The sequence below is a fragment of the Flavobacterium rivuli WB 3.3-2 = DSM 21788 genome, assembly GCF_000378485.1.
Classification (GTDB): domain Bacteria; phylum Bacteroidota; class Bacteroidia; order Flavobacteriales; family Flavobacteriaceae; genus Flavobacterium; species Flavobacterium rivuli.
Genome location: NZ_KB899975.1, coordinates 54,636 through 112,306 on the forward strand (window position 1 = coordinate 54,636; position 57,671 = coordinate 112,306).

The 57,671-nt window shown below is 40.0% G+C and carries 50 protein-coding genes and 1 tRNA gene; 10 read left to right on the plus strand and 41 right to left on the minus strand.

Going from position 1 to position 57,671, the window contains the following annotated elements:
- A partial coding sequence (locus tag F565_RS23065) for a T9SS type A sorting domain-containing protein (protein WP_040474127.1) occupies positions 1 to 864 on the plus strand: 864 nt, incomplete at its 5' end.
- 719 nt (positions 865 to 1,583) lie between these two features.
- A complete protein-coding gene (locus tag F565_RS0117860) occupies positions 1,584 to 2,723 on the plus strand; it encodes a cysteine desulfurase family protein (RefSeq protein ID WP_020214611.1) in 1,140 nt (379 codons plus the stop codon).
- A 46-nt stretch (positions 2,724 to 2,769) separates the two neighbouring features.
- Here F565_RS0117860 and F565_RS0117865 read toward each other — a convergent pair whose 3' ends face one another.
- The 18 genes from F565_RS0117865 to F565_RS0117955 form a co-directional block, all read right to left on the minus strand.
- Positions 2,770 to 5,007, minus strand: a complete 2,238-nt coding sequence (locus F565_RS0117865; protein WP_020214612.1) for a xanthine dehydrogenase family protein molybdopterin-binding subunit — start codon at positions 5,005 to 5,007, stop codon at positions 2,770 to 2,772.
- A gap of 22 nt (positions 5,008 to 5,029) precedes the next feature.
- Positions 5,030 to 6,049: an FAD binding domain-containing protein gene (locus F565_RS0117870; protein ID WP_020214613.1), complete on the minus strand. Its 1,020-nt coding sequence runs from the start codon at positions 6,047 to 6,049 to the stop codon at positions 5,030 to 5,032.
- A complete protein-coding gene (locus tag F565_RS0117875) occupies positions 6,042 to 6,527 on the minus strand; it encodes a (2Fe-2S)-binding protein (RefSeq protein WP_020214614.1) in 486 nt (161 codons plus the stop codon). The genes F565_RS0117870 and F565_RS0117875 overlap by 8 nt, the downstream gene beginning before the upstream one ends.
- Before the next feature lie 148 nt (positions 6,528 to 6,675).
- On the minus strand, positions 6,676 to 7,584 hold the full coding sequence (gene moaCB, locus F565_RS0117880; RefSeq protein ID WP_020214615.1) for a bifunctional molybdenum cofactor biosynthesis protein MoaC/MoaB: 909 nt from the start codon (positions 7,582 to 7,584) through the stop codon (positions 6,676 to 6,678).
- Position 7,585: 1 nt separating this feature from the next.
- Positions 7,586 to 8,026 carry a molybdenum cofactor biosynthesis protein MoaE gene (locus F565_RS0117885; protein ID WP_020214616.1) on the minus strand — a complete coding sequence of 147 codons (441 nt, stop codon included), beginning with the start codon at positions 8,024 to 8,026 and terminating at the stop codon, positions 7,586 to 7,588.
- A complete protein-coding gene (gene moeB, locus F565_RS0117890; RefSeq protein WP_020214617.1) occupies positions 8,010 to 9,131 on the minus strand; it encodes a HesA/MoeB/ThiF family protein in 1,122 nt (373 codons plus the stop codon). Before moeB ends, F565_RS0117885 begins: the two co-directional genes overlap by 17 nt.
- A gap of 1 nt (position 9,132) precedes the next feature.
- On the minus strand, positions 9,133 to 9,360 hold the full coding sequence (locus F565_RS0117895) for a MoaD/ThiS family protein (RefSeq protein ID WP_020214618.1): 228 nt from the start codon (positions 9,358 to 9,360) through the stop codon (positions 9,133 to 9,135).
- Between the two features lies 1 nt (position 9,361).
- A complete protein-coding gene (locus tag F565_RS0117900) occupies positions 9,362 to 9,859 on the minus strand; it encodes a molybdopterin-binding protein (RefSeq protein ID WP_020214619.1) in 498 nt (165 codons plus the stop codon).
- A gap of 2 nt (positions 9,860 to 9,861) precedes the next feature.
- Entirely contained in the window at positions 9,862 to 10,596 is a 735-nt protein-coding gene (locus tag F565_RS0117905; RefSeq protein WP_020214620.1) for a sulfite exporter TauE/SafE family protein, read from the minus strand.
- A gap of 3 nt (positions 10,597 to 10,599) precedes the next feature.
- The gene (locus F565_RS0117910; protein ID WP_020214621.1) at positions 10,600 to 11,778 is read right to left on the minus strand and encodes a molybdopterin molybdotransferase MoeA; all 1,179 of its coding nucleotides are present in this window, start codon (positions 11,776 to 11,778) and stop codon (positions 10,600 to 10,602) included.
- Positions 11,778 to 12,368 (minus strand): nucleotidyltransferase family protein, encoded by a 591-nt coding sequence (locus F565_RS0117915; protein ID WP_020214622.1) that lies wholly within the window; start codon positions 12,366 to 12,368, stop codon positions 11,778 to 11,780. Before F565_RS0117915 ends, F565_RS0117910 begins: the two co-directional genes overlap by 1 nt.
- Position 12,369: 1 nt before the next feature.
- Complete coding sequence (gene moaA / locus F565_RS0117920) at positions 12,370 to 13,350, minus strand: GTP 3',8-cyclase MoaA (RefSeq protein WP_020214623.1); 981 nt, start codon at positions 13,348 to 13,350, stop codon at positions 12,370 to 12,372.
- 11 nt (positions 13,351 to 13,361) lie between these two features.
- The gene (locus tag F565_RS0117925) at positions 13,362 to 14,483 is read right to left on the minus strand and encodes an XdhC family protein (protein ID WP_020214624.1); all 1,122 of its coding nucleotides are present in this window, start codon (positions 14,481 to 14,483) and stop codon (positions 13,362 to 13,364) included.
- A gap of 55 nt (positions 14,484 to 14,538) precedes the next feature.
- Positions 14,539 to 16,704 (minus strand): molybdopterin cofactor-binding domain-containing protein, encoded by a 2,166-nt coding sequence (locus tag F565_RS0117930; RefSeq protein WP_026300154.1) that lies wholly within the window; start codon positions 16,702 to 16,704, stop codon positions 14,539 to 14,541.
- 31 nt (positions 16,705 to 16,735) lie between these two features.
- Positions 16,736 to 17,386 carry a hypothetical protein gene (locus tag F565_RS0117935; RefSeq protein WP_020214626.1) on the minus strand — a complete coding sequence of 217 codons (651 nt, stop codon included), beginning with the start codon at positions 17,384 to 17,386 and terminating at the stop codon, positions 16,736 to 16,738.
- Between the two features lie 46 nt (positions 17,387 to 17,432).
- Complete coding sequence (locus tag F565_RS0117940; protein WP_035642786.1) at positions 17,433 to 17,903, minus strand: (2Fe-2S)-binding protein; 471 nt, start codon at positions 17,901 to 17,903, stop codon at positions 17,433 to 17,435.
- A gap of 141 nt (positions 17,904 to 18,044) precedes the next feature.
- Entirely contained in the window at positions 18,045 to 20,636 is a 2,592-nt protein-coding gene (locus F565_RS0117945; RefSeq protein WP_197062249.1) for a TonB-dependent receptor, read from the minus strand.
- Between the two features lie 666 nt (positions 20,637 to 21,302).
- Positions 21,303 to 21,376 (minus strand) — tRNA-Met (locus F565_RS0117955).
- A gap of 148 nt (positions 21,377 to 21,524) precedes the next feature.
- Between F565_RS0117955 and F565_RS0117960 the strand changes: the two genes are divergently transcribed.
- Together F565_RS0117960 and F565_RS0117965 are read left to right on the plus strand one after the other, a co-directional pair.
- A complete protein-coding gene (locus F565_RS0117960; protein ID WP_020214630.1) occupies positions 21,525 to 21,917 on the plus strand; it encodes an START-like domain-containing protein in 393 nt (130 codons plus the stop codon).
- A 52-nt stretch (positions 21,918 to 21,969) separates the two neighbouring features.
- Positions 21,970 to 22,809: an aminotransferase class IV gene (locus F565_RS0117965; protein WP_020214631.1), complete on the plus strand. Its 840-nt coding sequence runs from the start codon at positions 21,970 to 21,972 to the stop codon at positions 22,807 to 22,809.
- Here the strand turns inward: F565_RS0117965 and F565_RS0117970 are convergent.
- The 5 genes from F565_RS0117970 to F565_RS0117990 all read right to left on the minus strand — a co-directional run bounded on the left by F565_RS0117970 (position 22,806) and on the right by F565_RS0117990 (position 27,343).
- On the minus strand, positions 22,806 to 23,366 hold the full coding sequence (locus F565_RS0117970; protein ID WP_020214632.1) for a YqgE/AlgH family protein: 561 nt from the start codon (positions 23,364 to 23,366) through the stop codon (positions 22,806 to 22,808). The genes F565_RS0117965 and F565_RS0117970 overlap by 4 nt on opposite strands.
- A gap of 122 nt (positions 23,367 to 23,488) precedes the next feature.
- Positions 23,489 to 23,767: an HU family DNA-binding protein gene (locus F565_RS0117975; protein WP_020214633.1), complete on the minus strand. Its 279-nt coding sequence runs from the start codon at positions 23,765 to 23,767 to the stop codon at positions 23,489 to 23,491.
- A 189-nt stretch (positions 23,768 to 23,956) separates the two neighbouring features.
- Positions 23,957 to 24,904 (minus strand): methionyl-tRNA formyltransferase, encoded by a 948-nt coding sequence (gene fmt / locus F565_RS0117980; protein WP_026300156.1) that lies wholly within the window; start codon positions 24,902 to 24,904, stop codon positions 23,957 to 23,959.
- A gap of 1 nt (position 24,905) precedes the next feature.
- Positions 24,906 to 26,801: a RecQ family ATP-dependent DNA helicase gene (locus F565_RS0117985; protein ID WP_020214635.1), complete on the minus strand. Its 1,896-nt coding sequence runs from the start codon at positions 26,799 to 26,801 to the stop codon at positions 24,906 to 24,908.
- Between the two features lie 5 nt (positions 26,802 to 26,806).
- The gene (locus F565_RS0117990) at positions 26,807 to 27,343 is read right to left on the minus strand and encodes an AAA family ATPase (protein ID WP_026300157.1); all 537 of its coding nucleotides are present in this window, start codon (positions 27,341 to 27,343) and stop codon (positions 26,807 to 26,809) included.
- A gap of 332 nt (positions 27,344 to 27,675) precedes the next feature.
- Here F565_RS0117990 and F565_RS22970 point away from each other — a divergent pair, with 332 nt between their 5' ends.
- On the plus strand, positions 27,676 to 27,849 hold the full coding sequence (locus F565_RS22970) for a hypothetical protein (protein WP_154652663.1): 174 nt from the start codon (positions 27,676 to 27,678) through the stop codon (positions 27,847 to 27,849).
- A 100-nt stretch (positions 27,850 to 27,949) separates the two neighbouring features.
- Here F565_RS22970 and F565_RS0118000 read toward each other — a convergent pair whose 3' ends face one another.
- A complete protein-coding gene (locus tag F565_RS0118000) occupies positions 27,950 to 28,180 on the minus strand; it encodes a DUF2188 domain-containing protein (protein WP_020214637.1) in 231 nt (76 codons plus the stop codon).
- Between the two features lie 123 nt (positions 28,181 to 28,303).
- Positions 28,304 to 28,717, minus strand: a complete 414-nt coding sequence (locus tag F565_RS0118005; RefSeq protein ID WP_020214638.1) for a hypothetical protein — start codon at positions 28,715 to 28,717, stop codon at positions 28,304 to 28,306.
- 262 nt (positions 28,718 to 28,979) lie between these two features.
- Between F565_RS0118005 and F565_RS0118010 the strand changes: the two genes are divergently transcribed.
- Positions 28,980 to 29,168, plus strand: coding sequence for a hypothetical protein (locus F565_RS0118010; protein ID WP_020214639.1), 189 nt, complete (start codon positions 28,980 to 28,982; stop codon positions 29,166 to 29,168).
- Between the two features lie 59 nt (positions 29,169 to 29,227).
- Here F565_RS0118010 and F565_RS0118015 read toward each other — a convergent pair whose 3' ends face one another.
- The 3 genes from F565_RS0118015 to F565_RS0118025 are packed head-to-tail and all read right to left on the minus strand — an operon-like array spanning position 29,228 to position 30,986.
- On the minus strand, positions 29,228 to 29,440 hold the full coding sequence (locus tag F565_RS0118015) for a hypothetical protein (protein WP_020214640.1): 213 nt from the start codon (positions 29,438 to 29,440) through the stop codon (positions 29,228 to 29,230).
- Between the two features lie 12 nt (positions 29,441 to 29,452).
- Positions 29,453 to 30,169, minus strand: coding sequence for a hypothetical protein (locus F565_RS0118020; RefSeq protein WP_020214641.1), 717 nt, complete (start codon positions 30,167 to 30,169; stop codon positions 29,453 to 29,455).
- Between the two features lie 7 nt (positions 30,170 to 30,176).
- Entirely contained in the window at positions 30,177 to 30,986 is an 810-nt protein-coding gene (locus tag F565_RS0118025) for a hypothetical protein (protein ID WP_154652664.1), read from the minus strand.
- A gap of 238 nt (positions 30,987 to 31,224) precedes the next feature.
- On the opposite strand from F565_RS0118025, the gene rocD reads away from it, so the two are divergent.
- From rocD to F565_RS0118040, 3 genes are all read left to right on the plus strand, one after another.
- A complete protein-coding gene (gene rocD, locus F565_RS0118030; protein ID WP_020214643.1) occupies positions 31,225 to 32,469 on the plus strand; it encodes an ornithine--oxo-acid transaminase in 1,245 nt (414 codons plus the stop codon).
- Between the two features lie 98 nt (positions 32,470 to 32,567).
- Positions 32,568 to 32,753 (plus strand): hypothetical protein, encoded by a 186-nt coding sequence (locus F565_RS0118035; protein ID WP_020214644.1) that lies wholly within the window; start codon positions 32,568 to 32,570, stop codon positions 32,751 to 32,753.
- Entirely contained in the window at positions 32,722 to 33,300 is a 579-nt protein-coding gene (locus F565_RS0118040) for a Smr/MutS family protein (protein ID WP_394363239.1), read from the plus strand. The genes F565_RS0118035 and F565_RS0118040 overlap by 32 nt, the downstream gene beginning before the upstream one ends.
- A gap of 79 nt (positions 33,301 to 33,379) precedes the next feature.
- Here the strand turns inward: F565_RS0118040 and F565_RS22505 are convergent, their stop codons facing one another.
- The 3 genes from F565_RS22505 to F565_RS0118055 form a co-directional block, all read right to left on the minus strand.
- Positions 33,380 to 36,268 (minus strand): YfbK domain-containing protein, encoded by a 2,889-nt coding sequence (locus tag F565_RS22505; protein ID WP_020214646.1) that lies wholly within the window; start codon positions 36,266 to 36,268, stop codon positions 33,380 to 33,382.
- Complete coding sequence (locus tag F565_RS0118050; RefSeq protein ID WP_020214647.1) at positions 36,258 to 36,770, minus strand: RNA polymerase sigma factor; 513 nt, start codon at positions 36,768 to 36,770, stop codon at positions 36,258 to 36,260. The genes F565_RS22505 and F565_RS0118050 overlap by 11 nt, the downstream gene beginning before the upstream one ends.
- 255 nt (positions 36,771 to 37,025) lie before the next feature.
- Positions 37,026 to 37,871: a DUF6929 family protein gene (locus F565_RS0118055; RefSeq protein ID WP_020214648.1), complete on the minus strand. Its 846-nt coding sequence runs from the start codon at positions 37,869 to 37,871 to the stop codon at positions 37,026 to 37,028.
- Positions 37,872 to 37,943: 72 nt separating this feature from the next.
- Here F565_RS0118055 and F565_RS0118060 point away from each other — a divergent pair, with 72 nt between their 5' ends.
- Entirely contained in the window at positions 37,944 to 38,822 is an 879-nt protein-coding gene (locus F565_RS0118060) for a PPK2 family polyphosphate kinase (RefSeq protein WP_020214649.1), read from the plus strand.
- A 51-nt stretch (positions 38,823 to 38,873) separates the two neighbouring features.
- Here the strand turns inward: F565_RS0118060 and F565_RS21950 are convergent, their stop codons facing one another.
- From F565_RS21950 to F565_RS0118110, 10 genes are all read right to left on the minus strand, one after another.
- Positions 38,874 to 39,779: a leucine-rich repeat domain-containing protein gene (locus tag F565_RS21950; protein ID WP_020214650.1), complete on the minus strand. Its 906-nt coding sequence runs from the start codon at positions 39,777 to 39,779 to the stop codon at positions 38,874 to 38,876.
- Between the two features lie 10 nt (positions 39,780 to 39,789).
- Positions 39,790 to 40,005, minus strand: a complete 216-nt coding sequence (locus F565_RS0118070) for a hypothetical protein (protein WP_020214651.1) — start codon at positions 40,003 to 40,005, stop codon at positions 39,790 to 39,792.
- Positions 40,006 to 40,151: 146 nt separating this feature from the next.
- Entirely contained in the window at positions 40,152 to 48,278 is an 8,127-nt protein-coding gene (locus F565_RS21955; protein ID WP_020214652.1) for a LamG-like jellyroll fold domain-containing protein, read from the minus strand.
- A gap of 419 nt (positions 48,279 to 48,697) precedes the next feature.
- On the minus strand, positions 48,698 to 50,662 hold the full coding sequence (locus F565_RS0118080) for a cytochrome-c peroxidase (protein ID WP_020214653.1): 1,965 nt from the start codon (positions 50,660 to 50,662) through the stop codon (positions 48,698 to 48,700).
- Positions 50,662 to 52,485: a cytochrome-c peroxidase gene (locus F565_RS0118085; RefSeq protein ID WP_169336039.1), complete on the minus strand. Its 1,824-nt coding sequence runs from the start codon at positions 52,483 to 52,485 to the stop codon at positions 50,662 to 50,664. The genes F565_RS0118080 and F565_RS0118085 overlap by 1 nt, the downstream gene beginning before the upstream one ends.
- Positions 52,486 to 52,610: 125 nt before the next feature.
- Positions 52,611 to 53,663 (minus strand): tyrosine-protein phosphatase, encoded by a 1,053-nt coding sequence (locus F565_RS21960; RefSeq protein ID WP_020214655.1) that lies wholly within the window; start codon positions 53,661 to 53,663, stop codon positions 52,611 to 52,613.
- A gap of 59 nt (positions 53,664 to 53,722) precedes the next feature.
- On the minus strand, positions 53,723 to 54,202 hold the full coding sequence (locus tag F565_RS0118095) for an NUDIX hydrolase (RefSeq protein WP_035642781.1): 480 nt from the start codon (positions 54,200 to 54,202) through the stop codon (positions 53,723 to 53,725).
- A gap of 1 nt (position 54,203) precedes the next feature.
- Positions 54,204 to 54,455, minus strand: coding sequence for a hypothetical protein (locus F565_RS0118100; protein ID WP_020214657.1), 252 nt, complete (start codon positions 54,453 to 54,455; stop codon positions 54,204 to 54,206).
- A gap of 76 nt (positions 54,456 to 54,531) precedes the next feature.
- Positions 54,532 to 56,826, minus strand: coding sequence for a GH92 family glycosyl hydrolase (locus F565_RS0118105; RefSeq protein ID WP_020214658.1), 2,295 nt, complete (start codon positions 56,824 to 56,826; stop codon positions 54,532 to 54,534).
- A gap of 140 nt (positions 56,827 to 56,966) precedes the next feature.
- Positions 56,967 to 57,506, minus strand: a complete 540-nt coding sequence (locus F565_RS0118110; RefSeq protein ID WP_020214659.1) for a YceI family protein — start codon at positions 57,504 to 57,506, stop codon at positions 56,967 to 56,969.
- Between the last annotated feature and the right edge of the window lie 165 nt (positions 57,507 to 57,671).

Genomic DNA, 57,671 nt, shown 5'->3' on the forward strand with positions numbered 1-57,671 from the left:
CAGGCAGGCACTGTAGCTGACTTAACTGCTACAGGCGAAAACCTTAAATGGTATGCTGCTGCAACAGGTGGCGATGTTCTTGCATCTACCACTGCACTTACAGCAGGTAACTATTTTGTATCTCAAACTTTAAATAACTGTGAGAGTGCCCGTACAGAAGTTGCTGTTACCATAAACACGACCACTGCTCCTACTGCTGCACCTATTGCTATTTGCCAGGCAGGTACTGTAGCTGACTTAACTGCTACAGGCGAAAACCTTAAATGGTATGCTGCTGCAACAGGTGGCGATGTTCTTGCTTCTACTATTGAGCTTACAGCAGGTAACTATTACGTATCTCAAACTTTAAATAACTGTGAGAGTGCCCGTACAGAAGTTACTGTTACAATTGCTACACCTCAGGCTCCGGATGCTGCCGCAATGCAAGATTTTACAGTTGGCCAAACACTTGCAGATCTTGATCCATTTGGCGATAATATAAGATGGTATGCTGAAGAAGGCTTAACCACAGAATTAACACTTACTACAGTATTAGCTGACGGAACAATTTATTATGCAGTACAGTTTACAGGCAACTGCGAAAGTGATGCCCTACCTGTAACAGCAAACGAAGTTTTACGTAACCAGGCTTTCAATATCAAAGGATTAAAACTTTACCCTAATCCTGTAAAAGATGTACTAAATATATCTTACACAGACAATATAACATTCGTAACATTATATAACTCATTGGGGCAAAAAGTTACTTCTAAAAATGTAAATGCCATAACAACACAGTTAGACATGTCATTATTACCTACAGGTATGTATACAGTAATTGTGACTTCGGATAATAAATCTGCTTCTATAAAAATTATAAGGTAGAAACCCCCGTAGGTACTTTAAACCAAGAGGCTGTCTAAAAAACATTTTTTAGACAGCCTTTTTATTTGAAATAATATAAGCATATAATTCACATTATTATTTGATAGCCTTAAACCTTGACGACAGGTAATTTTAGACTGTTTTGAAAAAATTACAATTGAGTTACAGCGTGGAGTAGACAAACACAGCAAAAAACTTATTGCCAGTAATATAGAATTATTACTCAATTACTGTGACCGTTTTTATGACCGTAAGTTTATAACAAGGGAAAATGCCAACCAGGAAATTATGGAGCGATTTGAAAGCCTGCTTGCCGGGTTTTTCCAAAATAATAATGCTCAGCACCTGGGGTTACTAACAGTTTCATACTGTGCGGACCAACTACACTTATCATCTAATTATTTTGGATATCTAATAAAAAAGAAACCGGGCGTACCGCACAGGACTGCATCCTGTCTAAAATAATTGCTGTTGCTAAAGAACGTATTTATGACCTTACTAAATCAGTAAGTGAGATAGCTTATGAGCTTGGCTTTAAATACCCGTAACATTTCAACAGGCTATTTAAACAAAAGGTAGGATGTACACCTTTGGAATATAGAAAAATAGCTAATCTGATAAATGTACCTGATAATTAGCTGATGGCAGGCGTAAGTAGCCGAATTATTTGGAATAATAGGTTATTTTATGTAAATTGAAAACTTGAAATACCCGGATCAATGTTGCAGAAACCCAAAATAATTTATTTAGACAATAATGCTACAACTCGTGTAGATAACAGCGTGTTACAAGCCATGCTGCCTTTTTTTACAGAGGATTATGCTAATGCAAGCAGCAGCCATTTATTTGGGTTAACTGTAAATGAGGCCGTTGAAGTTGCCCACGAACAGGTTGCCGATCTAATTGGCGGCAGCCCTAAAGAAATTACATTTACGTCAGGAGCTACAGAAGCTATTAATCTTGCCATTAAGGGGTTGGTAAATCATCCTAAAAAACATATTGTTACCGTTGCTACAGAACATAAGGCAGTGCTTGATACCTGTGAATGGATGGAAAAGCAGGGATTTATAATAACCCATTTACCTGTGCAAAGTGATGGGATTATAGACCTTGACGTTTTAGAGACTGCAGTTACAGAGGATACACTCTTGGTATGTGTTATGTATGCAAATAACGAAACCGGAGTATTACAACCTATTAAACAAATCAGTGAAATTAGCCATGCTAAAGGCGCATTATATATGACAGACGCTACACAGGCAGTAGGCAAGTTGCCAATTGATGTTTCAGAATTAGGTATTGATTTGATGCCACTGTCTGCACATAAATTTTATGGGCCAAAAGGTATTGGGGCATTGTATATATCGGCAACAGCCAAAATAAAGTTGGACTTACAAATGCACGGTGGTGGCCACGAGCGTAAAATGCGCAGCGGCACACTTAACGTGCCGGGAATTGTGGGGTTAGGAAAAGCCTGCGAAATAGCTTCTTCAGAAATGCAGGCTGATAGTGAAAGTATCGCTACTTTAAGAAACCATCTTGAAAGCGGACTTTTAAAAATTGAAGGTGCTTTTGTAAATGGAAATGCAACCCACCGCCTTTATAACACCACTAATATTTGTTTCCCGGGAGCAAATTCGGAGAAATTAATTTTAGCGCTCGGTAACATTGCTGTTTCCAGCGGATCGGCATGCTCGGCTGTAACGACAGAACCTTCCTATGTTTTAAAGGCATTAGGCTTATCTGATGCTGATGCGTTAAGTTCAATACGTTTTAGCCTGGGCAGGTTTACTACCTATGAAGAAATAAGTTGTGCCATTGACAGAGTTACAGAACTTGTGGCTCAACTAAGGAAGTAAAAAATCCTGCTTTTTACAGCAGGATTAGATATTTAGGACCACACAATTACAGCAACTTATCAAAATGTATGGGGAAATCATTAATGCGTTTCCCGGTAGCATGATAAATGGCATTAGCAATTGCAGGGGGCATGCCTACAAGACCGATCTCGCCCACACCTTTTATGCCAAGGTCGTTGACCACAGTATCTTTTTCATCTACAAAGATCACGTCAAAATCGTGTATATCAGCATGCACCGGGATATGGTATTCTCCCAGGTTAGCGTTCATATATTTACCGAAACGTGCATCGCTGATGGTTTCTTCGTGAAGCGCTTTGCTAAGGCTCCATACCATACCACCCAGTATTTGGCTTGTAGCGGTTTTAGGATTAATTATTCTGCCTGCCGCTACAGCTGTAATAGCACGGGTTACCTCAATTACACCAAGTTCTTCATCTACTTCAACCTCTACAAATACTGCACTGTGTGCCGCACGCGAATGCCCTTTTAGTTTCAATGGGTTAGGCATTGCACTATTTGTCGATTTAATGCTTTTGCCTTTATTTGTTGCCATAATATCTTTGATGGCAACACCCGTCAGCATGTTTTCTTTAAGCACTATAGAACCATTTTTAAACAGCACATCTTTTATATCGGCACCTGCTAAAATAGAGTTATTCATTTTTTTAGCAAGCTTCAGCAACTTTTTACCAATTGCCTGGCAGGCTGCCTCTACTGCAGGGCCCACTGTAGCAACAGTAAATGAGCCTCCCTGTATAGGGGCAAATGGCATTTTACTGTCACCATATAAAAAGGTAACATCATTAATAGCGAGACCTAAAGTGTCAGCAGCGATTTGTGTCATCACGGTAAGGGTCCCCGTACCAATATCAGTAACCGCATTACTTACCTGCAGCTTACCGTCGGGCGTCATAATAGCCTGTGCACGTGCAAAAAGCCTGTTGGCTTCCCATATGCCTGTAGCCATACCATAGCCCACAAGCTTATTACCTTTTTTCATGCTGCGCGGTTCGGGGTTTCGTTTGCTCCAGCCAAATTTTTCGGCGCCCTGCATATAACACTCTTTAAGTTCTTTGCTTGAATAAGGCCTGCCCACGCTTACATCTTTATCGGCATAATTAAGTAACCTTAAATCCAGCGGATCCATGTGTAGCTTATAAGCCAGTTCATCCATAGTGCTTTCTATCGCATGGCTGCCGGTACTGCCACCGGGGGCACGCATATCCAGCGGGCTGTAAACATCGAGCGGGACCAGTTCATATTCAAATAAGGTATTATCAGCCGGATATAACATATTGCTCCAATTTACCACTACCTCGCTATAATCTTCAAACTGCGATGTTTCGGCAACAGCCTTGTGATATAAGGCATTAACACGGCCATTTTCTTCAGCGCCAAATTTTGTATACTGAATGGTGGGAGGGCGGTGGCCAAAGGTAAACATCTGCTGCCTGTCGAGCGTTACGCGCACATTGCGCTTTAACTCAAGTGCCGCCATTACCGACATGAACAACTGGTATTGTGGCCTTAAACCCGACCCAAAGCCTCCGCCTACGTAGGTAGAGATAACCTGTACATCTTTAAAATGCAGGCCAAATACGTTAGCAACGAACAACTGTGAATTGATTGTACCCTGCGTTTTATCATATATTTTTAGCTTGCCCTTGCCCTCATATATCGTTGTTGTAGTATAGAGTTCTAACGGGTTGTGGTGCTCTGTACCATGATGAAACTCACCTTCGGCCTGCACATACGAGTTGTTGTAGGCTCCTTCAAAATCGCCCCTTGGCTTGGGCGGCGGCGGTTTAAGCATTGTGGCCAGGCCTAATTTTGGAGGACGGGCATTATCAAGGTTAGTATTTATATCGGTGTCAAAGGCCTCTTCATCATATTCAAATGTTATAAGCGTAGCAGCATACCGCGCCAGCTCAAAGGTTTCGGCCACGAGCAGGGCTATGGGTTGCCCATTGTATTTAATTTCACTATCATAAAGCGGCCTGAAAACCATGCCGGGAGGGGCATCCATATCAGTATACTGCAGATCAAAATGTGCCAGCGCCGGACGGTTTTCATGGCTGAATATTTCTATAACACCGGGCAACGCCTCAGCGGCAGCGGTATTAATGCTACGTATTTTACCTTTTGTAATGGTGCTGTTTATAACATAGCCATACAAAAGATCAGGCACATTATATTCGCCGGCATATTTTGCAGAACCCGTAACTTTTTCTCGGCCTTCCAAACGGCTAACCGGTTGGCCTATAGATGGTAATTTTGTCATGCTAATGGTGTAAGGTTAGGTTTTATTTAGATGGCTGTGCACCGGGGCGCTGTGTTTCAGGATTCAGTGCCATCATGCAATTACGCACAATTGCTTTTTTAGCAAGCGGTATTTTAAAGTCGTTATACGCATAACCCTGTGCGCCCTGCAATATTATGTCTGCGGCGGCGGCGAAATTCTCACGTTTGGCTTCTTTGCCTTTAAGAAAATCTTCAGCCGCTGTAACACGCCATGGCTTGTGGGCAACACCACCAAGCGCAATACAGGCCTCTTTAATGATGTTTCCATCTAAACTCAGCCCGGTAGCCACAGACACCAGTGCAAATGAATAGGAAGCCCTGTCACGCAGTTTTAAGTAGGAATAATTTTTCTTAAAGCCTGTTGCAGGAAGGTCAATACCCGTAATGATCTCGCCATGTTGCAGGTTGTTATCAATATGGGGTGTATCGCCCGGCAGGCGGTGGTAGTCAGCGAAAGCCAAAACCCTGTAGCCACCAGGCCCTGTAATGTTTACAGTAGCCCCAAGCGCTGCCAGTGCCACACACATATCTGACGGAAAAACAGCGATGCAGTTCTCACTCTGCCCTAATATGGCATGGATGCGGGTGTAACCACCGATGGCCGAACATCCCGACCCCGGTTCGCGCTTGTTGCATGGTGTATTGATATCATAAAAATAGTAGCAGCGGGTGCGCTGGTTTAGGTTGCCGCCATTGGTAGCCATATTGCGAATTTGTGCAGAAGCACCTGCAAGTATTGCCCTGGACAGCAAGGGATAGCGTGATTCTATAAGTGGATGATAAGCAGTATCGGCATTGGTAACAAGCGCACCTAACCTAACACCGCCATTTTCTAATTCGGTAATAGCGTGATTATCAGTAAATGGGTTGATGTCTACCAGTTTGTCTGCCGTGGTAATAAAGTATTTCAGCAGGTCATTAATATTCGTTCCGCCAGCAACAATTTTATTTTGGGTGCTGCCGTTAAGCTGATCTATAGCCTGGGTAGCATCAGTGGTTTTAGCATAGGTAAAATTATTCATAATTGCCTCCTTCCTTAACCTCCATAAGCGCATCAATGATACCTTTATGGGCTCCACAACGGCACAGGTTGCCGCTCATAAGCTCTTTGACTTCTTCGCGGGTATGGGCTTTACCTTCTTTAAGCATACCGATGCCGCTGCAAATTTGCCCGGGCGTGCAGTACCCGCACTGAAAAGCATCGTGTTCTATGAATGCTTTTTGCAACGGGTGCAATGCTTCGTTTTTTGCTATCCCCTCGATAGTAGTTATTTCGCTGCCATCTTTCATTACGGCAAGCGTAAGGCAACTCAGTACACGTTTGCCGTCTACCAGTACGGTGCACGCGCCACACTGGCCGTGGTCGCAGCCTTTTTTAGTTCCGGTAAGGTCAAGGTTTTCGCGCAGGGCATCAAGTAACGATACCCAGGGAAGAATATTTAATTGATAATCATTCCCATTTACACGCAATGACGTTGTATGTGTATTGTTCGTTTCCATAGGCAATACATATTGTTTTTGTATTACCTCAATTTCCGAATTTTATAACTGCGCGTATTATAATAGAATGTTAAGTTTATAAAAGAGAAAACATAAAGTATTTTTGAGTTGGAAACACAACACAAGGCAATCCTTGTTAATCAAATAATTAATGTGGCTTATTTGCCTTTACCTCAAACACATGTAATACCTGCGGGAAAAGTGCTTCCATAGTTTCTTCGGCACCCTTTTTAGATCCCGGTAATGTTAACACCAGCGTATCTCCTGCAAAGCCTGCTACGCCTCGCGACAGCATTGCGGTTTTAACACGTTGCTGCCCGTAATTGCGGGCAGTTTCCATAATGCCGGGAATATGTTTATCAATAAGTGGTTCAACAGCATCGGGTGTTACATCGCGGGCAGAAAGGCCGGTACCTCCCGTAAATATCACCATGTCTTTTTCCTGGCTAATATAGTTTTTAAGTGTAGTTTGTATAGTGTTAAAATCATCTGGGATAATGGTATACTCTACATCGTTTAGACCGTGTTTTTCAAGGATTGCCACTATTGCCTTACCCGATGTATCTTGTTTTTCGCTGCGGTATGCAGTGTCAGAACATACCACCACGGCACATTGCAACCCTTTCTCCGAATATTTTTTTGGATCCGATTTACCACCGTGTTTTTCCTGCAGGCGAATGTTTTGTATTTCCACATTTTTGTCGATAGGCTTCAGCATATCATACATAACGAGTGCCGCAACTGATGCGCCATGCATGGCCTCAACCTCTACCCCTGTTTTATAAATAGTATGCACTTCCACCGAAATAACTACTGTTAAGTCTTCAATTTTATAGGTAATAGATGCATATTCAACGGGCAGCGGATGGCAATCAGGTATTACATCGCTGGTTTTTTTTATGGCAAAAAGTGCTGCCGCACGGCTAAACTCAAAGATGTCGCCCTTGGGCACTTTGCGTTGTTCTATGGCATAAATAGTTTGCTGTGATGATGTTTGTACCGTAGCGGTAGCAATGGACTTGCGTAATGTGAACGATTTGTGTGTAATATTTACCATGCTACTTATTTATTTTCCATTGATGCGATTCGTCTTCAAAAATTTCTTTGCCCCAAACAGGCAGGTCGGCCTTAATGCGCTCTACAACTTCCTCGCAGGCATTTATTGCTGTTTTGCGATGCTTAGATGATGTAAACACAAACAAGCAAATTTCGCCCGTTTTTACCTCACCCAAACTATGATGTACATGCATACACGTAAGTTCGTATTTGGCAAATATCTCTTCACGAAGCTCATGCATTTTTTGTAAAGCAAGGTCATCATACGTTGTATATTCAATTGCAGATACCGTTTTATCCTCAATAATGTCGGCTCGTACCTGACCAAGAAAAATACTGTGCGCACCAATGTCTTTTTTAGAGGAATGCTTCGCAATGCTCTCTGCAATAAATGCCGGGCTTATAGCACCCTCAGTAAAAATATTTTTAACGGGTTTGCTCATTTATAGTTTCGTGTAAGGCAATGATACCACCTTTAAGGTGGCTTATGTTTTTTGTTTGCCCAAATTTTTCGAGCAACAATTGTCCTGCTTTAAGGCTGCGTTTACCGCTTTGGCAAAACAAAATTATATTATTTGCCTCAATTTCGGGTATATTTTCGCTAAGCGCTGATAATGGTATGTTAAGATTCTGAAAATTTGCTTTAGGAAGTTCGCCTGTTTCACGAACATCAATAACTATTGTATCCGGAAGGTTTATTTTTTCTAAAAACGCATTTGGTTTTAAATCTTGGATGTTTCTCGATGACATTCCGCAAAGCCAGTTATAATCGGTTGCTTTAAATTCGGTTTCATTTTTCGGAATAGTACTGTTAGCCGACTCATCAGCAGTAATATCTATTACAAAGCTACTGTAATCCAAAATACTAAACGTCAACAATTTATTTATTAGCGTTTCGCCAATACCTGTAAGTAACTTTATAGCTTCTGTAGCCTGCATGATACCTATAATTCCCGGTAAAACACCCAGCACTCCTGCCTCGTTACAATCGGCTACTTCAAGAGGATCTGGCGGTGTGGCAAACAAATTACGATAGTTAGTTTTATTACCCTCTGCATCGGGTACATTAAAAATAGCAACCTGACCTTCGTACTGATAAACAGCCCCAAAAACTAAGGGCTTATAAAGTAAAACGCAGGCATCGTTAATAAGGTAGCGCGCTGCAAAGTTGTCGGTACAATCTATAACAATATCGTAATCAGCAATCAGTTCTAAAGCATTACTGCTGGTAACCATTATCTTAAAACTATTAATAATAATATCAGGATTGAGCTGCTGCAATTTCACCGCCGCAACCGATGCTTTTGCCCTGCCAATGTCTTCAGTACTATACAAAACCTGTCGTTGTAAATTGCTAAGTGAAACGACATCATTATCAGCAAGGCCAATAGTGCCTACCCCTGCCGCCGTAAGGTATTGCAGCACAGGGCAGCCCAGGCCACCGGCACCAATAACGAGTACCTTAGCTTCAGCAAGTTTTTGCTGGCCTTCAAAGCCAAAATCTTTCAATGAATAATGGCGTGCATAACGGTTGTTGTGATTTTTCATACTATCCTCCTGAATAAGGCGGCATTAAAGCCACAGTATCATTATCTGAAAGAGCTACATTATCTGCAACCAGTTTTTTGTTTACAGCTATGGCATATTTTTTTTCAGCCAAAGCAGGAAATTCTACCTGCAACGCAGCTTTTAAAATGGTTATATCGCTTGCTTCAACAGTAAGTTCTTTACCAGTAATTTCGGCTATTTGCCCAAAGGCTATAATTTTAATTGCCATATTATTTAACTTGCTGAACGGTTATTTTAGACAGGTTCTTTACATAACGCCTGCCCGTAGCCCTATCTGTTGGTGTAACAAGTACAATTCCTTCTTTTTGATTGATTACAGATAAGCCGTTGAGTTCTGTCAGGATAAGGGCATTATCTCCCGTGGGACTGTTGAAAATTTCATTCCATGAAAAAACAACTTTATAACCATCATCTGCAATGCAAACTATATAAAACTCACTCAGCACTTTAGGCGAGTTAACACTAAACTCAATTTTGTTCAGTACATCTTTTAACAGCACACCCCTTAGCTTTTTAAGGCTGCTTTTACGTTCCATTTTGTGGTTAAAAATAGGTAGGCTATCAAGCGCGACTGGTTTAAAACTTTTAAGGTCGTCAAATTTTATGGTAACCGTTTTGGCCACAGCGCCATCTATAGTGAGCGTTTTGGTAACCTGTGCATTCAGGCTAAAGCCAATAAAAAGCCCAACAAGATATAAATATTTCATAATTAAGCTGTTGTAAATAATAATTTATAAGATGCCAGTAATAATACGATGGCCAGTACATATTTCAATACACTTTGGTTGAATTTTTTAGCCCCAAAATAAGCGCCTAAGAGTCCGCCCGTAAACGCTACAATAATGTACATAACCATATTGCCGGTTAAACTAATGCCTTTGGTAAGCATGCCGCCCAGCCCGGCTACCGAATTTACAAAAATAAATGCGGCGCTAATGGCTGCGGTTTGTTTTTGGTTAGTCCATTGCAGGAGCAATAATATAGGAGATAAGATAATACCGCCGCCAATACCTATCATGCCCGAAAGCAATCCTACAACAGCGCCAGTTGCTATAGCAATGGTTAAGTTGGATGGCTTAAGGTCTTTATCTTCCACATTTTTAAAGAAGAAAAAACGTATTACCGGAAATAACAGTAATACCCCCAGCACACGCTTATAAATGTTTTCTTCCACCGTTATCATACCCCCAATAAAAGCCATAGGTATTGAGGCTGCGGCAATAGGGATGAATAATTTCTTCAAAAAATAGCCGCCCCTGTAGTATTGTATAAACGATGTGAGCGACACAAACAGGTTAAGCATTAATGCTGTAGGTTTCATTTCTTCGGGCGCTACGCCATACAATGCCATTAAGGCAAGATACCCGCTGGCACCGCCATGGCCCACAGCCGAATATAAAAAAGCAACAAAAAAAAGTATACCGTAAAATAGTTCTATTGTCATAAATTATAAAGGTAATAAGTGAACCTCAATACTATCCCCCACTGCACAGCCAGTTGATTCTTCAGGCAACACAATAAAACAATTGGCCTGTGCGAACGAATGCAGCCTGAACGACTCCTGTGCGTGCAATGGCGTTACCTTACCCTCTTTATAAAAGGCTTTTAAAAAGTGTGTCAGGCCTGCTGGTTTGTAATAATTATGAATTGCGGTAGCGGTAGTGCTAATCACACTTGGCTCTTTTTGCATCAATCTTTCTAAAGCAGGCAATACATATTCGTAAAAGCAGGTAAGCCCGCTTGATGGGTTTCCCGGCAGCCCGAAAACCAGTTTATCTTGTTTAGTACCAAAGAACAACGGTTTGCCCGGTTTTTGTTTTATTTTATGGAATTTTTGTTCAATGCCACAGGCTTTCGCCGCGCCTACAACATAATCGTAATCGCCTACACTAACACCGCCGTTTAACAGTATAACATCGCTACTTTCTAACGCTTGCTTAAATACAAAAGCCAGTGTTTCGGGGTTATCTTCGCTGCGCAAAATGGTTATATCCCCAACTCCTGCTTTATTTAGAGCCGCAGTTAACAGTACCGAATTGGCTTCATATACCTGCCCGAATGCTAACGGCTTGCCCGGTTCCTGCAACTCGTTACCCGTAAGAATAATGGCAACTTTGGGTGCTGCGTAAATATTTACATGCGTACAACCTATACCCGATAAAAAGCCCAGGGCTGCCGCCGATAAGTACGTGCCTTTCTCCATTGCAAGTTCGCCATTTTTAACCTCAGCGCCTTTTGGTCGGACATTATTTCCTAATGATAGATTATCATCCTGTAGCGTAAGTATCTTATCTTCAACCAAAACCTTTTCCTGCATTATAACCGTATCAGCACCTTGCGGTAAGGGAGCACCGGTAAAAATGCGTGTTGCCTGATCGGTGTCAATAGTAAGCTGGTTTTTAACACCTGCAGCCATTTCGCCAATAATTGCAAGCGGTTTATCTTTATCTTCAAATTTAATGGCATAACCATCCATAGACGATTGCGCAAAATTAGGAATATCTACCGTGGCAATAATATCCTCTGCAAGGGTAAAGCCAAAAGCCGCCAACAAAGGAAGCTTTACTATTTTAGGAGCCAGTGCAGCATCCTGAATTATTTGTTTTGCCTCTTGTACTGAGATCATTATTGGCTAATAAGGTTATTGTAATCTTCTATGGTATCAATATCTGTCGCACCTTTTTCAAAAACTACCGATGCCACATCATTTTCATATTGGTAAATTATTTTTTTGGCCCCTTCGTGCCCTTTAAGGTTTTCAAGTTCTTTAAAATAATTATTGCTGAATAAAACCGGGGTACCCAATGCATTGGCATACGCAGATGCAATAATACCCTTGCCTGTTTTATTATAGCTATCAATAAGGTCTTTAAAAACCTGAGCGGTAAGAAAAGGCTGGTCGCATACTGTAAAAATACAGGCCTTAACCTGCGGATTAAGTAATCGTAATTGTTGCAGACCTATTGCTAAAGATGATGCCATACCAGTTTCCCATTCAGGATTGTAAACCACTTTAACCGCTGTGTAGGCAAGTTCCTCATCAATGTTTTTTTTATATGCACCTGTTACAACTATTACAACGCTATCAGGCAAAAGCTTTGCCTGTATAATGGTGTTTCGTAATAATGTATATCCCTTATATTCCAGTAATTGCTTTGGTCTTCCTAAACGGGATGAGTTACCGGCGGCTAATATAATAATGCCTGTTTGTTCCATATTATCCTCCAATGGTTATCATGCTGCGGTTTTCTAACGTAGATGTATCAATATTTTCGAACACCCCGCTAAACTGGCCGCCCAGTGCTTTCGCTTTAGATTGTATGCTTTCGTGAATTAAAGGTAACACGTCCTGTCCGTTTCGTAATGCGCCAAGCAAATCGGTTTCTGATTTAGAGAAAAGGCAGTTTTTAAGCTTGCCATCGGCTGTTAGGCGCATACGGTTGCAGGTATCGCAAAACGGGGCACTCATAGTACTTATTACTGCAAACGAACCCACGTGACCGGGAATCATATACCGTTTAGAGGTATCATTAGCCTCCGGTGTTATGGGCAGGGCATCATATTTTATGGCAATTTCAGATAATATATCGTGCAACGTAAAAACCTGGTTGCTGCTCCATTTATTGCCGGCAAACGGCATAAATTCTATAAAACGTATCTCTATATTATTGTGTTTTGTAAGGGCAATAAAATCGAGTATCTCATTATCGTTAAGGTCTTTCATAACCACCACATTAATTTTAACCCTAATGCCGTGGTACAATAAAAGCTCAATATTGCTGCGAACCCTGTGATATAAATCCCGACGTGTTATCTTTAAAAATTTATCGGGCTGGAGCGTATCGAGACTAATGTTTATAGCGCGTATATTAGCAGCTAAAAGTTCTGGCAGCATTTCGTGCAGGCGTATGCCATTGGTGGTTATGGCAAGCTCTACATCAAGCTTGCCCAATGCCTCAATAATTTTTGGGGCATCTTTGCGCACCAAAGGTTCTCCGCCGGTAACTCGTATCTTTTTAACACCCTGTGCCACAAATAATTTAGCAAGTGTTTCAATTTCGTGTACCTGCATTAGTTTAGCTGCCGGGGCAAAAGCGTACTTTTCCTCTGGCATGCAGTAAAAGCAACGCAGGTTGCAGTTATCGGTAAGCGATATCCGCAGGTAATCGTGCACACGGCCAAAGGTATCCTGTATCATAAATCCATATTTTAAACTACCGGTGTAGCTGTGTGTATTTTATCTTGTTTATATTTTAATGATGTGCCCAATTTGCCACTCATAACAGCCTTAATTTCGGCCACTACAGAAACGGCAATTTCTTCCGAAGTCTCGGCACCAATGTCAAGGCCAATGGGTCCGTAAATAGAGTTGAGCTGATTATCAGTAAGTGTAACACCCTCATCACTAAGGTCGCTAAACATACGGTGCAGTTTTGTTTTAGGCCCAAGGATACCAATGTAGTTAAAATCAGTTTCAAGTAACAATTTCAGCAAGGCCAGGTCGTACTTGTAGTTATGCGTCATCAGCACAAAAAAGGTATGATTATCAACAACCACATCATCAATCAATTCCTGTGGCTTAGCAATATATACATTTTTAGCCTGCGGAAAACGTTGCGGGGTAGCGTGAGTAGCGCGGCCATCGGCAACAGTAACTTCCCATCCCACAAGCGATGCCATATTTACAAGAGGCTTAACATCATTACCCGCCCCAGCAATTATTAAGGCTACAGGAGGTGCGATATATTCTATAAGTGCCTCATAAGTAGCACTATCAACCTCAACTTTTTTTATGATTGAGGTTTTGCTTTTCAATACATTTTCGGCATCAGGTAAAATAGGATTAAAAGAGTTATTGTTCGATACTGAAACGCCATTCCTGTAAAACAATACTGTTCCCGGTTGGCTCATTTTCCTGTTAACGGAAAACAACGTAACCACAACTGCATCTTTCCGCTCTCTTTCTAATTGTTGCAGGAGCTGTATAGGGTTGTTTACTAAAGCCTCATCTATATATTCAAACAAAATGTGAACGATTCCGTTGCATCCAAGCTGTACCCCAAACTCTACATCATCTTCGTTACTGGTGTCATACGTAATCAGCTTATTTTGTTGTTGATTTATAGCAAGCAATGCTTTACGCAAGGCATCACCTTCAAGGCAACCACCACTAATGGCACCGGTAAGATGGCCGTCTTCGGTAACAAGCATACGGGCTCCGGGCTGCCTGTAAGACGAACCCTCTACCTTTACTACCGTTGCCAAGGCAGTTTTCTTTCCTGTTATAGTCGCTGCTTTATATGACTTGAGTATATCACTTATCTCTTTCATGTGTATTACAAAAATAAACTGCAAACATTTGTAAAGCCCTTATTTTATCAAAACTTTATACTTCAGATAACTTAAAAGGCAAGGTTCTAATCCTCTTGCCGGTCAGGTCGAAAATTGCGTTAGTAAGTGCCGGCGCCAATGGTGGCAATCCCGGTTCGCCAACCCCTCCCGCATCTGCTTCATTTTCCATAATGTGTACTTCTATTGCCGGGATCTCGTTGATGCGAGGCATAGGGTAATCATAAAAATTATGCTGCTCTACCACATTATCTTTAAAAGTGATCTGGTGTGTGGTAGCTGCACCAATACCCATAACTATAGATCCTTCAACCTGGGCATGGATGATATCCGGGTTTACATACCATCCGCAATCCATTACTGCCCAAACCTTATCTATTTTAACGCCTCCGTTAGGGTTTTTAGATACTTTCACTACCTGTCCAACCGTAGTTTCAAAACATTCGGTAATGGCAACGCCATAGCCCTCATTTTTCTTACGTTTTTTCCAGCCGGATACTTCTTCCATTTTGTCAATTAACTTCTGGCAACGCTCTTCCTGCAAGTGTGCCCTGCGAAAATCTAATGGGTCTGTACCTGCCTGATGCGCCATTTCATCCATAAAGCTTTCATAGGCAAAACCATTGGTAGAGGCGTAAACAGATCTCCAGAAACTTGTAGGGATTGATGTTTCAAACAATACATCTGATATGCTCAGGTTTTTGATGCTTTCGTAATACGGTTTCAGGAACCCTTCGCTGGTACTGCGGTTGGGTTCGGTTTTTTTGCCACCGCGCCAGTGGTCGTTATTTTGTCCGGCCATACGGAATTTTAATGCTTCAATTTTTCCATTAGCAATTGTGCCTTCACAACGATAGGATATACCCGGACGGAACGGCCCCAAAGTAGCATCGTCTTCACGCGTCCAGATAACCTGTACAGGAGTACCAATTTCTTTAGAAATGGCAACCGCTTCATGAGGATAATCGGTCATTGCTTTGCGCCCAAAGCCACCACCCAAAAACGTCATGTTTACTAGTACTTTTTCTTTGTCAATCCCAAATTTTTTGCTCACATAATCCTGTATCCAGCCCGGTGCCTGTATAGGCCCCCAAATTTCAACCGAATCGCCTTTATAATGGGCAATACAGTTTACGGGTTCCATGGCGCAATGCGACTGGTAAGGCGTTTGATAAGTAACATCTATTTTTTTCAAAGCTTTAGCCAGTAATTCTGTGGGTGTTCCCTGCGTTTTTAGCGGCATGCCTTCCTGCGATTGTATGAGTTCGCCTTGTTTCTTTAAAATTTCCGGGGTGCTCCAGTGCTTAAAATCGCCGGAATCCCACGTTACTTTTAATTTCTTCCTGCCCTGCAGTGCTGCCCAGGTAGAATTAGCTACAACAACAACCCCTTCCCTGTTAAATTCATAGTAGCCCATTGTAACCTTAAATACCTTTTTTACCCCGGGCACCTTTAGCGCCTCAGAAGCATCAAAGCTTTTAACTTTTCCCAAAAAACGCGGGTCGCGCTCTACTGATGCAAATTGCAAACCGGGTATGCGTTTATCAAGACCAAACACAAGGCTTCCGTTTGTTTTAGCTGCTGTATCGATACGGCGTATTGGCTTACGGATAAGCTTATATTCTGATATTTTTTTAAGTTTTGGTTCTTTTGGTGCCTCAAGTTTTGATGCTGCAAACGCAAGCTCGCCATAGCCGGCTTTTTTACCAGATGGTTTATGGAAGATGTGCCCTGATTGCGCATAACATTCAGATACAGGAACGCTCCACGCCATTGCGGCAGCAGTGGTAAGCATTTCGCGGGCAGATGCACTTAATTTTAGTAAATTTTTATATGATCCCCTAATGGTAGAGCTTCCGCCTGTAACCTGCCCTCCGTATTTTTTTTCGTTGCCTATTGCAAATTCTACATTAATATCTTTAAGGTCTACTTCCAGTTCTTCCGCAACAATCTGCGGAACCGAATGGTATGATCCCTGTCCCATCTCTGCACGGTGGTCTATAATGGTTACTTTGCCCGTAGGGTCTATAATAATCCAGGGGTTAAACTCAATTGCTGCAAGGCTTGCCTCATGTGGTTTTATTACCGCGGCATTGGCCTCGCTTATAAAATCCAGCCCGATGCACAACGCTGCACCACCAAGGCCTGCAACTTTTAAAAAGCTCCTTCTCGAAAAATTATCATTATTTCTGGACTGTGTCATAATAAAATCGTTATTAATTACTGGTGCTTTATTATTTTTTAGGTGCATAAGCTCCCGTTTCCAGCCAGGTTATCCAGGCTTTTTTAAATTCCTTATGGCTTAGTGGCGGCAGTTTTGAGCCTTGTGCGGGTTTCCACCCGGCAAGTACAAGGCCATCATCTGCATGTTCAATAAGCTTTTTCATATCCTTGTGCCCGTTTTGATTTGGGTCTATTAATTGTTTCGCAAGCTCATGCGACGATTTTCCTTCAAATACCATTTTCATATCGGCAGGTGGCAAATGCCAGTTAGGGTTGCCCGGTGGTGCGTGCAATCCCGGTGTGTTTTCGGGCTGGTGGCAGTTAGCACATTTCATGGCATAAAGTCCTTTACCATCAGTACCGCGCTTTGGCTGCATGGTATGTATATGGCTGTCATCGCCTTGTAATGGTACATCGCCTTTGGGGTGGCAGTTCATACAACGCGGGCTCATTAGCACACTGTACACTTTTGCAAATGCCTTAACCGAAGCTATACTGTCTTTTTTCTTTACGGCAATATCCGGAACTTTTGTATAATTGTTAGCAGAATTTAATGTTGTGCTATAGCTAAATGCTGTTATTACACCCGTGAGCAGTAGTACAGTTAGAGGGATTGCTATTTTTTTTAGTTTGATGTTTTTGTTTTTTCCTGAATTTTCCATAGTGTAGATTTTAATGCTAAATGTGTGTGTGTTTGACTATATCTACTTATGATTTTGTGGCCTTACGCTGTAACTCCGCCGCATTGTGTATTGCCTTGCGTATTCTTGGATAGGTACCACATCGGCAAATATTACCTGCCATGGCATTATCAATATCCTCATCTGTTGGATTAGGGTTTTCCCTTAATAATACCGCTGCCGACATAATTTGACCTGAATGGCAATACCCACATTGCGGCACATCAATATCCTGCCATGCCTGCTGTACAGGGTGATCGTTATTTTTTGATAAGCCCTCTATAGTAGTTATCGACTTTCCTTCTGCCCTACTCAATTTTGTTACACATGATCTTACAGCTTCTCCATCTAAATGGACCACGCAGGCACCGCATTGTGCCACTCCGCAACCAAATTTTGTACCGGTAAGCCCCGCAATATCACGTATTGCCCATAGCAATGGCATGTTCTCGTCGGCATCCATTGTGTACGACTGACCGTTGATTTTTAATACTGACATACTTTACTTATTATTGATTGTTAGCTAATAAAACTTAAAATTTCCGATTTATAAAATTACCCAAATATTTGCTTTAGGACTAATGAATTTCAAATAAAACATTACGATATTCAAACATCTATCCTAAAAATATCTTAATTTTTAAAGACTATAGGTAAGCGTAGTGTAATATAACCCTCCTATTGCCGGGCCACCCAAAAACGAATTATAATAATTATTGGTAAGGTTAGTAGCGCCCAATTTGATTCCCAGTTTTGACTGATATAAATCATAACTTAACTGAGCATCCAGCGTGCCATACGCTTTTACATCGCCATTAACTAAAAATGACTTCCAGTAAAAACTACTCTGTCGCCTGTAGGTAAGTGCAAAGCCAAGGCTCTTAATCACATTCTCTCCACTAAAAGAGACATTACCCATCCACTCCGGCGTATTAAAGCCATCTTCAAAACCATCATTATTATCGGTACGGCTTAATTTGGCGTATGACACATTTCCACCTATAGTGTAATGATCTGCGAGCAGGTAGCTTAAACCCAAACTGGCACCCAGATTGTACACCACACTCTGCGAGTTTGTATACATCCTATATCGACTTTGCTGGCTCCTGTCATTTAGATATGTGGGTATTAGCATTGCATCAGTTGTGTTGGGCACATTCATTTCTACCTGTGCAATAAAGTTGTCGTATTTGTTGAAATAAAAATCAGCGTCTATTTTAAGGCTCCTTTTTATGAACAAGCCCTTATACCCAACTTCAAACGAATTAATATGTTCCGGTTTAAGGTACGTGTAATAGTTTTTAACCAGCAATCCTTTCTCTTGTTCTATAGCGTCGGCAAGGGCTACGCCATTATTAAAGTCGCTATTAACTGCCGCCTGGAACCTATCTACAGAACTGCGTAAGTACGCATTTTCGAAAACACCATCAGACATCACTTTTAATCCGCCCACCCTTTTTACACCGCCACTGTTAACGTTAGAAAATGCCTCAAAAATACTTGGAAAACGCGAACCACTTTGAAAAGACATCCTTATGCTCTGATTTTTTCCAGGGGTTAATACCGCAGCTATGCGAGGATTATACTTTATATCAAAATAATCATTTTTGTCGGCCCTTAATGTCGCTGAAAGTTTTAAAAGCCCATGTAATAAACTTTTACCCGCCTGAATAAAGCCACCTGTTTTGCCGTAGCTAAAAGTATTAAACGTCTTACCCGGCTTAGGGTTGATAAAGTAATTACCATCCGGATTTATTATATAAGACTGATAATCAGCTCCAGCAAGAAGATCCAGCCCAGTGCTTTCTTTAAAGTTTTTTCCCAATACTTTAGAAATGTCTACCTGGGCTTCGCCATGTACCAATTTATCTCTAACGCGCAGCGCAGCACCTTCATCCCAATTATTAATATCAGCTAATTCATTTAGTTTATTCTTAAAAGCAGTAGTACCGGGCTGTAGCCTTCCCATATCTGCCGCGGCACGTGCCTGGTTTAGCGCTTGTGCAGTGTTGGCACCGGGAGCAGCCAATGCATTATTAAACGCTGTGGTATAATCAGCGTACCAATCATTATCTGATTTAAAACTACGGTCTAAATTCTCTGCCGCCGATCGAAGGTTGTATGACTTACCGGTGTTTTCGGTAGTAACAAATGCCCTTACCTGAAAAATATCATTTTTTAATTCTACGGCATGTTGCTGTAAAATATAATCTTTGAGCTCAAACCGGTTAGCACGCTGGTATACATTATCAAGGTCAGCAAAGCGGTACGTGTAACTTAATGTAGTCTTTGGGCTAATCTTATAGTAGAGGCCAATATCTGCCTTAATATTTTGTACATTATAGTCTGTTACATCTTTTTCGCTATAGCCTGTACGTGCTACTACATAACGCCTGCCATTAAGGGTAAGGGTGCGGCGGTTAGACGATTCATTGCCATAACCATTTACCGGGTCGTAGGCAGGATTATTAACTCCTCCGGCAATACCAACACCTGTATTAGCATTTGCATTAAGGTCTGTTCGGTTATCCGCAATCCAGTCACTGCCTTTAGTAAAAGTACCATTGAGTTTGAAAGCGAAACGGTCGGATAGTTTCTGGGCAATCCTAAAGCTCGTCTCCGTAAACATTTTTGCACCCGAGTTACTATCATCAACATGGTTTACTCCTGTTTTTTGCTGAAAGGTTATACCTGTATTAGTAAACGGGTCTTTCGTTATAAAGTTGGCAAGCCCGTTAATGGCATTGAGACCATACAACGCCGATGCTGTACCGGGAATTATCTCTACACGTTCAATATCCAGGTCACTTGGCCCCATAGCATTACCAATGGGGGCGCCTATATGGGGCGCCTGATTGTCGATACCATCAACCAGTTGGGTAAAACGCACATTAGTGGTATTAGCAAAACCTCGGGTATTAATTATTTTAAAACCCAAACTTGGGGTAAGCATCTGTACTCCCTTTACATTTTCGAGCGCATCAAAAAATGATGGCGACGCACTTTTTTTAAAGTACGCACTATTTACATTCTCGATACTTACCGGAGATTTCATGATACTTTCGGAAGTTCGGGAAGCAGATATTACAACTTCGTCCAGCGAATGGTTCCTTATCGAATCGATTGGTTTGATAGTATCCTGTCCGGCAATAGATTGTGCACTCATTTTTGCACCCGTTAATGCAGTAAAAAATATAAAAAGTGTAAATATAAATTGTAAAGTTTTCGTCATAAATATTGCTGTTATCCAAGCGATTGCATTAGCGCAGGGGATAAATGTATCTTTATATCATTAATTATTTTAGCTAAAGTTCGGTCTATTTACTAATAATACTGGAGCTGATAGCAAATTTCGACATTAAAGGTAAATGCATTAGTATACAGATTACTGTTTCTCTAACCAATATTACAGATTTAACTAATATTGGTCACGGCTTTGCATTTTGACTGTTTGACAGTTGTTCACACGCGTCAGTATGAGGGCAACAACAATATTATGAGGTGTTAGAAAGTTGCTTACGCTTTTTAGAAATAAACGAATTAAGATTTGCCACTATATTTGTCCATTTAAGAATAGTCAGATATTGAATGACTTAAAAGATGACGCGCCGGTTTTTGCCTCAGCCGGAGTATACCTAATGTCACCTCATAATTATTCTGTTTCATTTTAAAGTATTTTAATACAGCTAATTTAGGCGGATGCAGTGGGCAGGTTTTGAGCAAGCGAGGCAGGACTGTAACAAATTGGATGACTGGCAAAAGATATAAAATGAATGTATCATTTAAATAAGACGATAGAGAGGCACTGAAAAACGCCTCAAACTTTCATATTTCAGGACGGGATAAAACTAAAACAAAAAACCCTTCAAATTACTTGAAGGGTTTTTCTTACCATTTGTAGCGAAGACGGGAGTTGAACCCGTGACCTCAGGGTTATGAATCCTGCGCTCTAACCGACTGAGCTACCTCGCCATCTCTGCACCCATTCACTGCCTGAATGCGGGTGCAAATATAAAACTTTATTTAAAAGCTGCAAATAAAATTTTACAAAAAAAATTATTTTATCAAATGCTTTTTTTAGAATGTTAATTATTATATATTTCCAAAAATTTTTACACCAATGGACGAAAAAATTAAGTACGAACTTGAATTCCCGATAACTTCATCGCCTCAGCTTTTATATCAATATATATCAACTCCATCAGGATTGTCTGAATGGTTTGCAGACAACGTTAATTCGCGCGGAGAGTTTTTTACATTTATATGGGATGATACTGAGGAGAAAGCAAGGTTGTCTTCTAAAAAAAGCGGGGAGAAAGTTAAGTTCCGTTGGATAGACGAGGAAAATAATGATGGCGATTATTATTTTGAACTGCGCATTCTTGTAGACGAAATTACTAAAGATGTATCTTTAATGGTGGTAGACTTTGCCATAGAAAATGATATGCGCGAATCTAAACAGTTATGGGAAAACCAGATATCCGACTTAAAGCATGTTTTAGGTTCTGTTTAAAACATTCATTTAATTACAGTATATTTGCCCTGAATTTTTCAGGGCTTTTTTTATGATCAATTATAACGGCAGCATCGTTGCCGAAACTCATATCTCTATACATCAAAACAGGGCTTTCCTTTATGGCGATGCTATTTTTGAAACACTTAAGGTTTTAGACAATAAGGTACTTTTTCTTGAAGACCATTATTTTAGGCTCATGGCGTCTTTACGGATAGTGCGCATGGAAATACCCATGAATTTTACCATGGAGTATATGGAAGAACAGGTTATAAACTTAATTAATGCCTTTTCGCCTGCTGCATCTTTTCGTGCCCGTATTACTTTTTTCAGGAAAGAGGGCGGCCGCTATTTGCCGGTTACCAACGACACTGAATTTATTGTTACTGCCGAAGAACTGGATGCACCGCTCTATACCCTTAATACAGCTCCGTATGAGGTAGAATTGTTTAAAGACTACTATGTAACAAAGCAATTGCTATCTACGCTTAAAAGCACCAATAAGATGGTACAGATAACCGGCAGCATTTTTGCCCATGAAAATGGCTATAATAATTGCCTTGTTATAAACGACGATAAAAATGTGGTTGAAGCCCTGCAGGGTAACTTATTTATGCTTACAGGCAGTAAACTGGTTACGCCTCCATTATCGGATGGGTGCCTTAACGGTATAATGCGTAAACAAATATTAGCAATAGCTGCTAAAGTAGAAAGTATTGAAGTTATTGAACAATCTATATCTCCGTTTGACCTTCAAAAAGCAGATGAACTGTTTGTAACTAACGTTATTACCGGGATACAGCCCATTACAAAATACCGCAAAAAAGAATTTGGCAACGCAACTGCTGCCGAATTATTAAAAAGGCTAAACGCAAAAATAAGGTTTAGTTAGTTTAATGCAGGATTTTCGGGTGCATTGCTCCATATAAGATAGTCGCCACCAAGTTCCATAATTTTCTCTTTCCAAAAAGAAGTGCTTGATTTGCCTATAATCTTGTTATTATACCTGTTTTCAGATATTATCCAGGAGTTTTCTTCGAGTTCATCTTCAAGCTGGTGGGCATTCCAACCGCTGTAACCCAAAAAGAAACGTATATTGTTCTTTTTAATAAGCCCGTTGTTAATGAGTTCTTTTGTAGAGTCAAAATCGCCACCCCAGTAAATACCATTAGATATTTCTATACTACCGGGTATCAATTCTGGTATATTATGTATAAAGTACAAATTGTCCTGCTCTACAGGGCCGCCATTATATATTTTAAAACTGGCTCTTATCTCCGGGACAAGGTCATTTATAGAATAGCCTAACGGTTTATTAAGGATGAAGCCTACAGAGCCCTCGTCGTTATGATCGGCAAGCAATACTACCGACCTGTTGAAAGACTGATCTCCGATAGTAGAAGGTTCTGCAACGAGCAAATGGCCTTTTTTGGGTTTAAGTGAAATCATCTTCTTACAATTTGAAATAAATTTAACTAAAAAAACATCGCCACCAAAAATATTCACAAAGATTTAAAAAAAAAGCTTCTCAAAATTGAGAAGCTTTAACTTATAAACCAATAATTGTTACATTATTTTGTATTTACGTGCGCATCAAGTTCTGCACCCGGCTTAAATTTCACTACATTTTTAGCAGCAATTTTTATTGAATCTCCAGTTTGAGGATTTCTACCTTCTCTTGCAGCCCTGTTAGAAACTGAGAAAGAACCAAAACCTACTAAAGAAACTCTGCCACCTTTGTTAAGTGCACCACTTACGTGATCTACAAAAGATTCAAGTGCTTTTTTAGCAGCCCCTTTAGATATTCCTGCATCTGCAGCTATTGCGTCGATTAATTCTGATTTGTTCATAATACCTGTAATTAATTGTTTGGTTAAAAATTATTGTTTTTCTAATTTCCTGTTATACAAATTTAACAGGAATTACAAACCATGCAAGTTTTTTCTGCATTTTTCATTTTAATTGTTGATAACTTTTTTTATTATGTTAATAATCTCACTTATTTTGTGATAATATTATAATAAAATGAAGTTTTCGTATTACAAAGCTACAGCATTCTCAGTAAAAGCCATGCCATTTAACAATTCGTTAGCACTCATTTTACGCCTCCCGGGCATTTGGAGGCTCAAAATCTTTAAAAAACCATCGCTTACCGCTACTTTAATCTCTTTTTTATCAGCAATTACAGTACCTGCAGCAAGATCGTGCCCTTCGGCAATAAAGCTGGTTTCATAAATTTTTACACTAAGTTCTTCTTCCTTATCTTTTATAAAGCACCATGCCGCAGGATACGGACTGAGCCCCCTAACGAGGTTAAAAATTTCCTGCCCCGGCCTTGTCCAGTCTATCTTACAGTTTTCTTTATTTAGCTTGTATGCAGTTTTTATATCGTCGCCAAGAGGCTGAATAGTTGTATCTACATTTCCTCTCTCTATAAGGGTAAGCGTTTTTATTACGGTATCCTTTCCAAGGTCCATTAGGCGGTCATGCAATTCACCTGCACTCTCGGCAGCACCAATTTCAGTTTCTGCCCTCAGTATCATGGCACCGGTATCTATTTTATCGTCTATAAAAAAAGTAGTTACACCGGTAGTTTTTTCGCCGTTAATAATCGCCCAGTTTATAGGGGCAGCGCCGCGGTACTGTGGCAGTAACGACGCATGCAGGTTAAATGTTCCCAGCTTAGGCATACGCCAAACAACTTCCGGCAGCATCCTGAATGCCACCACCACTTGCAAATTAGCCTCAAGGCTTCGTAGTTCGGCTAAAAAACCTTCATCTTTCAGGTTAGTGGGTTGCAGTAATTTTAAGTTCTTTTCGAGCGCATATTCTTTTACGGCAGAGTATTTTACTTTTTGTCCGCGCCCGGCAGGCTTATCAGCTGCAGTAATAACGCCTACTATAGTATAATTTTGCTGGTATATAGCATCGAGTATCCCTACGGCAAATTCGGGCGTACCCATAAAAACAATTCGCAACTGTTCCATTTTACTTAAGGGTATATTGGTTGTTTGTATTCATCATAATTTTATTGTGCTCCAGCAGCAACCGTATAGCAAATACCGTTTCTTCGGGCGTGAAGCCCAAATTGCTTTCTATTTCGCGGGAGTTAAGCACATTATCTTTAAGCAATTCCATTATGGCTGTTGCCATTTCCAGCGGGTTTTTAGGTTTTCTGTTCTTAGCAATACAATATGAGCATATACCACAATCTGTAGTATTCTCTTCGTCAAAATAATCCAGTATAAGGCGGCTTTTGCAGCGGGTGGTATTATTTATATACTGTATTACACTTTCAAACTGCTTCACCTTTATATCGTTTTGCTGAACCAGAAATTTAGATATGCGGTTTATGGTATGCTCATCTTCCCTAACTTCGTTAAAGGTAATACTACTATCGTTACCAGATGTACGCAAGGTAACCACGCCTTTTTGCTCCAGTTTTTGCAAAAGCATAATAAGTTCTGCCTCGGTAATAGCAGCCTTTTTAGTAATTAGAGCAGTATTAATAACCGTTTCCATATCAAAAATACCTGTATAATTTCTAAGTATCGTTAATATTGGCTCTTCTTCGGCCGGGTTAAGGCTAATGTAGCGCACCACCTCTTTACTGGGAATAATAAACTGCAGGTTTACCTTCTCTGTAAATTCTTTAGAGAGCGTGAGCACTCCCTGCCTGTCTAAAAATTGCAGGGCATTGTAGGTTTTAACAGGATGAAATTTATATTTATGACAAAAGTCGTTATAATTAAAAGGATAAATTTCTCCCATACCCTCGCCATAGGCTATTTGCAAATAGGTGTTAAGTTTAAGGTACACCTCTTTTAAAAACTTTTTATCGGGCAAGACATCTATAAACTGGCTTTGGGTAGTTTTAACGTCAGATGCATTTACAAGCAGTACAGCAAACGCCTTTTGCCCGTCGCGTCCTCCCCTGCCCGCTTCCTGATAGTAATTTTCTAAATTCTCAGGCAGCTGAATATGTATAACGGTTTTTACATTATGCTTATCTATCCCCATACCAAAGGCATTAGTAGCCACAATAACCTGCACTTTTTCATTGAGCCAGGCCTGCATATTGGTATTCTTTTCTTTTTCCTTAAGGCCGCCATGATAAAATGTTGCCCTGAAACCTAATGAGTTTAATTGTTGCGATACATCATGGCATGATTTACGGTTGCGTACATATATTATAGATGGGCCGGCATTTTTTGTAAGCATTTGCTGAAGTCTGTACAATTTATCTTCGGTATCAAAAACCATATACGCAATATTTTCGCGATAGAATGATTTTTTAAACAGAAAAGGTTTAGTAAGATCCAGCTGTGTAACAATATCCTGCTGAACCCTGTGCGTTGCCGATGCCGTTAACGCAAGAAAAGGTACCTGTGGCAAATGCTTTTTTAATGCAGATATTTTAAGGTATGCCGGGCGAAAATCGTGCCCCCATTGTGATACGCAATGCGCCTCATCTACAGCAACAAGATTTATGGGCAACTCTTTTATACGCTCTATTATCCAGTCGGCCTCAAGCCGTTCCGGCGAGAGGTATAAAAACTTATAATTACCAAACCGGCAATTGTCCAGCAGGTCGCTTATTTCGTCTACAGAGAGGCGTCCCGTAAGCGCAATGGCTTTTATACCGCGCTTTTCAAGGTTTTGTACCTGGTCGTGCATTAAGGCAATTAATGGCGATATAACAAGGCACAAGCCCTCCTGCATTATGGCCGGCACCTGGAAGCAGACCGATTTGCCGCCGCCCGTAGGCATTAGTGCAAAAGTATCGTGGCCATTTAGCACCGACTGGATAATTTTATCCTGCGGGTCGCGAAAGGTATCGTGCTGCCAGTATTTTTTCAGGATATCGAGCGCCTGTTGCTGCATAAGTTTTATGAAAGATGCCCCAAGATAAAAAGAATTCTGTTATCAGGCGTGTCTTTTGGCACTTCTATTAAATCGTAGCCGTAATTTTTGTAGGTTTCCTGTAAATGTACCGCTATTAGTTTAGCCTGTTCGTAGTTTTCATAACGGGCATCATCGGCAGTATAAATCTCTTCCCACGGTGGCAGGAAAAATATTTTTGTGTATATATGGTCGCGGCATGCCTGGTCAAAAAATGCCGGGTAACTGTCGCCTATATAGTGCATGTATGCCAATACATCTGGTATACCGCGATCTATAAAAACAGTAGGAGCCACATCCTGTACCGCAGTATGGTATTGTTTTTTGCGGCCTTCTAAAAGTAACTCGCTAAACAACAAGGGTTTTTCTAAAAAAAGCTGCTCTATGCCCTGCTCCCGCGCCTGGTGTATTACCTCGCGTGAAATCTCAGGGTAACAAGTGTGCCCCTTACCTGTTAATGCTTCTATTAATGTAGTCTTGCCCGATCCGGGTCCGCCAATAAGTACAACAATTTCCTTGCCCACAGTTTTTATATAAGCAGCAAATTTAATTAAAGATAACTGATTATAAAAACAGTTTGCTTTTTTTAGAGCCTGCGGCATAATAATCTACATAACAACACCATTTACTATCAGATTACACCCCTTAACAATATTTGATAATCATTATCTTACAAAGAATATTTCAAACTGGTAATTAGCGACACAAACAAGTTAATTTTAGAAATATTACATACAATTTTAATTATATTTTTAAGTTATGCATATAAATAAACTATATTTACCTAAGTTATTGTTAAACAATTTTAGTTTATGCAATACAATATATAACTTTACTCTACAAAATTTAATGCGCTATGAAGAAATCACAAACTATCGACAGTTTTGGTAATGTACAGGGAAGAGATATGAAATATATGCATTACCAGTCTTTCAACAGGAAAGACACTATTATGACATACATACAATTAGGAGTGGCATCACTTATCGTACTATTGGTATGCATAGGTTTATACGGATTATCTAAATAATTGACTTTACTTTAGATATATAGAAAGCGCGGTATATACCGTGCTTTTTTACGCCTTATCTATAAAATACAAACCCTGCTAATTGCAGGGTTTGTAATTCTTATCCTTTTGGTGGGTAAGGATCATCCATAAAAGTTCGTTCGTCTTCAATAGTGCCATCCAGTTTGTGTATCCTTACAGAACTGGGCAAATTCTTTTTTGCTATCTCTACTGTTTTTGCAACAGCTTCATCTTTATGATCGCTCGTTACAGACGCCCTCTCTGCACCTTCTAATTTACCCTGCCAATGTCCGTTAACATGGGTAACATGATACGTTTTTCTTGTAGCCATACTTTTTAATGTTGGTTTTGTTTTATCTAATGTAAAGACTAAAACAGGCTGAATCTATGGCTTTTAACATTAAAATAATATAAGTGAATTATTTTGCAATACTTTACTTATATATGCAGTAAGCTAAATGCGATCGCTTTCTCTCCAAACCCTGCTTTTTATTTTTAACATCTTCATGATATAATCAGTAAGCTCATCATCATAACCAAAGCTACCAATGCCAATGCGATACAATACACCATGATTTTGTGTAAAAAAAATTTCTATATATCGCGGACTGTTATTAATGCTAATTTCGAGATAACCATAACTATAATTTACCATTACGTCCTCTTTCTCAGTTATTGCATTTAAGTGGCTGCATATATAATCGATATCTTTTTTATCAGATACTTTTATAGAAGGCAAGCCCCCGTTGAAGTCACTCCATCGGTTAATCAATTCTATTTCATCGCAATTCTCTATTTTATTACTACAACTATTAGTAATTAAAACTATTAGAGAAATAAGAAATACATTACAGATAAAATTTTTCATACTTTAATATTGTTGGTGTAAAGTTAGTCAATGATTCGTCCTGACGTTTTTGACTGAAGTGAAAAATAGAAATTTTGGCTTTAGATTTTGGCTTTTTTGCGTTGCATAGCTGCGTTACGGAATAATAAAACAGGTAAAATATGGAGCAAAAAGATCATTTTGCAGCCAATTGAAAAAAGTCAAGATGAGTTCAATACAAAGTAATACAGTAAAACGGCAGTTGCTGATTTTATTATGCGTACCTTTACATAAATACTTATAAATGATAAAGTTTAGCATTAACGACGAGGTTTACCAGGCAGGTAAATTTGGTTTAAAAACAGCATTAACGGTTTGGAAAATCAATCATGATAAAGATGGCTCTGTAACCTACAACTGCTCTGCAAGCAAAGGCCGGGACGAACAGGTTTACACCGATAAACAAGTTTACTATCTTGCCGAGTTATATTAATATATTGGCAATAATAATACAACACCTTTTAGCACTGCTAAAGGGTGTTTTTGTTTTACTTACTTTTCAAAACCACAAAGGTCTTTACCCTGACCCTGTGCTTCCTTTAATGTAACTTTGCTTATTTCGGTTTTACAATTGCTAAGCCCGCGGCAATCTTTAATAAGATGGTATTTTTTCGCGCCCTTACTTTTACAAATATAGACATCGTTAGCACCTGTAAAAGATATTATGGGCAACAGAAGCAGTAGTAACAACAATATTTTTTTCATACTTTATTGCGCTCATTCAGGCAACATGCCTGTTATCTTTATTACCATATGTACTATAGTGGCAAATATTGGCAGCCACACAAACCATAATTTCTTTCTTATTTCGTGGGGAATATCTTTCTTGTTATATCCTTTAAAAAAACAATACACTAAAGTACACACAACTATAGTTCCGCTAATGCCCACTACTACGGGGTGCGTTTGAGTAAACACTATTACAAAGAAAAATAGCAGCAGCAATGCTATTATTACAGCGCTATATTTCGACCATATTGTTGGAAGATTGGATCTTGAATCAAAGTAGATAATGTTTTGCAGCCCTGATTCAATCTCTTGTATACCCACTACATCGGCAGGGATAATTATTTTATTCAGGGCAGATGTTATTATTATAGTACCCTTTCCATTTTTTGCAATGTTTGTTATAGTATCATAATAAATAGTTTTAGGAGGCTTAGCTTGCTCATAAGTTGTAATACTTTTATCATCTGCAGCAAAGGTAATACTGTAATATAAGGATTTTGATTTAGCAATCATCCTGAATAACATGATTGCCCAAACTATTATTAATATTATAACCGGTAATAAGCTTACAAACCAATTAGGCTCTTTTGTGTTACTCTGATATAGCGGTATACCCGTCCCTGCTACAATTATGGGTATAAATAATAGTAAAAATTTCCTCTTTAATAACCTGAATCCTTCATCAGACCGTTTATATTCTTTCATTATAATTTTAATCTTTAGTCATTTTTTCCCAGGCTTCAGTAGTCATTATTAAGAGGCTTTCCTTAGCACAATCCCATACAGACACATATTTTTTAGAAAGCACAAGATGCTGAGACCAATGCGTGTACTGGCTGTACAGCATTAGTGTGCAAACATCTGTAGCAGTAATAAATTCTCCTGTTTCGGGCAGGTGGTTATGCATGGTTGCTATCTCATTCTCACTGTCTGAATAATTTATAGGAATAATGTTTTTATGCAGCGCTTTTTTAGATGTGATGTTGTTTTTCTTATCAAATTCTATGAGATAATCATTACCAAAAACAACTACACCGGTTATAGAAGGCCCGGTAAGTACAAATACTTTTTTAGAATTGCCTGCAATAACCGGTATAAAATTGAGGTTAGTGTTATTATAAACCTTAAAGAGGCTATCGTTTTGGGCAAGAGCCAATGCCTTTTGCCTTATCGTGTAATAATCTGTTTCTAATGTGTTTAGTTTTCTGTTATTGCTGTTAACTTCCGCTGCCTCTACAACAAAAGAGTCGTTAAAGGCTATAGTTGCAAGTACATTTGGCGATGTTTCTTTATCGAAAAATAAACAGGTATGTAATTTACCAACAGAGTAGGAAAAATAACCGCCTATCTTATCTTTTTTCTCGGGAAATTTAGCCATAAAAATATCTGTCCCGTGCCATGAAGCGCGTTCAGAGTTGTACAGGAGCGTAGCCTCGTCTAAAATGGCCTGTTTTTCTTTCTCCTGGCTTACAGCAGGAACCATATAAAATGTAAGGATAACAAGGAGTAAATTTTTTATCATAAGGTGTTTATTGTTTATCAAATATATTAAAATTAACAGATTTGTATTACCCCCGCGTTTATTATTATATACAACCATAACTATTAGTTATAAGAGGTTACATATATGCTTTAAAATTGCATTTAATACAAACTAAACAGCGGATACATTTATTTTTAGTAATTTGCATGCTTTAAAGGGATGATTTCTCTCCCATAAGAAGGAATTGCTTTTTTGTGAAAATAAAATTACAATTCGAATGTCTGTTTTAGAAAAATTAAATGCTGCAGATGCCATTGCTTTAGAGAACAAATATGGTGCACATAATTACCACCCGCTACCCGTGGTCTTAGCCAAAGGCGAAGGTGTATATGTTTGGGATACCGATGGTAAAAGGTACTACGATTTCCTTTCGGCCTACTCTGCAGTAAACCAGGGGCACTGCCACCCAAAAATTATTAATGCCCTTATTAACCAGGCGCAAACCTTAACGCTTACATCGCGCGCTTTTTATAATGACCAGTTGGGCCGGTATGAGGAGTTTGTTGCCAATTACTTTGGCTATGATAAGGTATTGCCAATGAATACAGGTGCTGAGGCTGTAGAAACAGCTATAAAGCTTTGCCGCAAATGGGCTTACGAGCGCAAGGGCATTGCCGAACAGGAAGCACAGATTATTGTTTGCGAAAACAACTTTCATGGCAGGACCACTACCATAATATCGTTCTCTAACGATGAAAATGCACGTAAAAATTTTGGCCCCTATACGGCAGGATTTATAAAAATACCTTATGATGATATTGCTGCTTTAGAAGAGGCCTTATCATCATCTCAAAATATTGCAGGGTTTCTTGTAGAGCCTATTCAGGGAGAAGCAGGCGTATATGTTCCTGCCGATGGTTATCTGGCAAAAGCCAAGGCACTATGCGAAGAGTATAATGTTCTTTTTATTGCCGATGAAGTGCAGACGGGCATTGCCCGTACAGGGAAATTGCTTGCTGTTAACCATGAAAATGTACAGCCGGACGTTTTAATTTTAGGTAAAGCGCTGTCGGGTGGTGTATATCCGGTTTCGGCAGTACTGGCAAATAACGAGGTAATGAACGTTATTAAGCCGGGGCAGCATGGCTCTACCTTTGGCGGTAACCCTATTGCAGCAGCTGTTGCCATAGCAGCACTGGAAGTGGTAACCGACGAGAACCTTGCCGAAAATGCTACTGTTTTAGGCGAACTGTTCCGTGAGAAAATGAATGATTATATTGCCCAAAGCAATATTGCAACACTTGTGCGCGGCAAGGGCCTGCTTAATGCCATAGTTATTAACGACAGCGACGACAGCTCTACTGCCTGGGATATTTGCATGGCGCTTAAAGACAATGGCCTGCTTGCAAAGCCCACTCATGGTAACATAATCCGTTTTGCACCGCCATTAGTTATGAACGAGGAACAGTTACTGGATTGTGTGAGTATTATAACAAAAACGCTTAAAGATTTCGAAAAGTAATCCTAAACTGGTTTACGGATACAACTTTGATTATAATTACCAATCCCTCTTTGTAAAACATTGAGGGATTTTTTATTCTATTTTACTACATTTACGGCATGAAAACCATTTACATAATACTAATGTTTGCTGCGGCTTTTGTGGCATTGTATGAGCAATCGCTGGCCAGGCCTAATGTTATAATAATGGTTGTTGCAATAATTATTTTTATGCTGGGGCTTATGAGGCTAATGAGCAAGGTACCCGGCAAACATGACTCTAACAACAATGATGATGAAGTTTAAGGCCGGAGATACCGTTACAGTTCTGGATGATTCTTTTAGCGGAAAGGTAAAAGGATATAAAAATGGCAAGGTTTTAATTGAAACCACCGAAGGTTTCGACCTGACCTTTGAAGAAAATGAACTGGTTGCCATTGCCAATACTAAAGAGATGGGCTCTTTTTTTGCTAACCAAAGCGTACACTCGGTTTTGCGTGAAAAAGAAGTACCAAAAAAACGCAGCTTTGTAAAGGAAAAGAAAGAAAAAGGCGAAGGCTTTGTATTAGAGATAGACCTGCATATAGAAAAGCTTGTGCCCAATAAGCGCGGTATGAGCAACTACGACATATTAACCATTCAGGCAGATACTGCCAAGCGCCAACTGGAGTTTGCCATTAAAAACCGAATGCCTAAAGTGGTATTTATTCACGGTGTGGGTGAAGGCGTGCTTAAAGCCGAACTCGACTTTATGTTAGGCCGTTACGAAGGCATTACCTTTAGGGATGCTGATTATCAAAAATATGGCCTTGGCGCTACAGAGGTTTATATTAAGCAAAACCCTAACCGATAATTAACTATTACCACAAAAAAAATATTCGATAAAAAAGAGGCTATCCAGGTAATAATGGATAGCCTCTTTTCTGTTTTTTTTACTCAACCCTATCTACAAGCCGTATAAATTCTGCCTTGTAACCCTCCGGGTCATATAATAAACCTTGTTTTGCAAGTTCTTTAATAGCAGCCGGTTGTTTAGCAGGTATAAGTTTAGAATCCCGTAACTTTAATCCGAACCAGGCTACAGCAGCAGCAAACTTAAAGTCGGCAGAAGTCCTGTCAGGAGCCACTATACTGTTAGGTATCGTTTTAATTATCTCTGTACTTTTATCTTCGTCAGGTTTTTTGTGCCTGAATTTTATAGTCGCCAACTCATCGCTATAATTTCCTGTTGCAGCCCGCACCTGGCTATACTTAAGTTCTGCATTTGGCGCAAAATAATCACTTTGCACACCTGTGGGAATAATTTCGTAAAGTGCTGTAACAGTATGGCCGCTGCCAAGTTCGCCTGCATCAACGGTATCGTTAGCAAAATCTTCGTCGCGAAGTTTGCGATTTTCGTAACCTATCAATCGGTACGACTGCACGTGTTTAGGATTAAACTCTATTTGTATTTTTACATCTTTTGCAATGGCATACATAGACCCTATAAATTCTTTATCAAGAAAACGGCCGGCTTCCTGCATGTTGTCTATGTAGGCATAGTTGCCATTACCTTTATCGGCAAGGGTTTCCAGTTTACTGTCCTTATAATTGCCCATACCGTAACCCAGGCACGTAAGGAACACGCCGCTTTTGCGCTTAGCCTCTATGAGAGTTTGCATATCATCATCTGTAGAAGCTCCTACGTTAAAGTCCCCGTCTGTAGCCAGTATGACACGGTTATTCCCGTCTCTTATAAAATTATCCTGGGCAGTTTTATAAGCCAGCTCTATACCTTCCCCTCCGGCAGTGCTGCCTCCGGCATTAAGATTATCGAGCGAAGCTATAATTTTATCTTTATCGGCAATACTGGTAGATGGTAATACTAATCCCGCTGCACCGGCATATACTACAATAGCTATCCTGTCTATAGGCCTCATTTGGTTAACCAGTATTTTCATAGACTGTTTAAGCAGTGGCAGCTTGTTAGCATCGTTCATGGAACCCGACACATCTATAAGAAATACAAAGTTAGATGCAGGTAAATCTTTAGTGGCTATTTCCCTGCCCTGTAAACCAATTTTAAGCAGTTTATGTTTGGGGTTCCACGGAGCATCGCTATATTCTGTATTTATAGAGAACGGATCATTACCCGTAGGCTGCGGATAGCTGTATTTAAAAAAGTTGATCATCTCCTCTACCCTAACAGCATCTTTAGGAACCGTTTGCCCATTGTTTATAAAGCGTCGAATATTAGTGTAGGATGCATTGTCTACATCTATAGAAAATGTGGAAAGTGGCGCGGTAGCAGGATTCTCAAATTTGTTTTCTTCAAACGACTCATACTCTTCCTGATCTATTTTTATTTTATCGATTGGTACAAATTGTCCTGTTGCATTATCTATATATCCTGCCTCTTTATCTTCCTTTATTGCTTTTTTAAGTTCCCTTATTTGCTTGCGTGTTAGCTTCTTTGTTTTGATGATTACAACACCATTTACACCTCTGTTACCGTATAAAGAAATCGCATTTGCGTCTTTAAGCACACTAATCGATTCAATATTATTCGCATCAATTTTTCTAAACGCATTGGCATTAGCCGGTACTCCATCAATTACATACAACGGTTCATTACCTGTTTGTATAGAAGAAACACCTCTTATAGAAATCTTACTATTACTTCCCGGCGCTCCCGCAACTGTAGAAATATTTAATCCCTGTGCCTCTCCCTGTAAAGTCTTAACAAAAGTTGCATTTGGCCTGCCTGCTACAACAGCACCTTTACCAATTTGATTCTCTACTTCCTTATCCACATCAGAAAGATATCCCTGTTGTGTATTTGGCACATCTGCAATCCACATATTGGTCACACCATTTACTACTTTAGTACCGGGTACAAGTTTTATTTTAGCTGATTTAAAATTTTCTTTATTTTTACTTCTTGCATTACCAAAGGTTATAGAATTACCCTGTTGAATCGCGACTCCTGCAACCCTTCCTTGTAAACTTTGCACGGGAGTAGCATTTGGCCTGCTTTCTATGGTTTTAGCTGTTACAGTTGTAACTGCTACATTGCTTTGTGCCTTTGTTGTTGTCCTGTATGCCTCAACTACCACATCATTTAATTCGGCAGTGTTAGTTGCCATAGCTACGTTGCGAGAATTATTACTATAGTTTGCCACAATAGATTGCTCTTTCATACCTATAAAGCTCATGTTTAAGGTATCGCCCACGGTAGTTTGCAGGGAGTATTTACCATCAAAATCAGTTTGGGTAGCAATACTTTTATCATTTCCAACTACAGTAACCCCCGGAATAGCTAACCCCTGCTCGTCGGTTATAATACCCGTAAATACTATAGGTTTCCTATATATGGAAGCAGGTGCCGATTTTGCAGCTGCAGGCGATGCTGAATATTCTACTGCAGGATCTGTATTAGTTGTTGCCGATTCCGCAGTAAGAATGTGGCCTTCTGTATTTGTTTTCCGGGCTTTAACATTCGCTTTTGTAACAACTTCAATCTTATCTTTTATTTTAATTTCCGGTCTAACTACCTCCTTAACTTTCTCCGTATCTATAACCGTTACATTATGTTCTGGCAGCGCTTTAGGGGCTAATACAGGGTCGTTGTTATTAAGTAGATAAGTGCCTATGCCCATAAACAACAGGAACAGGGCAGCTATACCGGTATATTTCCACCAAATGGCAGCGCGGCGTTCTTTTTTGGCATCCAGCTTTTCCTCCACACGGTTCCATACGGCATCCATGCGGGCAAAGCCTTTCTCTTCGGCCCTTGTAGCGGCCTCTTTAAACTGGTCGTATATTTTATCTTTATTTTCCATTGCTGCTCGTGTTTTGATAATAAACGTTGTTTACTAATTCCTTAAGTTTTGTGCGGGAGACGTTTAATTGTGATTTTGATGTTCCCTCGCTAATGCCCAGCATGGCGGCTATTTCTTTATGCGAAAAGCCCTCTATGGCAAAAAGGTTAAATACGGTACGGCAGCCCTCGGGCAGGTAAGTAAGCAGGTGCAGCAGTTCTTCTTCTTCAATTGTTGCTGTTTGCGAAACAGAAGGTTCATCGGCACGAGCCATATCTTCTATGTAAATATTAAAATTTACATTGCGCTTAAGGCTAAGCAGGCACTGGTTTACAGCAATTTTTCGCGCCCAAGCCTCAAAGGCTTTGGTTTCTTTTAGCTGGTCCAGCTTGGTAAATATAGTATAAAAGGCATCGGCCATTGCCTCCTCTATATGTTCCTCTTTTTTTAAGTACCGTTTGCAGGTGTGGTACAGTTTAGGAGCCAGTAGCTCATACACCTGCCTCTGGGAGTCACGGTGCATCTTTCTGCATGCTGTTATGAGTTTTTCGTCTATCACAATTTGTCTCTTTGTTACATAGAGCAGAAAAACTATGTAAAGGTTGGGATGATTAGCAGAAATATTTTAGTTTTCAGTCCCAGTCCCAGTTTTCAGTCTCATTTCGACTACTAATTTATTACAGTATCAGTAATATTATCAATATATTACATATTTAACCACGACAATAAACGTTGTTTTGACAACAGTACTCTGAAAACTGCGACTGCGACTGAAGACTTATTTCTTTATCGTTACTTTATAAATATCCGATTCGGTATCATCCTTATCGGTATCTTCACAAAGCAAAAATTCAAGGTTTTTGCCTTCTTCTTTGTAAAGTGTTATGCCTTCAAATTTATTTTTGGTAGATATTACCTCGGTAAACTCCACTTTCATCTTGTCAATATTTATCCGACCTATCATTGTGCCTGCCACTTCGCCATCGGCATAGGTAGATTCTCCGCTCTCGGCCGCAGCAATAAAATAGAGTTTATCTTCCACCTTTATAGCATCGGTAAAGCCATATTGCGCTCCCTTTATTTTTGGCAATTTAATTTTGTTATACACTATCTGAAAAGCTGTATCGTCTATAGTTCCCGTCAGGGTAAAAATACCGTTCTGTGCTTTTGACCCATTGCCGCGGTTAAACAAATACCAAACTTCGCCGTCGTTTACCGCAGCTTCTATATTAAAATTTTCGGGGGTAATATCGCCAAACTGCTGCATTACAAGGTACAGGTCGGTTGCGTCTATGTGTGGGTATACCTCTTTGGTTTTATAATTTATGTGGCCTATAAGGTTGCGGTTCTCGCCAGATCCCGACCCAAATAAATATAAATCGTCGCCTTTGGCAGCAACAGCCTCATAATCGGCTTTGTCTTTTTTAGGCACGTTTTCTAACGCTCCTGCATAATCTTTAAATACTAACGGGGTTTTATCGAGGGTTTCATCATTAATAGTGTAATGATAAAGCATGTGGCTGTTATCTGATATGAGGTAAAGCGAATTATCGTTATAAAAAAGGCCGGAAGCAGAGCCTATGCCTATAATGCGAAACAATAACTCGAGTGTAAACTTTTGCATAATCTTATGTTTTACTAAAAACACAGCAGGGTTTTAATTGTTATATTTATATAAAGATAATCCAATTTATACATGAAGTCCCTACACACTAAAGATTTTAAGGTTAACGATAGTTTTTCTATAGCCGGCTCTCCTACTACCCTAAACAATAAAGCATCAGACGATGATAAAAAAGATGCCCTTAAAGATATTAGCAAAAAACTTGGTGAGTTACAGGACAAGATGTATGCCAACAATCGTTATGGTGTACTTATAGTATTGCAGGGCATGGATACAAGTGGTAAGGACAGCCTTATACGCGAGGTTTTTAAAAATTTTAATGCCCGGGGTGTAAATGTGTTTAGCTTTAAACAGCCTACATCGGCCGAACTGGAGCACGACTACCTGTGGCGCCACTATATTGCTTTGCCCGATAGGGGAAAGTTTGCCGTGTTTAACCGCTCGCATTATGAAAATGTGCTGGTTACCCGCGTGCACCCTGAATATATTTTAAACGAAAACCTGCCGGGTATTGAAAAAGTTGAAGATATACCGGCCACGATATGGGAGGATCGCTACAAACAGATTAATAATTTTGAAAAACACCTGGCACAGAATGGCACCATTATTTTAAAATTTTTCCTGAATATTAGCAAAGAAGAACAGCGCCAAAGGTTATTGCGCCGCCTTGACCTGAAAAAACATAACTGGAAATTTGCTCCCGGCGACCTTACCGAAAGGAATTACTGGAAAGACTACCAAAAATATTATGAGGAAGCTATAAATAATACCTCTAAGGAACATGCCCCCTGGTATGTTATTCCTGCTGATGATAAAAAAATGGCGAGACTACTGGTAGCTAAAACTATTTTAGACGAGCTTGAAAAGTATGACATTAAAGAACCGGAAGTAAACGAAGAGGTAACAGAAAATATAAATAAGTACATAGAAATACTTAATAACGAAAAATAGGCAATTACAAATATTGCTTATTTATATTACTGGTGTATAGATAAATATACCTTAAAAATAAACAGTGCAGCCGGGCAATGCTTTTTTAATCCTTGCCTGCTCTGCTTTGTTTATGGGGTTACCTTTTAAAATTAATGTTTTTAAGTTAACCAGCAAACCAATGTTTTTTGGCAACGTGGTAATGTTATTATCTGCCAGCGAAAACAGTTCTAATTTATTTAAAGTACTAATACTATCCGGCAATGAGGTAAGCTTATTATTACTAAGCATAAGCGTTTTAAGTCCTTGCAGCGCAGCAATTTCGTTAGGCAATTCGCGCAAAAAGTTATACTGAATGTTTAACTCTTCAAGATCTGTAAGTTTCGTCCAATAGGCATCAAATTCGTTAAACTGGTTAAAACCCATATTAAGGCTTTTTAGTTTTTGCAGTTTAGATATCCCTGCCGGCAACGTGCTTAACTGGTTGTTGTCTATTTCCAGCACTTCTAAATCTTTACAATTCTCTATGGCGTTAGGTATGGCCGTAATTAAATTGAAAGACAAATGCAGGAACCTCAGCTTTTTTAATGTTTTAATTTCATCCGGTAAACGGGCAATGGAATTATCTGAAAGGTCGAGCCTTACAAGTTTATTCAGCTTCACTATATCGCGGCTTATGTACTTAAGCGCATTTAGTTTAAGGTTTAATATTTCAAGATCCCTAAGGTTAAAAACATCCTGCCCCACATACTCCAGGTTATTGCCCATAAGATTTAAAAAGGTAAGCTTGTTTAAGTGGGAAATATCTGTGGGTACATGAAATATACCATGATCCCTAAAGTTAAGGTGGGTAGCTTTTGGCTTTGCAGCCAGAGCCGTTTCTACACTTGTATATACCTTATCTTTTAAGGGGTTTACATTTTGTGCATACCCCGAAAGGCTAAGAAAACTAAGTAGTAATAAAGAAGATTTTATCATTATTGGTAGCCTAATTTGTAGGTTTTATTACTGTAGTGGTTGCAGCCTGCCTGTAAGCAATGCTTTTGCAAAGGCGGCGTTTAGCCGTATGAGTATTTTTAGTGATTGTGCTGATTTTTTTATTGGTATTGGTTGTGTTTTTAAATAGCTGTGAGTCTCCGGAGAGTACTACAACTAAACTCCACATAAAAAACAATACCATTACAGATAGTAAGCTTTTGTTCATTTGGTGTGTTTTTAACGATGGGTTTAACCATCAAATTTAAGCTTTAGCCTGTGCCCTGAGCTTATGTATGTTTTAAGGTAGTATGATTTTATTGTAATTAAAAAAGGAGCCGGTATTGTTACCGGCCCCCTTATTTAATATCAGGACTATTTAACTTTAAGCAATTTGTAAGAACCTGTATTTTCGCCAATTTTTAATTTAACGATAAACACCTGCTCTCCTGCATAGTTAGAAAGATCCAGTTGTATTTTCTGGCTTCCGCCAATGGTAGACATGTTAGAACGCTCTGTTACTTTACGGCCCATAAGGTCATAAACTTCAACAGATATCTTTTCACCTGCCATATTTGCATTAAACTCTATGTTAACCAGTCCTTTAGTAGGGTTAGGATATACATTTACACCTAATGCTTTAAGTGGGTTTTCTGTACCCAGTACCTCTTCAACAAGAATATATTCTGCTTTTAGTACCGGTAAGCTGCTTCCAGCCTCGTTAGTAGTTGTAAGCGTTACATCATATACTCCTGCTGTAGGGTAAGTTACAACCGGGTGCTCTTCGGTCGATGTTGGCGGTACACCACCTTCAAACGTCCATGACCAGCTTGTTGGGTTGTGCGTACTTAAGTCAGTAAATGTTACTGTCTCATTTTCATCAACCACTACATCGCTTGCAACGAAATCTGCAACCGGAGCCTGCAGGCCTAAGTCTCTCTGCAATGAGAATACTAAAGCAGCCGAAGCATTAAAGTTAACCTGCCCTCTTGTAGCATCTGTTTGCGGTGCATTGTTACCGTTAGGGTGCTGTACAGAGAAGAAACCATACTTATAATCTGGCGTAAAGGTTAAGCCTGTAGGCTCTGCCCCTGCCGGCATAGATGCAAACAGTTTTACGTTAGGGCTGTCCTGTTTGTGGTCTGGCCTTATTACCCAAATATAGTTTTGGCCACCATCCTGGCATACCCATAGGTTACCTTTATCATCAAATGTAAGGTTATCATTACCATCTGCCCAAGCTTCGTTTACAACGCCGTTTGCAGTTTCTATAGGATACGTCATACCGCCTACAAATACCTCAAATTCTGATACCGTAGAGCCATCATCTTTAAACCTGTAGATACGGTTTTTACCTTTAGATGTAAAGTATATTTTACCATCGAGCGGGCTGATGTCGCAATCTTCAACACCGTTAAAGTTAGTACCTCCTAAAGAAGCAGCAACAATGTTTAGGTTGTTACGGTCTGCCTGGGTAGTATTAGGCACCTGTACCCATGTAGCTGTAGATGAACTTGGCTCATCTGACGATAACTCAAGGTCCAGTTTTAATACATATACCGCTCCTGAATATAAGCTACCCGCTGTAGTAGGTACAAATTTGTACACACAATGTGTATTCCCATCCTCACCATAGTAAGCAGCTGTACCATCGGCTTTAACAACCACATTTTCGTGGTTCATACGGCCCATAGCCCACAGTTTTTCCTGGAAGCCATTACCATAATCATCTCTAACGCGCGCTGTTGCAGGGTCTATTTCTACAAGCCAGCCTTCGTCCTGGTAGCCATCACCATTGCTGTCTCCTGCAGCTGTATTTTCTTCTGCGGTTACAACAGTTCCCCATGGTGTAATACCTCCCGAACAGTTACGGGTAGTAGTTACAAGACGATCGTTGTACAGGTCTACCTGCTGCGACTGGTCTACAGCCCAAAGGGTATTATCTGTATCTAGGTGTATGTTTAACATAGAAACTCCACCCGGCGCATTTTCATGGTTTACAGATAAGTGTCCTGTCTGGCTGCTGCCGTCTATAGGCACATACGCTGTAAAGTCATGGTTGCCCGGCACTGTACCAGACCCTATTGTGTAGTTAGAACCTTCCTTAAATAACAACTGGAAGCGGTGTTCCGGCGCTATAATAAGATTAGGCGTTTGCCCTGTAGGCGCTATAGATGTAAAGCACGCAATATGCGGGGCATCACACGCTACAGTAAGGTCTTCTGCATTTTTGATATACATATCGAACTTAAGGTCAGAGCTTGTATTGTCGCGGTTATGCACCTCTACAGCCACACGGTTTATACCGTCCTGGAACATAGATTTAGGCACACTGTGTACAAAATACCTGTTCTCGTCTGCACCATCAACAGTTGTAGCCGAACGTGTGAGGTAATCAAAATCGCCAGCAGGCATATTATCCCTAAACGCTTCTACACCATTAATGTATATTACAGCAGCATCATCTCTTTTTAAACCAAATTCTACAAAGTCTGAAACATCGGCAAGATCTACATTGATGTTCCTGTAAAAATATGATGTTATGTATTTGTTAGATGCATCTGCTCCATAGCTGATAGTAGTATTTACAGGATCGCCATAACCAAGTGGCGCCCTTCCTGAAAGCCATCCCGGTGAGTATGTGGCAACACCCCATTCTACATCGTCAAGGCTTGTACCATTATCAAGGTAATGCCATTCAGAATCTTTTGCAACAGGATAATTTGCTGCTTCAAGTTCCGGCGGTAATGCCCTTACGTTCATATCAAATGCTAAGTCAGAGCTGGTTAAATCGCTCTGGTGAAGCTCTACAGCTATGACATTTACACCATCCTGTAAAAGGTTAGCCGTAATATTTTCTACATAAGTAGTTTCGGCGGCTCCACTTATTGCAGAAGATGCAAAAGTAGTGTAAGCTATATCACCTTCCGGCATATTGCTACGGAAAGCCTCTACGCCATTTACATATACTACAACACCATCATCTCTAAGTGTTTCAAATAATAGTGAACCATACTGTGCAGCATTTTCTACGTTAAACGTATGCCTTAAGTAAGTGGTAGTATATTTGTGCTGAGCGTCTGGCCCATAGCTAAGTGTAGTATTTTGGTTAGGGTCGCCATAACCAAGTATACCGTTACCAAACATCCATGTGCTGTCATTAAAGTTATTGTTTTTCCAGTCTGTACCCAGGTCTGTACCTAAGTCGCTGTATTTCCAAAGGCTTTGTGCAGCAACAGGGAAAGTACCTACAGGATATGTAGTATCGCTTAACCATGCAAGGTAAACAGGCTCATTGTTAAATGTTATTTGCGAGAAAGTAACAATGTTGTTTTGTTTAGTACCGGTAGCAATTACAGTGTACGTTCCTTGTGGATCGCCTTGTAACAGGTAGTACTCGTTAGCAAGTACATCTACACTGTTAAGGTTATCAAACACATCTGCAAGGCTTACCTTTGGCGTACCGTTCTCTACATAAAGAGACTCAAATTTCCAACGGCTGTTGAGGTATTTCTTAGTAGCATTTTCTATATTTGGCAATGCTAATATTTCATTGCCTGTTTCTTTACCTACTACAACGTTCACATCGTGAGATGAAATAACATCGTTAAGGTACATACCGTTACGGTTGTCGTTCATTACACTCCAGCTTGCACTTACTTTATTACGGTAAGCAGCCTCGATATCCCTTACAGGATCTGTAGCTGGTATGATCTCAGCGTTAGTATAAGGAACTTCTACTGCAACCGAACCGGTGTTTACCATATAACCACTATCTTCCTGGCTAAATGTATAGTTGTAAGGAAGGTTATCTGTAGCTGTTGGCATAGTAAGGTACATATTAGCCCTTATCTCTGCCTGTGTTTTTGCCACAGTCCAGATACGGAACTCGTCTATATCACTTTGTGTAGGAGAGTTGTTAGCTATGTTTTTACCAAATGTAAGGTCGTTGATACATGGCTGAAACGTACCTACAGGCATGCTGCTTGCAAGTTCTCCATTAACGTAAAACTTAAATTCACCGTTTGGCACAAAAGTTACCGCTACGTGGTTCCACTCGTCATGGCTCCATGTATGTGCAGAACCAAGAGAGTTCCATCCTCCGGCAGATCCTCTACCTGTAATGGTTTGTAGTGTCTGGTTGCCCAGGAACTCCATTTCCCATCCAAATTCGCCACCACCAAAGTTTGAAAAGCCTACAAGTTTTGTGTTAGCTCCGGCTGTTGCCGTTAGGCGTGCCCAAAGCTCTATGGTAAACGATCCTGAAAGTGCTGTGTTAACACCGGCTTTAGGAATACGTACATCGTGGCCTGCCTCAAGATGAAGTGCCCCACCCTGCTGCGCAATTACCTCGGCTGTATTTGTTGTAAAGGCAAGGTAGTAGTTACCAAAGCTTAGCTCTACATCATTAAAATCTACTAAAAGATCTGTTACAGTACCTGTAGCAACTACTGCATAGCTTCCTGCAGGGTCTCCTTTTATAAGCATGTATTGTTCTGCCAGTGCATTTGTTTGCGCAGGATTAGCAAATACTTCTGCAAGGTTTACCTGTAGGTTACCTGTTTGTATGCCCATAGCATTTACATGCCATCCACCGGCTACATATTTAGTATCTTCTGCATTAAGAAGATCTGTAAGTGTATTGTTGTAGTCACGGCTTATAACAACGTTTTGCACATAGCTTGTTACAGCATCCCTTAAATAAAGGCCGTTAGTACGCTCGTTAGCTTTAGTCCAGTTACCTGTTACTTTATCATCAAACGGAGTTATAATTTCGGCAACCGGGCTTGTAGCGTCTACTATTACAGCACTTGTATAAGTAACTGCATTTGTATTTGTGCCATTGCTTACAAGTGTACCATTGTCTTCCTGGTCAAAAGTAAAGTTATACACAAGGTTCGTGTCAGCTGCACTTACAATAGTATGCATCTGGTCTTTAATTTCCTGTTGTGTTTTTGCTTTATTCCAAAAACGAAATTCATCCATTATAGAATACGACTGGCTGTTGTAGTTAAGGCTTTTACCAAGTGCAAATGCCCAGTTAGTATTTGGTGCAAAAGCAGTATAAGCGCCTGTAGCTGTAAGCTCGCCGTTTATATAAAGTTTTATATTCTGGCCTGGTACAGCCGTAATGGCTACATGGTTCCATTCGCCTGTTGCAAGGCTTACTGCACCTGAATTGATACGGATCCAGTCTGGCGTTCCTGTACCAAACGTTAACTGTACAGTACTGTTGTCAAGAATTTCGACAGTAAATCCTGTTGTGTTATTATTTACCCTGCCATGATTAGATACAAGCGGTGTATTGCGTGGGCTTTGTGTAAAGTTTACCCATGTTTCCATAGTAAACGAGCCACCTAATACAGGGTTTAAATCGGCATACGGGATTGTAACATTATGACCCGTATTTAACGATAATGCACCCCCACGGCCCGCAATAAATTCGCCTGCACTCCATGCTATAAAGTAGTTACCTTCTGCAAGGTTAGCATTATAGAACGTTACATTCTGTCCGTCAAAGCTGCCTTCGGCAACAGTTGCAAATTCAGTTTCAGAATCTTGTTTTAACAGGAAGTAATGTCCTGCAGTAGCCCTGATAGAATCAAATTGTGTAAGGGCCTGCTCAAGGTTTATCCTTACTGTTGCAAACGGGTTGTTTACCGGGTCTATGTGCCATCCTCCTACAGAATAAAAAACATCTGTATGGCCTGGAACCACTGCAAGCTCTGTAGCATTATTTTTACCAATTACCACATTGCTGCTGTAATTTGTAATTGCATCCGGCAACGTTAAGCCTGCATTGTTTACAGTGTTGTTGCGGCTCCATTTGCCGGTAACCACATCGCGGTACTCTTCTGCAATTACACTTACAGGAGATGTTGCCGGGGCAAGCAATCCGCCGGCTATGGTTACATCTGCATTTGCAGCACCAAGATCGTCAAGAATGGTTGTGCCTTCTTCACTGTTAAAGTTAAAGTAGTTGGCAAGGTCTGTCTCTGTACCTGCAAGCGTATAGTGCATGTGTTGCGCTATCTCCTGCTGGGTAAGTGCTCTTTTCCAGATGCGCACCTCATCAAGGTCGGCATTAATGTCTCCCGAATAAGCCGGGCTTTTACCAAAACCAAGACCCCATGAATTAGCTACATACTCTGTAAAGGGAGCTTCGGCAATTAATGCCCCGTTTATGTAATATTTCATGGTACCATTTTTAGTAGCTGTTAATGCTACATGGTTCCACTCGCCTACAGTCCATGCTGCGCCCTGTTCTACAAAGATGTTATTCCATCCGGCGCTGTTATTACCTACTATAACATTAAGCTTGTTACTGTCAGGAAACTCAAAAGATAAACCTGTACTGTTATTATTTACACGGCCGTTACTGGCAAATATTTTGTAATTAGTACCCGGATCGCCGTTTAGTTTACCCCAAAACTCTATAGTAAAGTCATTGCTAAGCGCATCGTTAGTAGCAGTTCCTGATAATGCCATGTTCTGGCCACCGCTTACTTTAAGAACGCCGCCACGTGTAGATTCTATTTCTGCGTCAAGCATAATCTCTTCGTCAGAAATTATCCTTCCGTAAAGCATAAATTTATCTAATGCCCCTATGAATTTTTTGTTCTGGAAATTGTTCCCTATGCTAACATTAGCATCCGAAGCTGTTGGAGAAACAACATTGTTCCAAGACTGGATAAGGAAACCATTAAAATAAAGCGATAGTTTTCTCCTTACGTTATCATACTTCCAGGCTACGTGAGACCATGCGTTAGGCAGTATGCTGTAATTGCTTGTAAGTACAGTACCTGTTGCATGGTTTGTAAATGTAAGTTTACCATTAGCATCTATACCTGTGCTCATACCTGCAGTAGCAGTACCGTTAGATAAAATAACGGCACCATTTGCGGGTATTTGGCTTGGGTTAACCCACGCTACAAGGCTAAATGGCCTGTCGTGAAAGTTTAACGCATTAACTGCCGCTGTATGCACATCTGTAGCAGCCGTAAATTGTGCTGCTCCATTTGCAACGCCATTCCTGTCGGCACCAAAGGTAACACCTGTAGTAGTAAATGAATGGTTAAAACCAGATGCGTCTGTAAGGGAATTATCTATACCTAAAGCCAGTTTTAATGCATCGGCATTTTGGCTGGTTAGCATATCCTGGTGAATGATCTCTTCAAAATACGGCTGCCCGTTAAGGCCTACATATTCTACCTTCATCCTCCTGTCGCCCACATCGCCATAAACACCTATCCTTAAATAGGTTTGTTTCATACCTGTAAGCACGTAATCGCTGTTGTAATTTACATTAACTACACCATTACCAATATCTGAATTCAGGTTACCCGACAGAACATCATATAAGGGATACTTTACATCGCCTTCCCTTATCATGAACTTTTGCTCATGAATATCGGCACTAAGCGAAAGAACTCCGTTAATATTGTGTTCTTTAATATATGCTATAAGCTCTGCAGATTGTGTAGTGCTGCAAAAGTTCCTGCCACCACAGTTACGCTCAAAAGATGGCGTACCGTTAATAAGCACTTTAAACGGCGCTGTAGAATTAAGCAAAGCTTGCTTAAGCCAGGCCATCTGGTCCGGGCCATAATGCGCCTGGGTACCATCGCGGTAGCTGCGGTTATCTGTTAAAAAGTACTCTACGTCTTTATATACGTAAGATGAGAAAAGGCCCGGGCCCTCGGGAGTACTCTTATATTCAGGATTAGGCCACCAGTCCTTGAATATTTCGCGCATTTCGCCAAGTGTTGGCATTGTTTTGTTAAACTCGTTAGGTCCCGTATCGTGGTTATCTGTAATAGCCAGTTGCGGCATTGCCTTAATAAGGTTGCGGTGGTAATTCCTGTAAAACAGGTAACGGTCAAAAGCCATGTCTTTGTTAGCCCAGTCGTTTTGTCCGTCAAGGCACTGCCCCATGGCGTGCTCAAGGCCTAATAAGTAAACGGCATCGCCCAGCCATACCATAAGGTCGCTTTGCTCGCGTGCCATAACGTTGTAAATATCAGGGTCGCCATTTACGTGAAATGCCGATTCCGGAATATCCATACAACGCGACAAGTCATAGATCCTGCCACAACCTCCTGATAGAAACTGGAAATCATCAATAGTTTCATTTCCGTTTACCACAGTAGCAGTATTGCCACTTGGTTGTCCGTTAACCAATACATTAGCTGTATAGGTTTCGCCCTGGGTAAGGCCGGTGTACTCGTACGACCTGAGGCTGTAGCCCAAACGGTCGTCCTGATTGTGTACCGTACCCGTTAAGGCAGTACCGGGGCTTGCGGCACCCGTTAGCGTAATGCTTAGCTGTGAGCCAGAGCCTGTGCCATTCTTTGTTAGCACCCATACCCGTACACTGTTGTTGTAGACGGGGCTTAACATGGGGCCATGAACGATGGAATCTCCCGGAATGGTTTGGGCACTAAGGCCTGACACCATACAGAGAAAAACCAAAAAACTCCAAAAAAGTTTGTTGTTTTTCATGTGAACGTTAAAAGTGTTTGTTAGTAAATGTATTATTGGAGGCAAAAGTAAATTTTAGCCTTGCGGATAGCCTACCTAAAAACTTAAGTTTAGTTTAAGGAATGATGAACTCATGTTATAAAAAAAAGTAGTACAACAGCAAAAAGTTACATTAATAATGTTGTAATTATAACAATATAAAACATGTATAGTTTTTTAACACGAGTATATATATTAAATTAACTATTTACCATAATTTTAACACCAAATACTTCGTGGTAATCCTAACTTCTATCATTTAACAACCAGTTTACATTGGGGATTATATTACTACTACATTAAAACGCTCTTAACATTAAAACTGAAAATCATGTATATAAAAAAACCGCCGAAAGATAATTCTTACAGCGGTTTACTATAAATATGGTGGTATTTAGGTATTAATCTTTAAACGGATTGTCTGTAAGCGACTCTATAAATGCTATAAGTGCTGCAACTTCTTTCTTACTTAAGTTAAGAGGATCCGGAGACAAGGTTTGGTTTGGCACTTCATACCCCATACCCATACCGGCTGCCCCTCCCTTATTATAAAAGTCTATAACCTCTTCAAGGGTTTTAAAACTGCCGTTATGAAAGTAGGGTGCTGTAAGCCGGGCATTGCGAACTGTCATTGTTTTAAAAGAGTTGCGGTATATCTCTTCACTGTCGTCAGGAATATTATTGGTTATGCGCCCGTAATCGGTATCCATTTCTAAAAGGTTGGGTCCTGTGGGTACACCCAGTACTTCGGTTTCATTTTCCTGGTACATGGGTGGCACCAGTCCGCTAAACGTGGGTACATAATGACAGGTGGCACAATTTGCCTTACCCGTAAATAAGTTAAACCCTAATTTTACCTGTGGGTCTATTTTTTTAGATTTTCCCTGTACATAACGATCAAATGAGCTGTTAAAAGAGCGCAATGAAATAATATAGGACGCCAATGCCGACGAATACCGGTATCTTGATATCTCCTTATTGTCTTTAAACACTAATGCAAATTGTTTTTTATAATTATCATTTGCATTAAGTCCTGCAACAAGCTTTATAAATGAGGTATTAAACTCTAAATGGTTCTCTATTACATGTTCTGCCTGTTCTTCAAGATCGGCAGCACGAAGGTCATAAAAATACCTGTCTGAAAATACAGCATTAATAAGTGTGGGCGAATTACGCAATACATATTTACCCACACTGCTTGCCGCCGATGTTTTTTGCCCATCGGTAAAGGCAAGTTCCGGTTTATGGCACGAAGCACAATTCATTTGCCCGGTACTGCTCAGGCTTTTGTCATAAAATAGTTTTTTACCCAGTTCTCTTAATTCGGGGTTATCGGCATCTTCCTTAAGTAGGCTGTAGTAGTATGGGTTTAAAAAATCAGCAGCAAATATATTGGTACTGGCAGAATTCCACGATTCTACATTATCCCATTTTTTTGCCGATGTTTCCAGCTTAAGCACCACTTGTACCTCATACAATTGCCTGTACAGCGGGTTGATATAATCAGTTAAAAAAGTCAGCCTGTCAAATTTTTCAAAATTGCTGTTTTTATGAAGGTAACTTATTGCCCCCGCAAATGTAGTTTTAATTGCAGACTGCTTATCCAAATCTGCTTTTTGCAATAAAGGCTGTAGCAATTGCTGTATCCCTTTTAATGATGACGCTGCTTCATCTGTAGCATTCAGCGACCCCGGAGTATCAAAACCTGTAATACCCATAGAAAAAATCCTTATTAGCTCCAGCCTCGAAGCTTCCATTATTTCAAAATCATAAAAAAAGGTACGCTTGGCAATGGCCATTTCAAGGGCAGGCAGTGCTTCTTTTACCTGTGCAGCAAGTTGCTGTATCTCTTTTTTAGACAGCGCTGCTTCGTCCGAAAATATAAGTTCATCGAGCCTTTGCAAACCCACCGGGCCTACTACCCTTCTGTCACCGCGGTAATGCGTAAGATCTATATAATCTAACGGCAGGCTGTTGCTATATTCTTTTGCAGACACTACATAGTATCCTTTTTCTTTATATTCTTCCTTAACAGGATAAGGGTCTAAATGGTTTAACGGTGGCCCATTAATATATGCTTTAATGTGTTTAGGGTAATAATACTCTAACAAAGCCTCGTTAGCCTTATAGGCATTCCGGGTTTTTGCAAGCTGCTGTTGCAATTGCTTACTATCGGCTTGCCCGTTAGCATAAGCCACAGCTACAGTATTAAGTACATCTACTTCCTGTTTAAAATTTTTAAGGGCTGCCTGTATTACCGGCCCGTAATCGTTCTGATAGTACTCGCTTTTGCTTACCGAAAAAAAATTGGGAGCAAAAAATAGTGTAATTGCCGCAAATAACGGCAGTATATATTTAAGGTTCATTATCGGGTTGCTTTTAGCTGTGCCTTAGCAGCACTTACATCGTTAAGCGACGTTATAAAGGCTATAAGGTCTTTCTTCTCAGTTTCGGTAAGGTCTAAAACATCAGGAGCCAGCGTTTGATTTTTTACAGTAAAGCCCATACCCTCACCTCCGCCTTTGTTATAAAAATCTATAACATCTTCGAGGGTTTTATATGCCCCATTATGAAAGTAAGGTGCCGTTAATGCAGCGTTGCGCACTGTAGTTGTTTTAAATGATTTCTCGTAAATCCAGGCATATTCATTATATATCTGGTTATCGATCCTGCCGGTATCGGCATCAAGTGTTTTAGCTGTTGGGCTTGCCAGTACACCAAGTATCTCGCTTTCGTTCTCATTATAAAAAGGAGGCACAAGGCCCGAAAATGTTGGCGCAAAATGGCAGGTGGCACAATTTGCCTTACCCATAAAAAGGTTAAAGCCATTTTTTATCTCCTGCGAAATTGTGGTACTTTCCCCACGTATGTATTTATCAAAATCTGAATTAAACGATTTTAACGACAATACGTATGATGCCAGCGCTTTACTAAAGTTTTCGCGGGTCATTCCGTCTTTACCAAATACCGTTTTAAACTTTTTAGTATAGTCCTGATTCTCCTTAAGCTTTTTTATAATAGCCGCATAAGCCGTATTAAATTCATCTTTATTAAATATTACGTGTTCTGCCTGCTGCTCTAAAGTAAAGGCACGTAGGTCGTAAAAGTACCTGTCGGCATAAACGGCATTGAGTAATGTAGGTGCATTTCTTAAAACCGATTTACCCTGAACATTGCTTGCCGATTTTGCCAAGCCATCGCTAAAGGCTTTTTCGGGCTGGTGGCAGGTAGCACAGCTTACTTTACCATCGTTACTTATGGTTGCATCATAAAACAGGGTTTTGCCCAGATCGCGTAAGTCATCGGTATCTTCTTCTTTCTTTAATTCTGAAAAAAAATATGGATTTAAAAAATCTTCTGCAAAGATAGAAGTGCTGCCGGGGTTCCAGGCAATAGTCTCTTTCATGTATTCGGCATCTGCCTCATCATTAAACTTTCCCAGCTCCTTATATATAGGGTCTAAATACAATTTTATAAAAGACAGCCTGTCGAACGCGTTAAATGTACCCGGATTTTCTAAAACCTGAATGGCTCTGCTTAAAAGAGGCAAAACTATTTTGGTATCGGCCGGTTTATAATTTTCCTGCACATATTGCTGTATACCCTGTAACGATGCCTGCGCTTCCTGAAATGCATTAAGCGACCCGGGAGTATCAAACCCGGTAATACCCAGAGAGAGTATGCGTACTACCTGTAACCTCATGGCCGTTATGCCAAACCTACCTGCCTGTTTATTTTTATCCAGCTCTGCATACAAAGTACCGTAAGCACCATGCAGTTTTTTTGCAAGAATGGATATCCGGCTTTTTTGATCTTTAGCTTCGTCAGAGAATACAAGTTCATCTAAAACCTGCAGCCCCACAGGATCTACAACCTTGGGGCGCGTGCCTTCTTTTTCTATTTGCATTAAAGGTGCGCCATTAATGTTGCCCTTTAAATATTCCGGATAATGAAAGGCAAGGTAAAATTCTATCTTTTTGTAAACAACACGGGTTGCTGCCAGATTTTTTTGAAGGGAGTCGAGCGTTATCTTACCAAACTTATAATCTACCGCAGCCTGGTCTAAGGCTGCAATGGCATTATTTAAATTAGTACTTCCTATAGCAATTATGCCCGGACTTGTATAAGCCGGATTTGAAGAGAATGAATAACAAAATAACGCAACAATAGTTAGTGCTGTAAAAAACACTATTGCCTTTATATATCTAAGGGAAATGGTAAGCCTGATCATCGCGCAAACTTACCCTCCTATTGCAAAAAGTGTATTAATTGCACATTAAGAAATAGTGAAATAAACCCCGATGCCTAAAACGGTTAGTACGTTAATTTTTCAATTATTTGTTCGCGCTGGGCATTACTAATACCCAGTTGGTTTTTTATAAAAGCATCCATTCCGCCATAATTACTGTCTATATAATTAAAAGCTTCATTAAGGTAACGTTCATCTACCGACATAAAATTTTGTATTACCCCTACCCCAAGGTGTGGTTTTATAACTTTAGCAATTTTTGCCTTGGTAAGCATGCGTTCTACTTTTTGCCTACGGTAATAATCTGACAGTAAATATTCGTTTATGATAGTTTGCCTGTCTACTTTTAATATAGATAAAATTAAAGCGGTCGTAATGCCCGTACGGTCTTTACCTGCCGAACAGTGGTACAGCACGGGAGCATCAGAACTTAATATAGTTTGCAGTAATTGTTTTAATGCCGGAATATTATCGGCAACAATACCACGGTAAAACCCGGCCATAATTTGTATAGATTCCTCATCGGAAATCTCTCCATTAAGCACTTTACCGCGCATACCCGAAAGAAGGTCGCCATGATCTAATACCGATGGTGCATGTACATAGCTAACATTTGCCGGTAAATGGTCTTCTTTGCCATCTATTTCCTGCGGCGTCCTGAGATCGAAAACTGTTTTAATCTGAAGGTCATTAAATTTATCAAACTCACTTTCCCGCAATTGAGACAAATTATCTGACCTGAATATTCTGCCCCATTTTACCGTTTTACCCTGAGTAGTCACTAAACCGCCAACATCCCTGAAGTTTACCACATTTTTAAAGTAAATATGGCGGTTGGCAATAATGGTAGTATCACCACTCTCTATCATATTTATGTAAGGGCGGTGGTGCTTATTTTTTATTACGGGTTCTTTACTGTTTACATTTTTCTTTACAGTATCCTGAAGTGTAAAGGTTTCAAACTTCGCAGCATCATCATTGGTGTGCAGTGTGTAAGTGTTTTTATGGTTTTCTATGTAATTGCCTTCCTGCAACGATTTTGTATAAAAATGCTCCGGCAGCTTAGGGCTGCACGATGCAACAAGGCAAAGGTTAATAAAGTAGAAGAAAATTCTCATTAGCTAAAGATAGTAAATTGAAATATAATGACAAAGAGTTAGCATAGCTGAGGCAATTTTTAAGATTGCCGCAAATTATCACTGCCATTAAGTATCTGCAATAGCTCGTCTAAGAAAGCTATCTGTCGCTCGTTTACAAGTTCGACAGCTTCTGCATAATTAAACCACCCAGCTTTATCTATCTCCGGAAATGATTTCATTTTTCCCGATTTTGGCGGCCATTCCATTTCAAAGGTATTCGATACAATATCTGTAGGTTGTAAAGTACCCTCTGCGGCCCAGCAAAACACTTTTTTACCTCCTTTTTGGGTTATGGGCTGCAACTCAATAAAAACACCCGTGACGTCATGCCCGGTTTCTTCTTTAAATTCTCTTATTGCTGCTTCTAATGGTAATTCGTCTGGCAATAATTCGCCTTTGGGCACCGTCCACCAGCCCTCATTTTTTTTAGCAAAAAACGGCCCTCCAGGATGAACGATAAAAAATTGCACCTCATCCTGAATATTTCTGTATAATAAAATCCCCGCACTCTGCTTCATATTAAAGGTCTGCATCAAAATGTACCGGATATTTACTTAAATATTTTTCAAGTAATTTGCCCTGTTTAAAACTCAGCTTCCATAAAATTTTATTTGTCATGATATGGCACCATAGCTCTACATAAAAGTTGTCTATAGCATACAAAAGTTTTTTTACAGACCCTTCAAGGCACGCATCTATAAGTATACCTTCACCCCACAGGATCTGGTATTGTTCCTCTTCATTTAAACTTTTATATTCAGATAATTTCATATCCTAAATTACAAATTATTTCTAATAAACGATGAGGCAAAAAGTTAAACAATAAAGCGTGGTACCCGTTGCAAAATTATTTTTTGGGTTTGCTGCCCATATAAAAAACAAGGTTACCGCCATTTGTAATGTCGGCATGTTTAATAAATGTACTGTTTAATAACTTCCCGTTTAATTCAACCTTGCTTACATATACATTCTTTGCACTCTGATTTTTAGCAGATACAGTAAACGTCTTACCATTCTCTAACGTAAGCGTTGCCTCTTTTATTTTAGGGCTTCCAAGAGCATAAACATCACTACCCGGTGCTACAGGATAAAATCCAAGGCTGCTAAAGATGTACCAGGCACTCATCTGGCCGGTATCGTCATTTCCTCCCAGTCCATCCGGTGCGGGTTTATACATGGCATCCATTATCATGCGTACACGCTGCTGCGTTTTATAAGGCTGCCCAACCCAATTATACAAATAGACCACGTGATGCGATGGCTCATTGCCATGCACATAATTGCCTATAATACCATCGCGGGTAATATCCTCGGTATTTTCAAAATACTTATCGGGCAGGGTCATTGTAAAAAGGGAATCAAGATGTACGGCAAATTTTTCTTTGCCGCCGTTAAGCTGTATTAAAGCCTCAGGATCCTGCGGTACATACAGGCTGTAGTTCCAGGCATTGCCCTCTATAAAGCCCTGACCGTGGGTATCTAACGGGTCAAATTGTTTTTTAAAAGTACCGTCGCTTAATTTTGGGCGCATGTATCCTATAGTCTTATCAAATACATTATTGTAATTGGCAGATCTTTTTATGTAATCATTGTACACTTCCTGTTTACCAAGCTTTTTTGCCATCTGGGCAATGCACCAGTCATCATAAGCATACTCTAATGTTTTAGATACCGATGAGCCATTTTTATCCTCGGGCACATAACCTAATTCTTTATAAAACTTTATACCGTCATAGTACTCAAGGTTAGACGAATTAATGCAGGCCTGTAATGCCTTATCGGTATTAAAACCTGTATTGTCCTTTGCCACAGCATCTGCAATTACAGATACCGCATGGTAGCCTATCATGCACCAGTTTTCGTTAGCATAGTGCGACCATACCGGCAATGCTTTGTGCACGCTCTGGTCATGGTGTGCCAGCATAGATTGTATCATATCGGCATTGCGCTTAGGCTGAACAATATTAAACAAAGGGTGTAGTGCCCTGTAAGTATCCCAAAGTGAAAATGTAGTATAATTTGTAAAACCTTCGGCTTTATGAATATTCTGGTCAAGCCCTTTATAACTGCCATCAATATCCATATATACTGTAGGGTTTATAAAGGCATGGTATAAGGCAGTGTAAAAATTAACCTTATCTGCCTCGTTAATGGTTTCTACTTTCACTTTATCCAGTTCTTTTTCCCAAAGTTGCTGCCCATCACGTTTTGTTTTTTCAAAATCCCAATGGGGTATTTCCTGTTTCATATTGGCTAAGGCACCAGCAGTACTTACAGGTGATAATGCCATTTTTATCATAATTGCCTCTCCCTCTTTTGTATCAAAATCAAAATACATTTTAAGGTTTTTGCCGGCGGCTTCAGGAAAGTTTTTTGTTTCGTCAAACCTTCGCCAGAAGCCCTTGTAAATATTATCGGCATCATATTTTTGTACACCGTAATTTTTTATCGGTTTAGAAAAAGCCATTGCAAAATATACCGTCCGCGTGCGCGCCCACCCCTGTGTTTGCCGGTATCCGGTAATAAGGGTATCATTCTCTACGCGCACAAAAGTCCAAACGTTTTTTTCTTTATGATTATAAATACCGGCCATTAAGTCGAGTATAATATGGCTGTCTGATGATTTTGGGAACGTGTATTTATGAAACCCTACGCGTTGGCTTGTGGTAAGCTCTGCAACTATATTATGGTCGTCCAGTTTTACTTTATAATAATTAGCCTGTGCAACTTCGTTAGCATGAGAGAAAGCAGACCGGTAACCTGATTGTGGGTTGGCCGCCGTACCCGGATTAAGTTGTAAAGTACCGGTGGTTGGCATTATAAGAAAATCTCCCAGGTCTGAATGGCCTGTACCGCTAAAGTGGGTATGGCTAAAGCCTACTATGGTTTTGTCGTCATACTGGTAACCCGCACAGTATTTATACACTTCGCCATTATATTTCTTATTCAGTTCATAAGCAATAGTATCGGTTTCAGGGCTAAGCTGTACCGACCCAAAGGGTATGGTAGCACCAGGAAAGGTGTGACCCATGCGCTGTGTGCCTATCATAGGGTTTATATACTCGTAATTTTTTTTAGGTGCTTTTTGCGAATAGCACATTGCAGATATAAGAAATAGTAATGCAAGTAACCCTGTTTTCATCGTTTTGTGTTTATTACCATTAGCTTATAAAAATACTATTATGCAAAATGCTGTGCAACACAAAAAAACCTCCCAAAATTAACTGAGAGGTTACGGTTTTTATTTCTATACTGTGTGTTCTAAAAGTGAGAAGTACTGTATTATTTGATATCGTTTGTAAACTGTATATTAGCATGCAGTTTAATGTCTTCGCCAAGTACAAGGCCGCCGGCTTCTGTTACATCGCTGGCATGAATATCAAAATCGTTACGGTTTATAATACCATTTATTTCAAAACCAGCCCTCATAATTCCAAAGCCATCTTTAGCCTCACCGCCAAAAAGCACATTAAAAGTTACCTCTTTAGTAATTCCTTTTACGGTAAGCTGCCCCGTGAGTTTGTAATCGTCTCCTTCAAGATGCTCAAAATCGGTAGATTTAAATTCTATTTGCGGGAACGCATCAGCATTAAAAAAATCAGGCGATTTTAAATGCTCATCCCTGTCACGGTTGTTGGTATCTATACTATAAACATCTATAAGTAATGAAAATACCGAATTGGTAAAATTGTCGTGCTGTGGTGTTGTTAACGTACCCGAAAACACATTAAAAGAACCTCTTACGTTAGATATTACCAAATGTTTAATATTAAAACCTATATCTGAATGGGCAGGATCGAGTGTCCAGTTTCTTGTAGCCATAAAATTTATATTACTTTAAAAATTGTTCAATGTGGCACAAAAGCATTTTGCAAATTATTTTATAAGGAAACACTTATTAAGCCTCTACTAAATTAGGCACAATAAGCCTTTTAAGCACTGGCTTTTACGTGAATTATTTGTTAAAATTATTAAGCACTATATGTG

Bases quoted from the DNA above. Each gene is read 5' to 3' on its own strand.
- F565_RS0117965 (WP_020214631.1), top strand. From the start codon at position 21,970: ATGATCAATTATAACGGCAGCATCGTTGCCGAAACTCATATCTCTATA.
- F565_RS21955 (WP_020214652.1), bottom strand. From the start codon at position 48,278: ATGAAAAACAACAAACTTTTTTGGAGTTTTTTGGTTTTTCTCTGTATG.
- F565_RS0117985 (WP_020214635.1), bottom strand. From the start codon at position 26,801: ATGCAGCAACAGGCGCTCGATATCCTGAAAAAATACTGGCAGCACGAT.
- F565_RS0117935 (WP_020214626.1), bottom strand. From the start codon at position 17,386: ATGGAAAATTCAGGAAAAAACAAAAACATCAAACTAAAAAAAATAGCA.
- F565_RS0117925 (WP_020214624.1), bottom strand. From the start codon at position 14,483: ATGAAAGAGATAAGTGATATACTCAAGTCATATAAAGCAGCGACTATA.
- F565_RS0118015 (WP_020214640.1), bottom strand. From the start codon at position 29,440: ATGAAAAAAATATTGTTGTTACTACTGCTTCTGTTGCCCATAATATCT.
- F565_RS0117870 (WP_020214613.1), bottom strand. From the start codon at position 6,049: ATGAATAATTTTACCTATGCTAAAACCACTGATGCTACCCAGGCTATA.
- F565_RS0118040 (WP_394363239.1), top strand. From the start codon at position 32,722: ATGACTCTAACAACAATGATGATGAAGTTTAAGGCCGGAGATACCGTT.
- F565_RS0118035 (WP_020214644.1), top strand. From the start codon at position 32,568: ATGAAAACCATTTACATAATACTAATGTTTGCTGCGGCTTTTGTGGCA.
- F565_RS0117930 (WP_026300154.1), bottom strand. From the start codon at position 16,704: ATGACACAGTCCAGAAATAATGATAATTTTTCGAGAAGGAGCTTTTTA.
- F565_RS0118095 (WP_035642781.1), bottom strand. From the start codon at position 54,202: ATGAAGCAGAGTGCGGGGATTTTATTATACAGAAATATTCAGGATGAG.
- moeB (WP_020214617.1), bottom strand. From the start codon at position 9,131: ATGAAAAATCACAACAACCGTTATGCACGCCATTATTCATTGAAAGAT.
- F565_RS0117895 (WP_020214618.1), bottom strand. From the start codon at position 9,360: ATGGCAATTAAAATTATAGCCTTTGGGCAAATAGCCGAAATTACTGGT.
- F565_RS0117905 (WP_020214620.1), bottom strand. From the start codon at position 10,596: ATGACAATAGAACTATTTTACGGTATACTTTTTTTTGTTGCTTTTTTA.
- F565_RS0118060 (WP_020214649.1), top strand. From the start codon at position 37,944: ATGAAGTCCCTACACACTAAAGATTTTAAGGTTAACGATAGTTTTTCT.
- F565_RS0118080 (WP_020214653.1), bottom strand. From the start codon at position 50,662: ATGAACCTTAAATATATACTGCCGTTATTTGCGGCAATTACACTATTT.
- moaA (WP_020214623.1), bottom strand. From the start codon at position 13,350: ATGATACAGGATACCTTTGGCCGTGTGCACGATTACCTGCGGATATCG.
- F565_RS0118020 (WP_020214641.1), bottom strand. From the start codon at position 30,169: ATGAAAGAATATAAACGGTCTGATGAAGGATTCAGGTTATTAAAGAGG.
- F565_RS0117865 (WP_020214612.1), bottom strand. From the start codon at position 5,007: ATGACAAAATTACCATCTATAGGCCAACCGGTTAGCCGTTTGGAAGGC.
- F565_RS0117910 (WP_020214621.1), bottom strand. From the start codon at position 11,778: ATGATCTCAGTACAAGAGGCAAAACAAATAATTCAGGATGCTGCACTG.
- F565_RS0118105 (WP_020214658.1), bottom strand. From the start codon at position 56,826: ATGAAAACAGGGTTACTTGCATTACTATTTCTTATATCTGCAATGTGC.
- F565_RS21960 (WP_020214655.1), bottom strand. From the start codon at position 53,663: ATGAGAATTTTCTTCTACTTTATTAACCTTTGCCTTGTTGCATCGTGC.
- F565_RS0118100 (WP_020214657.1), bottom strand. From the start codon at position 54,455: ATGAAATTATCTGAATATAAAAGTTTAAATGAAGAGGAACAATACCAG.
- F565_RS21950 (WP_020214650.1), bottom strand. From the start codon at position 39,779: ATGATAAAATCTTCTTTATTACTACTTAGTTTTCTTAGCCTTTCGGGG.
- F565_RS0117970 (WP_020214632.1), bottom strand. From the start codon at position 23,366: ATGATTTCACTTAAACCCAAAAAAGGCCATTTGCTCGTTGCAGAACCT.
- F565_RS22970 (WP_154652663.1), top strand. From the start codon at position 27,676: ATGAAGAAATCACAAACTATCGACAGTTTTGGTAATGTACAGGGAAGA.
- F565_RS0117900 (WP_020214619.1), bottom strand. From the start codon at position 9,859: ATGAAATATTTATATCTTGTTGGGCTTTTTATTGGCTTTAGCCTGAAT.
- F565_RS0117945 (WP_197062249.1), bottom strand. From the start codon at position 20,636: ATGACGAAAACTTTACAATTTATATTTACACTTTTTATATTTTTTACT.
- moaCB (WP_020214615.1), bottom strand. From the start codon at position 7,584: ATGGTAAATATTACACACAAATCGTTCACATTACGCAAGTCCATTGCT.
- F565_RS0118070 (WP_020214651.1), bottom strand. From the start codon at position 40,005: ATGAACAAAAGCTTACTATCTGTAATGGTATTGTTTTTTATGTGGAGT.
- F565_RS0118000 (WP_020214637.1), bottom strand. From the start codon at position 28,180: ATGGCTACAAGAAAAACGTATCATGTTACCCATGTTAACGGACATTGG.
- F565_RS0117860 (WP_020214611.1), top strand. From the start codon at position 1,584: ATGTTGCAGAAACCCAAAATAATTTATTTAGACAATAATGCTACAACT.
- F565_RS0118110 (WP_020214659.1), bottom strand. From the start codon at position 57,506: ATGGCTACAAGAAACTGGACACTCGATCCTGCCCATTCAGATATAGGT.
- F565_RS0118005 (WP_020214638.1), bottom strand. From the start codon at position 28,717: ATGAAAAATTTTATCTGTAATGTATTTCTTATTTCTCTAATAGTTTTA.
- F565_RS0117940 (WP_035642786.1), bottom strand. From the start codon at position 17,903: ATGTCAGTATTAAAAATCAACGGTCAGTCGTACACAATGGATGCCGAC.
- F565_RS0117960 (WP_020214630.1), top strand. From the start codon at position 21,525: ATGGACGAAAAAATTAAGTACGAACTTGAATTCCCGATAACTTCATCG.
- F565_RS0118010 (WP_020214639.1), top strand. From the start codon at position 28,980: ATGATAAAGTTTAGCATTAACGACGAGGTTTACCAGGCAGGTAAATTT.
- fmt (WP_026300156.1), bottom strand. From the start codon at position 24,904: ATGGAACAGTTGCGAATTGTTTTTATGGGTACGCCCGAATTTGCCGTA.
- F565_RS0118025 (WP_154652664.1), bottom strand. From the start codon at position 30,986: ATGATAAAAAATTTACTCCTTGTTATCCTTACATTTTATATGGTTCCT.
- F565_RS0117875 (WP_020214614.1), bottom strand. From the start codon at position 6,527: ATGGAAACGAACAATACACATACAACGTCATTGCGTGTAAATGGGAAT.
- F565_RS22505 (WP_020214646.1), bottom strand. From the start codon at position 36,268: ATGGAAAATAAAGATAAAATATACGACCAGTTTAAAGAGGCCGCTACA.
- F565_RS0117975 (WP_020214633.1), bottom strand. From the start codon at position 23,767: ATGAACAAATCAGAATTAATCGACGCAATAGCTGCAGATGCAGGAATA.
- rocD (WP_020214643.1), top strand. From the start codon at position 31,225: ATGTCTGTTTTAGAAAAATTAAATGCTGCAGATGCCATTGCTTTAGAG.
- F565_RS0117885 (WP_020214616.1), bottom strand. From the start codon at position 8,026: ATGAGCAAACCCGTTAAAAATATTTTTACTGAGGGTGCTATAAGCCCG.
- F565_RS0118055 (WP_020214648.1), bottom strand. From the start codon at position 37,871: ATGCAAAAGTTTACACTCGAGTTATTGTTTCGCATTATAGGCATAGGC.
- F565_RS0117915 (WP_020214622.1), bottom strand. From the start codon at position 12,368: ATGGAACAAACAGGCATTATTATATTAGCCGCCGGTAACTCATCCCGT.
- F565_RS0118050 (WP_020214647.1), bottom strand. From the start codon at position 36,770: ATGCACCGTGACTCCCAGAGGCAGGTGTATGAGCTACTGGCTCCTAAA.